The organism is Actinoplanes octamycinicus, from assembly GCF_014205225.1.
GTDB classification, from domain to species: domain Bacteria; phylum Actinomycetota; class Actinomycetes; order Mycobacteriales; family Micromonosporaceae; genus Actinoplanes; species Actinoplanes octamycinicus.
Map to the genome: position 1 here is coordinate 3,659,634 of NZ_JACHNB010000001.1, position 57,671 is coordinate 3,717,304.

Annotated in this window: 48 protein-coding genes, 1 pseudogene and 1 riboswitch (2 of these 50 cut by a window edge); of the genes and pseudogenes, 39 read left to right on the top strand and 10 right to left on the bottom strand. The window is 72.3% G+C overall.

The window, feature by feature from the left end:
- Positions 1–709: the 3' portion of an alkaline phosphatase family protein gene (locus tag BJY16_RS16435; RefSeq protein ID WP_185040297.1), read on the top strand. The gene continues 473 nt to the left of window position 1, outside the view; only the last 709 of its 1,182 coding nucleotides appear in the window; the start codon falls outside the window, past its left edge; it ends in the stop codon at positions 707–709.
- Positions 710–935: 226 nt separating this feature from the next.
- Positions 936–1,328, top strand: a complete 393-nt coding sequence (locus tag BJY16_RS16440) for an SCO2097 family morphological protein (protein WP_185040298.1) — start codon at positions 936–938, stop codon at positions 1,326–1,328.
- Between the two features lie 345 nt (positions 1,329–1,673).
- Here BJY16_RS16440 and BJY16_RS16445 read toward each other — a convergent pair whose 3' ends face one another.
- The 3 genes from BJY16_RS16445 to BJY16_RS16455 are packed head-to-tail and all read right to left on the bottom strand — an operon-like array spanning position 1,674 to position 6,459.
- On the bottom strand, positions 1,674–4,124 hold the full coding sequence (locus BJY16_RS16445; protein WP_185040299.1) for a transglutaminase TgpA family protein: 2,451 nt from the start codon (positions 4,122–4,124) through the stop codon (positions 1,674–1,676).
- Entirely contained in the window at positions 4,121–5,419 is a 1,299-nt protein-coding gene (locus tag BJY16_RS16450; protein ID WP_185040300.1) for a DUF58 domain-containing protein, read from the bottom strand. The genes BJY16_RS16445 and BJY16_RS16450 overlap by 4 nt, the downstream gene beginning before the upstream one ends.
- 2 nt (positions 5,420–5,421) lie before the next feature.
- Positions 5,422–6,459, bottom strand: coding sequence for an AAA family ATPase (locus BJY16_RS16455; RefSeq protein ID WP_185040301.1), 1,038 nt, complete (start codon positions 6,457–6,459; stop codon positions 5,422–5,424).
- Between the two features lie 430 nt (positions 6,460–6,889).
- On the opposite strand from BJY16_RS16455, the gene leuS reads away from it, so the two are divergent.
- Complete coding sequence (gene leuS, locus BJY16_RS16460; protein WP_185040302.1) at positions 6,890–9,697, top strand: leucine--tRNA ligase; 2,808 nt, start codon at positions 6,890–6,892, stop codon at positions 9,695–9,697.
- Positions 9,698–10,226: 529 nt separating this feature from the next.
- Entirely contained in the window at positions 10,227–10,949 is a 723-nt protein-coding gene (locus BJY16_RS16465; protein WP_185040303.1) for a nucleotidyltransferase domain-containing protein, read from the top strand.
- A 449-nt stretch (positions 10,950–11,398) separates the two neighbouring features.
- Here BJY16_RS16465 and BJY16_RS16470 read toward each other — a convergent pair whose 3' ends face one another.
- From BJY16_RS16470 to BJY16_RS16480, 3 genes are all read right to left on the bottom strand, one after another.
- The gene (locus tag BJY16_RS16470) at positions 11,399–12,292 is read right to left on the bottom strand and encodes a TVP38/TMEM64 family protein (RefSeq protein ID WP_239176545.1); all 894 of its coding nucleotides are present in this window, start codon (positions 12,290–12,292) and stop codon (positions 11,399–11,401) included.
- A gap of 393 nt (positions 12,293–12,685) precedes the next feature.
- Positions 12,686–13,399 carry a type 1 glutamine amidotransferase gene (locus BJY16_RS16475; protein WP_185040304.1) on the bottom strand — a complete coding sequence of 238 codons (714 nt, stop codon included), beginning with the start codon at positions 13,397–13,399 and terminating at the stop codon, positions 12,686–12,688.
- A 15-nt stretch (positions 13,400–13,414) separates the two neighbouring features.
- Positions 13,415–14,635, bottom strand: coding sequence for a Mur ligase family protein (locus BJY16_RS16480; RefSeq protein ID WP_185046484.1), 1,221 nt, complete (start codon positions 14,633–14,635; stop codon positions 13,415–13,417).
- A gap of 466 nt (positions 14,636–15,101) precedes the next feature.
- A riboswitch (cyclic di-AMP (ydaO/yuaA leader) is annotated at positions 15,102–15,233 on the top strand.
- A 39-nt stretch (positions 15,234–15,272) separates the two neighbouring features.
- On the opposite strand from BJY16_RS16480, the gene BJY16_RS16485 reads away from it, so the two are divergent.
- The 26 genes from BJY16_RS16485 (at position 15,273) to BJY16_RS16610 (ending at position 46,422) form a co-directional block, all read left to right on the top strand.
- Complete coding sequence (locus tag BJY16_RS16485; RefSeq protein ID WP_185040305.1) at positions 15,273–16,070, top strand: C40 family peptidase; 798 nt, start codon at positions 15,273–15,275, stop codon at positions 16,068–16,070.
- 640 nt (positions 16,071–16,710) lie between these two features.
- On the top strand, positions 16,711–17,142 hold the full coding sequence (gene mraZ / locus BJY16_RS16490) for a division/cell wall cluster transcriptional repressor MraZ (protein WP_043523825.1): 432 nt from the start codon (positions 16,711–16,713) through the stop codon (positions 17,140–17,142).
- A 234-nt stretch (positions 17,143–17,376) separates the two neighbouring features.
- Complete coding sequence (gene rsmH, locus BJY16_RS16495) at positions 17,377–18,462, top strand: 16S rRNA (cytosine(1402)-N(4))-methyltransferase RsmH (protein WP_185040306.1); 1,086 nt, start codon at positions 17,377–17,379, stop codon at positions 18,460–18,462.
- Positions 18,459–19,232: a cell division protein FtsL gene (gene ftsL, locus BJY16_RS16500; RefSeq protein ID WP_185040307.1), complete on the top strand. Its 774-nt coding sequence runs from the start codon at positions 18,459–18,461 to the stop codon at positions 19,230–19,232. The genes rsmH and ftsL overlap by 4 nt, the downstream gene beginning before the upstream one ends.
- A 3-nt stretch (positions 19,233–19,235) precedes the next feature.
- Positions 19,236–21,671: a penicillin-binding transpeptidase domain-containing protein gene (locus BJY16_RS16505; protein ID WP_185040308.1), complete on the top strand. Its 2,436-nt coding sequence runs from the start codon at positions 19,236–19,238 to the stop codon at positions 21,669–21,671.
- A 56-nt stretch (positions 21,672–21,727) separates the two neighbouring features.
- A complete protein-coding gene (locus BJY16_RS16510; protein WP_185040309.1) occupies positions 21,728–23,233 on the top strand; it encodes a UDP-N-acetylmuramoyl-L-alanyl-D-glutamate--2,6-diaminopimelate ligase in 1,506 nt (501 codons plus the stop codon).
- Entirely contained in the window at positions 23,230–24,621 is a 1,392-nt protein-coding gene (locus BJY16_RS16515; RefSeq protein ID WP_185040310.1) for a UDP-N-acetylmuramoyl-tripeptide--D-alanyl-D-alanine ligase, read from the top strand. The genes BJY16_RS16510 and BJY16_RS16515 overlap by 4 nt, the downstream gene beginning before the upstream one ends.
- Positions 24,618–25,733 carry a phospho-N-acetylmuramoyl-pentapeptide-transferase gene (gene mraY, locus BJY16_RS16520; RefSeq protein WP_185040311.1) on the top strand — a complete coding sequence of 372 codons (1,116 nt, stop codon included), beginning with the start codon at positions 24,618–24,620 and terminating at the stop codon, positions 25,731–25,733. Before BJY16_RS16515 ends, mraY begins: the two co-directional genes overlap by 4 nt.
- Before the next feature lie 63 nt (positions 25,734–25,796).
- A complete protein-coding gene (locus BJY16_RS16525) occupies positions 25,797–27,188 on the top strand; it encodes an FtsW/RodA/SpoVE family cell cycle protein (protein ID WP_185040312.1) in 1,392 nt (463 codons plus the stop codon).
- Entirely contained in the window at positions 27,188–28,294 is a 1,107-nt protein-coding gene (murG, locus tag BJY16_RS16530) for an undecaprenyldiphospho-muramoylpentapeptide beta-N-acetylglucosaminyltransferase (RefSeq protein WP_185040313.1), read from the top strand. The genes BJY16_RS16525 and murG overlap by 1 nt, the downstream gene beginning before the upstream one ends.
- Positions 28,295–28,355: 61 nt before the next feature.
- Positions 28,356–29,759, top strand: a complete 1,404-nt coding sequence (murC, locus tag BJY16_RS16535) for a UDP-N-acetylmuramate--L-alanine ligase (protein ID WP_185046485.1) — start codon at positions 28,356–28,358, stop codon at positions 29,757–29,759.
- 3 nt (positions 29,760–29,762) lie between these two features.
- A complete protein-coding gene (locus BJY16_RS16540; RefSeq protein ID WP_239176549.1) occupies positions 29,763–30,530 on the top strand; it encodes a cell division protein FtsQ/DivIB in 768 nt (255 codons plus the stop codon).
- Positions 30,531–30,829: 299 nt separating this feature from the next.
- Complete coding sequence (ftsZ, locus tag BJY16_RS16545; protein ID WP_185040314.1) at positions 30,830–31,972, top strand: cell division protein FtsZ; 1,143 nt, start codon at positions 30,830–30,832, stop codon at positions 31,970–31,972.
- Position 31,973: 1 nt separating this feature from the next.
- Complete coding sequence (locus BJY16_RS16550) at positions 31,974–32,684, top strand: YggS family pyridoxal phosphate-dependent enzyme (protein WP_185046487.1); 711 nt, start codon at positions 31,974–31,976, stop codon at positions 32,682–32,684.
- 187 nt (positions 32,685–32,871) lie between these two features.
- Complete coding sequence (locus BJY16_RS16555; RefSeq protein WP_185040315.1) at positions 32,872–33,627, top strand: cell division protein SepF; 756 nt, start codon at positions 32,872–32,874, stop codon at positions 33,625–33,627.
- Positions 33,628–33,650: 23 nt separating this feature from the next.
- The gene (locus tag BJY16_RS16560) at positions 33,651–33,944 is read left to right on the top strand and encodes a YggT family protein (RefSeq protein WP_185040316.1); all 294 of its coding nucleotides are present in this window, start codon (positions 33,651–33,653) and stop codon (positions 33,942–33,944) included.
- 55 nt (positions 33,945–33,999) lie between these two features.
- Positions 34,000–34,809, top strand: a complete 810-nt coding sequence (locus BJY16_RS16565) for a DivIVA domain-containing protein (protein WP_185040317.1) — start codon at positions 34,000–34,002, stop codon at positions 34,807–34,809.
- Positions 34,810–34,841: 32 nt separating this feature from the next.
- Positions 34,842–35,951, top strand: a complete 1,110-nt coding sequence (locus BJY16_RS16570) for a hypothetical protein (protein ID WP_185046996.1) — start codon at positions 34,842–34,844, stop codon at positions 35,949–35,951.
- A gap of 655 nt (positions 35,952–36,606) precedes the next feature.
- Entirely contained in the window at positions 36,607–36,912 is a 306-nt protein-coding gene (locus tag BJY16_RS16575; RefSeq protein ID WP_185040318.1) for a DUF167 domain-containing protein, read from the top strand.
- A 494-nt stretch (positions 36,913–37,406) separates the two neighbouring features.
- A complete protein-coding gene (locus tag BJY16_RS16580) occupies positions 37,407–37,829 on the top strand; it encodes a TraR/DksA family transcriptional regulator (RefSeq protein ID WP_185040319.1) in 423 nt (140 codons plus the stop codon).
- Positions 37,802–38,401 (top strand): signal peptidase II, encoded by a 600-nt coding sequence (gene lspA / locus BJY16_RS16585; RefSeq protein WP_185040320.1) that lies wholly within the window; start codon positions 37,802–37,804, stop codon positions 38,399–38,401. Before BJY16_RS16580 ends, lspA begins: the two co-directional genes overlap by 28 nt.
- Entirely contained in the window at positions 38,398–39,327 is a 930-nt protein-coding gene (locus BJY16_RS16590) for an RluA family pseudouridine synthase (protein WP_185040321.1), read from the top strand. The genes lspA and BJY16_RS16590 overlap by 4 nt, the downstream gene beginning before the upstream one ends.
- Before the next feature lie 91 nt (positions 39,328–39,418).
- Entirely contained in the window at positions 39,419–40,360 is a 942-nt protein-coding gene (locus BJY16_RS16595) for a hypothetical protein (protein ID WP_239176551.1), read from the top strand.
- A gap of 184 nt (positions 40,361–40,544) precedes the next feature.
- The gene (locus tag BJY16_RS16600; RefSeq protein ID WP_185040323.1) at positions 40,545–41,954 is read left to right on the top strand and encodes a MinD/ParA family ATP-binding protein; all 1,410 of its coding nucleotides are present in this window, start codon (positions 40,545–40,547) and stop codon (positions 41,952–41,954) included.
- Between the two features lie 40 nt (positions 41,955–41,994).
- Positions 41,995–45,528 (top strand): DNA polymerase III subunit alpha, encoded by a 3,534-nt coding sequence (gene dnaE, locus BJY16_RS16605; RefSeq protein WP_185040324.1) that lies wholly within the window; start codon positions 41,995–41,997, stop codon positions 45,526–45,528.
- Between the two features lie 90 nt (positions 45,529–45,618).
- Complete coding sequence (locus tag BJY16_RS16610) at positions 45,619–46,422, top strand: hypothetical protein (RefSeq protein WP_239176553.1); 804 nt, start codon at positions 45,619–45,621, stop codon at positions 46,420–46,422.
- Here the strand turns inward: BJY16_RS16610 and BJY16_RS16615 are convergent.
- Positions 46,337–47,044 (bottom strand): LON peptidase substrate-binding domain-containing protein, encoded by a 708-nt coding sequence (locus tag BJY16_RS16615; RefSeq protein ID WP_185040325.1) that lies wholly within the window; start codon positions 47,042–47,044, stop codon positions 46,337–46,339. The two genes, BJY16_RS16610 and BJY16_RS16615, sit on opposite strands and share 86 nt — an antisense overlap.
- 164 nt (positions 47,045–47,208) lie before the next feature.
- Here BJY16_RS16615 and hisD point away from each other — a divergent pair, with 164 nt between their 5' ends.
- From hisD to hisF, 8 genes are all read left to right on the top strand, one after another.
- Positions 47,209–48,519 (top strand): histidinol dehydrogenase, encoded by a 1,311-nt coding sequence (gene hisD, locus BJY16_RS16620; RefSeq protein ID WP_185040326.1) that lies wholly within the window; start codon positions 47,209–47,211, stop codon positions 48,517–48,519.
- Positions 48,516–49,592, top strand: coding sequence for a histidinol-phosphate transaminase (locus BJY16_RS16625; RefSeq protein ID WP_185040327.1), 1,077 nt, complete (start codon positions 48,516–48,518; stop codon positions 49,590–49,592). The genes hisD and BJY16_RS16625 overlap by 4 nt, the downstream gene beginning before the upstream one ends.
- On the top strand, positions 49,589–50,200 hold the full coding sequence (gene hisB, locus BJY16_RS16630; RefSeq protein WP_111648744.1) for an imidazoleglycerol-phosphate dehydratase HisB: 612 nt from the start codon (positions 49,589–49,591) through the stop codon (positions 50,198–50,200). Before BJY16_RS16625 ends, hisB begins: the two co-directional genes overlap by 4 nt.
- Position 50,201: 1 nt before the next feature.
- Positions 50,202–50,822: an imidazole glycerol phosphate synthase subunit HisH gene (hisH, locus tag BJY16_RS16635; protein ID WP_185040328.1), complete on the top strand. Its 621-nt coding sequence runs from the start codon at positions 50,202–50,204 to the stop codon at positions 50,820–50,822.
- Entirely contained in the window at positions 50,819–51,139 is a 321-nt protein-coding gene (locus BJY16_RS16640) for a hypothetical protein (protein WP_185040329.1), read from the top strand. Before hisH ends, BJY16_RS16640 begins: the two co-directional genes overlap by 4 nt.
- Before the next feature lie 10 nt (positions 51,140–51,149).
- Positions 51,150–51,872, top strand: coding sequence for a bifunctional 1-(5-phosphoribosyl)-5-((5-phosphoribosylamino)methylideneamino)imidazole-4-carboxamide isomerase/phosphoribosylanthranilate isomerase PriA (priA, locus tag BJY16_RS16645; protein ID WP_185040330.1), 723 nt, complete (start codon positions 51,150–51,152; stop codon positions 51,870–51,872).
- 68 nt (positions 51,873–51,940) lie between these two features.
- Positions 51,941–52,825: an EamA family transporter gene (locus BJY16_RS16650; RefSeq protein ID WP_185040331.1), complete on the top strand. Its 885-nt coding sequence runs from the start codon at positions 51,941–51,943 to the stop codon at positions 52,823–52,825.
- Positions 52,822–53,583: an imidazole glycerol phosphate synthase subunit HisF gene (gene hisF / locus BJY16_RS16655; protein WP_185040332.1), complete on the top strand. Its 762-nt coding sequence runs from the start codon at positions 52,822–52,824 to the stop codon at positions 53,581–53,583. The genes BJY16_RS16650 and hisF overlap by 4 nt, the downstream gene beginning before the upstream one ends.
- Before the next feature lie 591 nt (positions 53,584–54,174).
- On the opposite strand, the gene BJY16_RS16660 is transcribed toward hisF, so the two are convergent.
- Both BJY16_RS16660 and yczE read right to left on the bottom strand, forming a co-directional pair.
- Positions 54,175–54,603, bottom strand: a complete 429-nt coding sequence (locus tag BJY16_RS16660; RefSeq protein ID WP_185040333.1) for a hypothetical protein — start codon at positions 54,601–54,603, stop codon at positions 54,175–54,177.
- A gap of 358 nt (positions 54,604–54,961) precedes the next feature.
- Positions 54,962–55,643: pseudogene (gene yczE, locus BJY16_RS16665) on the bottom strand (membrane protein YczE).
- Positions 55,644–55,701: 58 nt separating this feature from the next.
- On the opposite strand from yczE, the gene yczR reads away from it, so the two are divergent.
- On the top strand, positions 55,702–57,156 hold the full coding sequence (gene yczR, locus BJY16_RS16670) for a MocR-like transcription factor YczR (protein WP_185040335.1): 1,455 nt from the start codon (positions 55,702–55,704) through the stop codon (positions 57,154–57,156).
- Positions 57,157–57,446: 290 nt separating this feature from the next.
- On the opposite strand, the gene BJY16_RS16675 is transcribed toward yczR, so the two are convergent.
- Positions 57,447–57,671, bottom strand: the 3' portion of a protein-coding gene (locus BJY16_RS16675) for an AMP-dependent synthetase/ligase (RefSeq protein WP_185040336.1). It continues 1,599 nt past the right edge of the window; 225 of the gene's 1,824 nt are visible here — the last part of the coding sequence; the start codon falls outside the window, past its right edge; its stop codon occupies positions 57,447–57,449.

Genomic DNA, 57,671 nt, shown 5'->3' on the forward strand with positions numbered 1-57,671 from the left:
GGCCGCGGCCGGGGTGCGGGTCACCGTGGTCAGCAAGCCGCAGTTCGAGGGCAGCGGGCTCTCGCTCGCGGCGAACCGGGGCGGGGCCTACCGGGGCGCCGCGGACGGCATGGCGGTCGCCGACGGGATGCTGGCCGCGCTGCGCGAGGCGGACGGCCCGGCGCTGGTCTACGGCTACCACCCGGACCTCGACCACTTCGGCCACGAGGACGGCGTCGGCTCGGCGAGCTGGCGGGAGGCCGCCCGCGGGGTGGACAAGCTGCTCGACCGGGTGGTGCACCGCCTGCCGCCGCGGTCCGCGCTGCTGGTGGTCGCCGACCACGGTCAGCTGAACGTGCCGCTGGAGGGGCGCCGCGACCTGTCCACGACGCCGGAGCTGAGCGACGGCGTGGCCGGGGTGGCCGGCGAGCCCCGGGTGCGCTATCTGCACGTCGAGGACGGGGCGCTGGACGACGTGCTGGCCACCTGGCGCGGGGTGTTCGGCGACTCGGCCTCGGTGCTGACCCGGGACGAGGCGATCGGGGCGGGCTGGTTCGGGCCGGTGCCGGCCGGGCACGCCGAGCGGATCGGGGACGTCGTGGTGCTCTGCTGGGGCCGCACGGTCGCGGTGGCCTCCGGGTGGGAACCGGTCAAAGCCGGGCAATTGATCGCGTACCACGGATCGGCCACCGCCGCCGAGATGACCGTGCCCCTGCTGATCGTCCGCTGACCGAGGGCATCCGTATCACTCGATGTCGCCGACCGTCTACCTGCCGTAACGGGGCTGGTGAGCCGGGCGTTTCGGACGAATCGATCTTCCCGGCACGGAAAATCACCCGCACTCGGCCGTCGTCCCGCTTTCCGACCCGCCAACCCCCTCGTAGACTTGCGTGGTAAGGCAGCCGACGGCTGCCCCGGCCCCACGCGGGCCGGACTTGCGCCCGGGGAGGAAAGCCGTGCCGCTCTCGGAGCACGAGCAGCGGCTGTTCGATCAGATCGAGCGGTCGCTTGCCGAGGACCCCAAATTCGCCTCGGCTGTGCGGGCCAGCGACCCGCGTTTCCATGCACGGCGCCGGCTCATCATCGCCGCGTTCGTGATCGTGCTTGGTCTGGCCCTAGTCGTGTACGGGACGGTCGCGAGCAATACCCTGCTCGGCGTCGCCGGCTTCGTCGTGATGCTGGGCTCGGCTGCCTTCGCGATGCAGTCGCGCAAGCGCGGGCAGGCCCCCGACCTCAGGTCGGTCGGTGGCACCGCGTCCCGGCGCACGCGTTCCGGCCGCCGGGGTAACGGTGGGTTGCTCGACCGCCTGGAGGACCGCTGGAAGCAGCGCCCGGAGGGACATCGCTGACGGCCCCGGCCGGCATCGATCGACGGCGGCCATCGGCCGCCGTCGCCATTCCTCTGTGCGGCAGGCTTTCCGGTACGCGGTGAGCACCGCCGCCCGCGTCGCGCGGCATCACCGGCCCCGTCGCGCACCGCGCCTGCCGTCCGCGTCGCGTCGTCCAGCTCGGCCGGGCTACGGCCCCGTGGCCGTCCTCCCTGTCGCGCCGGCCCGCCTTCCGCGGCGCGGCCATCGGCGCCATCCGTGACGAGCGGAGCTGAGGACGCCGGCTCGCTCGCGCTCTCGACGACGAAGGCCCCCTCCTCACCCGAGGAGGGGGCCTTCACCGTCTGGTCGAACGGTCCCGGTCGCTCAGCGGGCGCGCCTCAGCAGCCGCCGCGGGGTGAACCGGACCATCGCGTCGCGCGCCCGGCTCGCCACCTCCATCGTCCGGGTGCCGGCCTCGGACATCGCCAGCCGCCACCCCAGGATGATCGACGGCGGCAGCAGCGCCGCCCGCAGCCGCACCCGCGCCGTCGCCGAGTGCGACAGCCCGGCCCGTACCTGCCGCAGCGCGGAGGTCAGCTCGGCGCCCTGCATCGGCTGCCGCGCGTACCTCGCCCGCTCCTCGGCGGTGCCGAGCAGCTCCGCCGCGGCGGCCGGCTCCGCCCCGAGCACACCCTCTTTGACCAGGCGTTGCGCGGTCACCCGCGGCGTCTCGGTCGGGTCGACCGCGATCTGGAAGTCGACCATCGTGTCGACCAGCTCGTCCCAGGCCGCGTGCGCGTCCGCCCGGGCCCGCACCGCATCGCCGGTCACCACGATGTCGGTGACCGCCCCGGCGGTGCCCGGCTCGCCCGCCGCGGTCGCCACCGCGGGCGGCGGGCCGGCCGTCGCGTTGTTCCGCTGGCGGCGCAGCAGCACCCGGCGCAGGGCCGGGACCAGCAGCAGCGCGAGCAGCGTGAAGACCCCGATCGCGATCAGCAGCCCGGTCCAGTTGTCCTGGTCGGTGCTGACCACGCCGGCCAGATCGCCGTTGTTGCCGTCGTTGCCGGTCTCCGGCCGCTCCGCCTTGCCCGGCGCCGCCGACGAGCTGGGGCCCGGCGCGGCCGAGCCGGTCGCGGTCGGGACCGGCGCGGTGGTCCGGTCGGTGTCCGGCGCGTAGTCCGAGCGGGCCGCGCCGGTCACCCCGGCGGCCGGCGTCGCGTCGAACGGGATCCACCCGAAGCCCTGCAGGTAGACCTCGGTCCAGGCGTGCGCGTTCCGGTTGGTGATCACGTACGAGTCGTTGTCCTTGGTGCCCCGGGTGAAGCCGAACGCCACCCGGGCCGGGATCCCGGCTGCCCGCACCATCCACGCCATCGCGGTCGCGTACTGCTGGCAGTAGCCCTGCTTGTTGCGCAGGAACGACTCGATGGCCGACATGTTCGGCGTCGACTGGGCGCTCACGCTGTACGAGAACCCGTTCTTCTTGGAGAACGAGTCGTAGATCGCCCGCACCTTGTCGTACTCGGTGGCCTTGCCCCTGGTCAGCTGCCGGACCTTGAGGTTGACGTAGGCGTTCTCCGGCACCTCGGTGAACTGCCGGAGATTGCTGTTGCTCGCCAGCGGCTCGGCCTGACGCAGCTGGGCCGGGGTGAACTCCGGCCGCAGGTAGTCGATCGAGTACTTCTGCTTGCTGGTGGTGACCCGGTTCGAGTAGAGCACCTGCTGGTTCGGGTCGAACGCCCAGCTGCCGGAGAGGCCGCCGATGCTGACCGGGTTGGCGTAGACCGGCGCCATGGTCTGCTTCAGCGCGTCGGTGATCTCGATGTCCGCGTGGTACTGCTGGAACGGGATCGAGGACCCCACGCTCGGGTTCGGCAGGCTGCCCCGGTCCAGGTTGCTGCCGTTCGGCGGCTGGTTGCCGGTGCCGTCCTCGGTGAGCTGGTCGGCGACGCCGAAGCGCAGGTAGAACGGCTCCTTCTCGGTGGTCCGGACGCGTAGCAGGGTGACCGTGTCGGTCCGGTTCAACTGGCCGCTGAGCGACGCGTACAGGTTGATCCGCCCGCCGCCGCCCTTGCCGATCCCGCCGCCGACCCCGTTGCCGCTCTGGGTCAGCTGGGACAGCAGGCCGCCGGTGACGGTCGGCACGACCAGCGGCAGCAGCACCGCCACCACCACGCCGACCAGGCCGAGCCGCCGGCCGGCCGCGGCCAGCGGGGACGGCTCCCAGACGTCCACGTCCCGGCCGTCGCCGGTGAACCGGCGGCCGAACCGGCGGACCCGGTCCACGTTGTCGGCGACCAGCAGCCAGAGGTAGCCGCAGGCGCCCACGATGAACGGGGTGACCGGCACGCTGTCCAGGTAGACCGCGACCGGGATGGAGTAGATCGCCAGCATCGGCAGGCCGGCCAGGGCCGGCCGCCGGAACACCGCGGTGAGCAGGTCGACCACGATGGCCACCGCGCCGATGCCGGCCGCCGCGACGAACAGCAGCCCGTCCCGGTCCGGGACCGGCACGGCGTACTGCCGGGTGTCCTGCCCGGCCTGCTGGACCAGATCGGCGAAGTGGGCGAAGGTCGCCGGCAGCGGCACCAGCATCTCGTGCCCGCTCGGGAAGATCCAGGTCAGCGTGACAGCCAGACCGACCACCATGGCCAGCGCCTGGGCCCAGCTCGGCAGCCGCAGGGTGCGGGCGAGCACCGCCGCCCCGGCCACCATGATCACCACCAGCATCACCTGGAGCAGCCAGGTCCACGAGTCGAAGATCGCCGACAGCGGCGCGGAGGCCAGCAGGGTGGCGCCGGCCGCGACCAGCCCGAGACGACGACGGCCGGTCATCGGATCACCCCGCCCACCGTCTCGGCCATCGCCGCCCGATAGGCGAAGCCCTGCGATCCGCGGCCCACCGTGGGCCACAGCCCGGGCAACGTCTCGCCGTGCGTCACCGGCACCGAGCGCCAGCCGCTGCGCACCAGCGCGAGCGACGCGGCGGCGTGCTCCCGGTCCGACTCCTGCCGGTCGCCCGCCGTCATCGGGATCCAGGTGGCGCTGTCGATGGCGAACCCGACACAGGTCGCGCCGTTGCCGCGCAGCCCGGTGAGCAGGTGCGCCTCGGCCGTGGTCAGGGTGCCGAACAGGCCGATCACCAGGCCGCCGTCGGACCGCCGGCGGACCTGCTCGACCAGCCCGGACACGTCGCCGGCCGAGGCCAGCTTGACGTCCGCCAGGGCGTCCAGGATCAGGCCCTCGCCGCCGGCCTCGGCCGCGTCGATGTCCACCCCGGTCCCGGTCACCAGGCGCACCTTGTAGCCCGCCTCGCGCAGGTGCACCGCGATGCTGGCGGCCGCCGCGACGGCCCACTCGAAGCTCGCCGTCGGGCCCTCGCCGCGGTGCGCGTGCGCCCGGGTGTCCAGCACCACGGTCGCCCGGCTGTCCCAGGGCTGCTCCTCGCGGCGGACCATCAGCTCACCGGTGCGGGCGGTGGACCGCCAGTGCACCCGGCGCAGGTCGTCGCCGCGCCGGTACTCCCGGGTGGCGGCGTCGTCCTCGCCGTGCACCGCCACCGAGCGGGCCCGGCTGTCCCCGGTGCCCGCGTACTCCCCGGCCAGCCGCACCCGGGGGAGCGGCGTGACCTGCGGGATCACGGTGAGCTGGTCGACGCTGGGGAACGAGCGGGTCAGCTCGCACAGGCCGAACGGGTCGGTCAGCCGGACCACCAGCGGACCGATCGGGTAGCGGCCACGCACGTCGGCGCGCACGGTGTAGGCCACCGAGCTCGCCTGGTGCGCGCCGAGCCGCTCCAGCACCACCCGGGGCCGGCTGCCCAAGGCATAGGGCAGGCGGTCCTCCAGCAGCATGGTGCCGGTGGGCAGGCGGGAGAGGTTCTGCAGGCGCAGGATGACCCGCGCGCTGGAGCCGACCGGCGCCCGGCCCGGCTCCAGCGAGCGGGTGCAGGCCAGTTTGTACCGGCTGCGGCCGACGTAGGCGGCGGCCAGCAGTGGCAGCGCGGCCAGCAGCACGGCGACCCGGAGCAGGTCGCGCTCGCCGAGGATGAGCGCGGAGATCCCGGCCGCGATCGCCGCGGCCAGGAACGAGCGGCCGCGCGTGGTGAGACCCCGCAGCGCCTCCCGCATGATCAACGCCCCCGGGACTCGTACGGCGCGCGGCCGTCCCGGGTGTCGTACGGGTTCCGGTTCGCCTGCGGGATCGGCAGCCGGTGCACGATCTCCGACACGATGGTGTCCGTGGTCCGGCGGTTGAGCTGCGCGTCCGGCGTCGGGATCAGCCGGTGGGCGAGCACCGGCACGGCGAGCGCCTGCAGGTCGTCGGGGAGCACGTAGTCCCGGCCCTCCAGCGCGGCCACCGCCTTGGCGGTGCGCAGCAGCTGCAGGGTGGACCGCGGGGACGCGCCGAGGCGGATCTCCGGGGCCTCCCGGGTGGCGGTGACCAGGGCGATCGCGTACTGCTGGACGGCGTCGGCGGCGTGCACCGCGCGGGCCGTCTCGATCAGCCGGCGGACCAGCGCGGCGTCGGCCACCGCGCGGATGTCGTTCAGCGGGTCGTGGTCGCCGTGCAGGCCCAGCATGGCCAGCTCGGCCCGCGGGTCCGGGTACCCCATCGCGATCCGGGCGGTGAACCGGTCCCGCTGCGCCTCCGGCAGCGGGTAGGTGCCCTCCATCTCGATCGGGTTCTGCGTGGCCACCACCATGAACGGAGCCTGCAGCTCGTAGGTCGTGCCGTCGACCGTGACCTGCCGCTCCTCCATGCACTCCAGCAGGGCGGACTGGGTCTTCGGCGAGGCCCGGTTGATCTCGTCGCCGACCACCAGGTTGGCGAACACGGCACCCGGCTTGAACTCGAAGTCCCGGGTCTCCTGGTTGTAGACGCTGACCCCGGTGACGTCGCTGGGCAGCAGGTCCGGGGTGAACTGGATCCGGCGCACCGAGCAGTCGATCGAGCGGGCCAGGGCCTTGGCGAGTTTGGTCTTGCCGACGCCCGGCACATCCTCGATCAGCAGGTGCCCCTCGGCGAGCAGGACCGCGAGGGCCAGCCGCACCGTCGCGCTCTTGCCCTCGATGACCTGCTCGATGTTGGCCATGATGGCTTGCGTCGCGGCGCGGAACTCGGCGCTGGTCAGCGGTCCTGTCGGCTCGCCCCAGGTCGGCGTTGTCACGGGCTTCCTCCCAGTAGTACGTACCCCGAGGGTGGGTCACCCACCGTCAGGACACCCCAAGGTTGCGGGCGCCCAGCGGTCCGTGGGCCTCCGGCGCTCGCCGCCCGTCCTGACAGGTTATCCCCGGACGTACATCCCTCCGAAAGGCCGGAACGCGAGGGCTTTTGAGAAAACGGAGCAAACATGGTCCATTCACCGACGGTGATCGGATTTCAGACCCGTTCCGCGCCCGGCGGCATACCGGTCGCCGTGCGTGACGGCGGGCGGGTATCATGGCGCGCATGGCTCGGTCTGTTCTGCTCCTTAGCCGGCCGCGCTGAACCGACAGCGTTATCCGACCAGTCGGTACAGTGCGGCGCCCCCTCCTGCGTGAGGGGCTTTTTTATGCCCTCCGGAGCGCGAACCCCACCAGCCCACTGACGTAGACGAGATGGTGAAGATGAGCGAGACCGAGAACCCGTTCCGTTACACCGCCGCGCTGGCCGGCGAGATGGAGCTGCGCTGGCAGCAGTACTGGGCGGAGAACGGGACGTTCCACGCGCCCAACCCGGTCGGCGAGCTGGCCGACCCGGACCACCCGCGGGCCGGCGCGCCCAAGCTGCACGTGCAGGACATGTTCCCGTACCCGTCCGGCGCCGGCCTGCACGTCGGGCACCCGCTGGGCTACATCGGCACCGACTGCTACACCCGCTACCAGCGGATGGCCGGCTTCAACGTGCTGCACCCGATGGGCTTCGACGCGTTCGGCCTGCCCGCCGAGCAGTACGCGGTGCAGACCGGCACCCACCCCGCGGTGACCACCGCGGCCAACGTCGAGCGGTACCGGCAGCAGCTGCGCCGGCTGGGCCTGGCGTACGACGACCGCCGCTCGTTCTCCACCACCGACCCGGAGTACTACCGCTGGACCCAGTGGATCTTCCTGCAGGTCTTCAACTCCTGGTACGACACCGAGCTGCACAAGGCCCGGCCGATCAGTGAGCTGATCACCGAGTTCGAGACCGGCACCCGCCCGGCCCCGGGCACCCCGTGGAAGGACATGTCGCCGGCCGAGCGGCGCAAGCTGATCGACGGCCACCGGCTGGCCTACGTCTCCGAGGCCCCGGTCAACTGGTGCCCCGGCCTGGGCACCGTGCTGGCCAACGAGGAGGTCACCCCGGACGGTCGCTCCGAGCGCGGCAACTTCCCGGTCTTCCAGCGCAGCCTGAAGCAGTGGATGATGCGGATCACCGCGTACGGTGACCGCCTGGTCGACGACCTGGACGCGCTGGACTGGCCGGAGCCGGTCAAGCTGATGCAGCGCAACTGGATCGGCCGCAGCCGGGGCGCGCACGTCGACTTCCCGGTCGGCAACGACCACATCCGGGTCTTCACCACCCGCCCGGACACCCTGTTCGGCGCCACCTACATGGTCCTGGCCCCGGAGCACGAGCTGGTCGCCTCGATCGTCCCGGCCGCCTGGCCGGAGGGCACCCACGAGGTGTGGACCGGCGGGGCCGCCACCCCGGCCGAGGCCGTCGCCGCCTACCAGGCGACCGCCGCGGCCAGGACCGAGGAGGAGCGCACCGCCGAGGGCAAGGTGAAGACCGGCGTCTTCACCGGGGCGTACGCCACCAACCCGGTCAACGGGGCGAGCATCCCGGTCTTCATCGCCGACTACGTGCTGGCCGGTTACGGCACCGGCGCGATCATGGCGGTGCCCGGGCACGACGAGCGCGACTTCGAGTTCGCCACGGTGTTCGAGCTGCCGGTGGTCCGCACGATCGTCACCCCCGACGGGTTCGAGGGCGCCTACGTCGGCGACGGCGAGGTGATCAACTCCGAATTCCTGAACGGGATGACCAAGGACGACGCCAAGGCCGCCATGATCGCCTGGCTGGAGGAGAACGACAAGGGCGCCGGGGCCACCACCTACCGGCTGCGCGACTGGCTGTTCAGCCGCCAGCGGTACTGGGGCGAGCCGTTCCCGATCGTCTACGACGAGACCGGCCTGCCGGTGGCGCTGCCTGAGTCGATGCTGCCGGTCGAGCTGCCGGACGTGGACGACTTCTCGCCGCGCACCTTCGACCCGGACGACGCGGACACCGAGCCGGAGACCCCGCTGTCCCGCAAGAAGGACTGGGTGCAGGTCGAGCTGGACCTGGGTGACGGGCCGAAGACCTACACCCGGGAGACCAACACCATGCCGCAGTGGGCCGGCTCCTGCTGGTACGAGCTGCGCTACCTGGACCCGCACAACGACAAGGCGCTGGTCGACCCGGCCAACGAGGCGTACTGGATGGGCCCGCGCTCGGCGACCGACCCGGGCGGCGTCGACCTGTACGTCGGCGGCGTCGAGCACGCCGTGCTGCACCTGCTGTACGCCCGCTTCTGGCACAAGGTCCTGTTCGACCTGGGCCACGTCTCGTCCTTCGAGCCGTTCCGCAAGCTGTTCAACCAGGGCTACATCCAGGCGTACGCGTTCCGCGACAGCCGCGGCGTGATCGTCCCGGCCGAGGAGGTCGTCGAGCGCGACGGCAAGTGGTACTACGGCGACCAGCAGGTCAACCGCGAGTACGGCAAGATGGGCAAGTCGCTGAAGAACGTGGTCACCCCGGACGAGATGTGCGAGCAGTACGGCGCCGACACGTTCCGGGTCTACGAGATGGCGATGGGCCCGCTGGACGTCTCCCGCCCCTGGGAGACCCGGGCGGTGATCGGGTCGCAGCGCTTCCTGCAGCGAGTCTGGCGTCTGGTGATCGACGAGGAGACCGGCGCGGTCCGGGTCGCCGACGAGCCGCTGGACGCCAAGTCCCGCAAGGTCCTGCACAAGGTCATCGCCGGGGTCCGCGAGGACATGGGCGAGCTGCGGTTCAACACCGCGATCGCCAAGCTGATCGAGCTGACCAACACGCTGACCCCGCTGCCCACGGTCTCCCGCGAGGCCGTCGAGCCGCTGGTGCTGATGCTGTCCCCGTTCGCCCCGCACCTGGCCGAGGAGCTGTGGAGCAAGCTGGGCCACACCGGCACGCTGGCCTACGCCGACTTCCCGCAGGCCGACCCGGCCCAGCTGGTGGCCGACTCGATCACCTACCCGGTCCAGGTCAACGGCAAGGTCCGCGGCCGCGTCGAGGTCGCCCCGGACACCCCGGAGGAGGAGGTCCGCGCGCAGGCCCTGGCCGCCGTCACCGAGGCCCTGGCCGGCAAGGACCCGAAGAAGGTCATCGTCGTCAAGGGCCGCCTGGTCAGCGTCGTCGTCTGACCCACCGGCAGCACCCGGGCCGATCCCGCCACCCGCGGGGTCGGCCCGCTTCTTGTCGCCCGCACGATCAAAACCCGCTTCCGGTACGGACGAAGCACCCGCCCTACCGGCTCCGCGGCTGGCTCTGTGCCTGGCGTGGTCCATGCGCGTTCTTCTGTGCCTGGCTGGTCCCGTGCCGCTCGTTCTGCGCCTGGCTGGTTCCGCAGCCTGGCTGGTGCCGTGCCGCTTCGTTCTGCGCCTGGCTGGTCCGGGTGCCGCTCGTTCTGCGTTTGGCTGGTTCTGCGGCCTGGCCGGTCCCGTGCCGCTCGTTCTGCGTCTGACTGTTCCGCGGCTTGGCTGGGTCCGTGCCGCTTGTTCCTGGCCTGGCTGTTCCGTGCCCGATTGTTCCGCGCGGCGGTGTGCGCGCTCATAGCCCCGCCCTCCCAGGGGGGAGCCAGCCCATCAATCAGTCTGGTCGAAAAGACCAAGATCCCGCACCCGGCCTGTGGATAACCGGCTGTTGTTGAGGGCGCTCGATACGGTTCGCGGGATGGAGATCGCGGAGAGCTTCCTGCGCCGGGCCGACGACCTCGCTCCGGGGCTGGTCGAGGGGTTCTACCTGCAGGGCTCGGTGGCGCTCGGGGACTACCGGCCGGGGGTCAGTGACGTCGACTTCGTGGCGGTCACCTCGCGGCCGCCCGCGCCGGAGCTGATCGGCCGGATCCACCGGGAGTTGCCGCGCCGGCCGCGTCTCGACGGGATCTTCGTGGGCTGGGACGACCTGCGGCGGGATCCGGCGAAGCTGCCGCCCGGGCCGGCCGTCCACGAGGGCCGGGTGCTGGCCGCCTCCGACTTCGAACGGAACCTGGTCACCTGGCACGTGCTGGCCCAGGGCGGGGTGGCGCTGCGCGGGCCGGCGCGGCCGGAGATCTACACCGACTGGCCGGCGCTGGCCGAGCTGACCCGGGCGAACCTGGCGTCCTACTGGCGGCCATGGGTGCGGCGGCTGCGGGGCGGTCCGGTCGGGTTCACCGGCTGGGCGGTCTCCTGGACGGTGCTCGGGGTGGCCCGGTTGCGGCACACGCTGGCGGCCGGCGAGGTGACCTCGAAGACGGCGGCCGGGGAGTTCGCGGTGGCTCGTTATGGCCGGGAGTGGGAACGGATCGTCGGTGAGGCGCTCCGGCTCCGCTGTGGGGGAGCGGCCCGCTATCGGAACCCGCTGCGCCGCCGGGCCGACATGTTGGCCTTCGCCGAGCGGGTGCTGGCCGACTGAGGGCGGTCGGTGCGGGACCGCTGCGGCCGTACCGGAAAGCGCTTGCCCCGGAAAGCGGCCCCGGGACCGAGGAGCGGACCCGCAGGGATCACGGTCCGGGAAGGGACCTGCCGCGGAGGAGCGGACCCGCAGGGATCATGGTCCGGGAAGGGGCCTGCCGCGGAGGAGCGGACCGGTCGGGGTCGCGGCATGGACAACGGCCCGGCACGGAGGAGCGGACCTGCAGGGACCGCGGCGCGAGAAGGGGCCTGCGCGGAGGAGCAGGCCGATCGGAGGTCGCGGCGCGGAAGAAGGTGGCCCGGGCGGAAAGCGGAAGGGGCCAGGACGGAAAGCGGAAGGGGCCAGGACGGAAAGCGGCCTGTGGCCCGGGCGAAAAAGCGCGGGAAGCGGCCTGTGCCCGGGCGGAAAAGCGCGGAAAGCGGCTGTGGCCCGGGCGGAGAGCGGACGGGTCAGGCGGGAACCGGGGCCGCGGCCGGCGTGGCGGCGCGGCGGGAGGTCTGGCGCCAGCGGAGGACGATCGCGGTGGAGAGCAGGAAGCCGATCACCGCCGGGGCGATGGTGATCGCGCTCATCTTGCCGGGGGCGGCCACCGCGGCGCCGATCACGGCGTAGGTGACCGTGGACGGGATGGCGGCGATCGTGGTGCCCAGCAGGTAGCGCTTGCGGCAGACGCTGGTGGTGCCGTAGGCGTAGCCGACCAGGCCGAACGGGGCCAGCGGCAGGAAGCGGACGAGGAGCACGGCAGCCAGGCCGCGGCGGTTGAGCCAGCCGTCCAGGCGGGCCAGGCGGCCACCGGCCTTGGCCTGCAGGACGCCGCGGCCGGCCCAGCGGCCCGCGTAGTAGGTGGCGACCGCGGCGATCACCGCGGCGGCCAGCGCGGCGATCGCGCCGGTCGCGGCGCCGAGCAGGGCGCCGCAGGCGACGGTCACCGCGGTGCGCGGGACCAGGACCGAGAGGAGCAGACCACCGAGTACGGCGACCGCGACGGCGGCGCCCGGGCCGAGGGCGACCACGGCGTCGCCGATGTCGCGCAGCGGGAGCGTGCCGGCGGCGACCGCGAGCCCGCCGATCAGCGCGGTGAGCACGCCGAACCGGATGAGCCGACGCTTGCGGCTGATCGCGACCGGCTCCGCGACCGGCTCCGACGCCGCGACCGGCTCCTGCGCCGCGATGGGCTCGGAGGCCGGGGCGACGGACGGTGCCGAGGCGGCGGACAGGACCGAGGCCGAGGATGGGGCGGCCGGCGTGGCAGACGGCTCGAGGGTGGCGACGGACCGGCTGATCGGCTCGGCCTGAGAGTCCCCGGTGCGGGCGCCCACGGGGCGTTCAGGTTTGTCGGTCATGTGCAGGTCTACCGCCCCAACGGCTCGTCGGTTCAGGACAAGGTCGTGCAGTCGATTCCGCGCTCGTCGTCGTCGTCAAGCCGGGGCCGCGGCGAACCGCAAGCCCCGTCGGGCCGGGACTGCGGCGAACCGCAAGCCCCGTCGGGCCGGGACTGCGGCGAACCGCAAGCCCCGTCGGGCCGGGACTGCGGCGAACCGCAAGCCCCGTCGGGCCGGGACTGCGGCGAACCGCAAGCCCCGTCGGGCCGGGACTGCGGCGAACCGCAAGCCCCGTCGGGCCGGGACTGCGGCGAACCGCAAGCCCCGTCGGGCCGGGACTGCGGCGAACCGCAAACCCCGCCGGACCGGGGTAGCGGCGAACCGCGCCTCCCCGGACCCGTCAGGCCGGACCCGTCAGGCCGGGGTCGTCGCGGCGAACCGCTCGCCCCGCAGACGCTCCGGCCAGCTGTCGTCAAGGGGCGCAAGCCTATCCGCGCCGGTGGCCCAACGCAGTAGCAGATCGGCTATCGCTGGGTTGCGAGCCAGCGCCGGCCCGTGCGAATACGTCCCGATGATCTTGCCGGCCCAGGCGCCCTCGGTGTGTCCGTCGTTGCCGACGCCGCCGGTGACCCGGGCCAGCGGTGCGGCGTGTTGGCCCAGGTGGGTGCGGCCGCCGTGGTTCTCGAAGCCGGTCAGCGGGGGCAGCCCGAGCCGCGGGTCGATGTCGCCCCGCAGCTCGCCGACGGCCCGGCTCTCACCCCGGTCCGAGGTGATGTCGAGCAGACCGAGCCCGGCACATTTCGTCCCCTTGGCGAAGAACGAATGACCGAACAGCTGGTAACCCGCGCAGATGGCCAGGACCGCAGCGCCCTGGTTGACCGCGCGGTGCAACCCGCCGTCGGTGATCAGCCGCTGCGAGGCCAGCGACTGCGGGCCGTCCTCGCCGCCGCCGATCAGGTAGATGTCGGCGGTGGTCGGCATCTGCATGTCGGAGCGGACCTCGTAGGTCTCCACCGGGATGCCGCGGGCGGCCGCCCGGTGCGCCAGGATCAGCAGGTTGCCCCGGTCACCGTAGGTGGAGAGCAGATCCGGGTAGATCCAGACGATCCGCAAGGTGCTGTCGTTCATGCTGTGACCTCGGTGTTAGTTGACACGGTCGAGCACCGCGCGGATGTCCTGGAACGCCGTGTAGTTGGCGATCACCTCGAGCCGGCCGGGCGGCACCGCCGCGAGCGCCTGGTCGAAGGTTTGTACGTGCTGGAACGGCACACGGTTCACTTCGAGCCGGACGGCCAGGTCGTAGGCCCGGTCGCCGGTGATCAGCACGGGCCGGTCGCGCAGCGGGGCGAAGTCGACGTCCCACAGCCACGAGGTGTCCAGCCCGTCCGGGTCCCGCGCGTTGATCGAGAGCAGCGTCGGCGCCTGGTCGGCCATGTCGAACGCCTCCAGCCAGCTCGCCGGGTTCTTGGCGAGCAGCAGCCGGATGTTGCGGCCGTCCCGGTCGACCTGCGCGTAGCGCCCGGCGATCGAGGTCACCCGGGAGAGCCGGGGGAGGGCCTCGATCGGGCGGACCCCGAACTCGCCGGCGACCGCGAGGGCGGTGGCCGCGTTACCCAGGTTGACCTTGCCGGGGAGCTGGAGCTTGACCAGGTGCCAGTCGCCGCGCGGGTCGATCACCCCGTCCTCCTCGACCACCCACTGCGGGACCGGTCGGCGCAGCGGGCAGCCGGTGCACCACCAGTCGCCGTTGGCCCGCTCGATCGGGTGGCCGCTCTCCGGGCAGACGAACGAGTCGTCGTGCCAGCGCTGGCCGGCGCTGAACCAGGTGGTCTGCGGGCTGCCGGCGGCCGCCCAGACCACCATCGGGTCGTCCGCGTTGGCCACCACCCGGATCTCGGGGTGGCCGGCCAGCGCGGTCTTCCACAGCTGCGCCATCATCGCCACCTCCTTCGCCCGGTCGAGCTGGTCGCGGGAGAGGTTGAGCAGCGCCACCACCTTGGGCCGGGTGGCGTCGATCACCTGGGCCAGGTAGTGCTCGTCGACCTCGAGCACGGCGAACGGGGTGTGCCCCTCTTTCGCCAGCGCGGAGGTGTGACCGGTGGGCATGTTGGCGCCGTAGCCGTTGGTGGCGACCCGGCCGAGCACGCCGACCGCGGCCGCGGTGAGCCGGGTGGTGGTGGTCTTGCCGTTGGTGCCGGAGACCAGCGCGACGGCGCGGCCGGACGCGAGGTGGGACAGCAGGTCCGGATCGATCTTGAGGCCGATCCAGCCGCCGATCACCGATCCGTCGCCGCGTCCCGCGGCCCTGGAGAGCGCGGCCGCGGTCTTCGACGCGGTGGTCGCGACTATGGCCCGCAGGGGCATCTTCCCGTCCGTCACGCCAGCGAGGGTACCGGACCCCGGGGTTACGTCGAGTTGCCGGAAGGCTCCCGGCGCCGTTGCCGGCCCCCCACCCCATTCGGATTACCACGTTTGCGCCGCTGACCCGACGTTTCGAGGTTCCGAACGGGTTACCCGCGCAGAAATTGTGTGTTCTGGTTCACTGGTCGGATTCGACGCTGTGTAGCTGACCGAACGCAACCGGTGATGACATTTGTCTTCCGGAGGTAACAAATTGGACAGCGCCCAGAATGCCAAACACGCTGAGTAACCGGATCGCACCTGACGATCATGAGCGAAGTCGGGTACCAAAGATTCACCGGCGGCAACCGCTCGCCGGCCGCGCCGATCCGGCTCACGCCGAGCCCTGCCCCGGGCTGGACGACGCGACCATCACGCACCAGAACGCTGACAAGGCATCAGGGGGCAGGGACGGGGGACCCACCAACCGGTCCCGGCCGCGCCGCACGCCCCACAAGCGGCGCACCCGGCCGGACCTCGGGGTGAAGCCACCATCGGTGGCCGGGCAAGCCTTCCCGCCCGAACCCGACAGCTAACCTCGCAGGCGTGCCGGAGGGATATCTCTACCGTGCACGAACACAGTTCGAGCCGGGGCCGCCGCATGTCCGGCGCCGGTACCGTCGCACTGTCCCTGGGCCTCTGCCTCTGCGCCGGCCAGCTCGTAGGAGCCTCGCCGGCGGCCGCGTCCGCCACTCCGGTCGCGAGCGCCACCACCGCCACCACGGCGGCGGCAGCCAAGGTCACGCCCAAGTTGACCGCTTCGGTCAACACCCGGAAGCTCCCCTGGGGCTCCACCCTCAAGGTCACCGCCAAGGTCATCGACCCGCGCACCGGCAAGGTCGCCAAGGGCACGGTCCGGCTGCAGGCCTGGCGCACCAACAAATGGGTCACCTGGGACACCGAGACCGTGAAGAGCGGTGCGGTGACCCTGGCGGCCCGGCCCGACAAGAAGGGCGTCGGTTCCGGCGTCACCGTCCGCACCCTCTTCACCGGCAGCGGCTACAACCAGGCCGCCAGCGGCAAGGTGAAGATCACCCTGAAGTCCAGCGGGGCCAAGGTCCTCGCCGAGGCGAAGAAGCACAAGGGCGCGCTCTACAAGTTCGGCGCCTCCGGTCCCAAGCGGTTCGACTGCTCCGGGTTCACCCAGTACGTCTACAAGAAGGCGGCCGGCAAGAAGCTGCCGCACAAGGCGAACCTGCAGCAGAAGTACGGCAAGTCGGTCAGCAAGTCGAAGAAGCAGGTCGGTGACCTGATCGTCTTCCGCTCCGGCTCCTACGGGTCCCACGTCGGCATCTACGCCGGCGGCGGCTACATGTACGACTCGCCGCACACCGGCGCCCGGGTCGGCAAGCACAAGATCTACGGCAGCAACTACGTCGTGCGGCGGATGGTCGCCTGACAGCACGTAGTAAGTAAGGACACATCGCCAGTGGGGCGCGACCCGGTTCGGGTCGCGCCCCACTGGCGTTCCGCGTGCGGTCCGCCGCCAGGTTCCGGTCCGCGCATCCCGGTCCGCCGCCGGGTTCCGGTCCGCGCATCCCGGGCCGCTGCCGATTCCCGGTACGCCGAGGTGCCCGGTCATCGGCCGAAGGACGGCGGCTCCCGGACGGTCCACACAGACCGGCCCGACGGTCCACTGTCGCCCTCCCGGACCCTCCACTCGCGCCACCTGGAGCGCTCCACTCTGCTCCACCGGGCCGCTCCACTTCCCTCCCCACCGTGCTCCGACGGGTCGCGCGACGGGTTGAAGTGCCCTTTTCGAGCGGAGTTTTCGGACCCCGTGTGCCGGATGTCGGAAACCGGACCTGGTTGATCATGCTCCGCCCCTCCACTCCGCCCCACCACCTGTGAACTGGGATTACGTCCGCGAAAACGGCTCGCGAGCCAACGCTTTCGGGTTGCAGGTGGAGGGAAGTGGAGTAGAGTGGGGCGCAGTGGCAGGACTGAGGGAACGTGACCGAGAGCCTGCCGGCCCGAGTTGACAGACGGTCCACTCCCTCCGCGAAGGAGCGGCCGTCCCGGCAAAGGGGTGGGGGCCGATGTTCCTCGGCACGCACACCCCTCGGCTGGACGAGAAGGGCCGGCTGATCCTCCCGGCCAAGTTCCGGGATGAGCTGGCGGGAGGTGTCGTGATCACGAAAGGACAGGAGCGCTGTCTGTACGTGTTCCCGATGCCGGAGTTCCAGCGCATCGCGGGCCAGCTGCGCGAGGCGCCGGTGACCAACAAGGCCGCCCGGGCTTACAGCCGGGTGTTCTTCGCCAGCGCCCACGACGAGGTGCCTGACAAACAGGGCCGGGTCACCATCCCCGCACACCTGCGGGAGTACGCGAGTCTCGGCCGGGATCTCGTGGTGATCGGGGCCAGCACCCGGGTCGAGATCTGGGACAAGCAGTCCTGGGACGACTACCTCTCGGCGAGCGAGGAAGAGTTCGCCGACATCGAGGAGGGGGTGCTGCCCGGCGGACTGTAAGGCGTGGCACTCGGTGGGCCGCTGGGAGTTCCGGCCCGACCGCCACTGCTTGCCGTACTGCGAGATCTCCAGCCGCTCCCGCTCCTGGCGCCTCTTCCCCGGCGCCAGGCGCGTGTCCAGGGCCGGTCATGCCGGCGCGGGACAGAGCGGATGGGGATCTGGCGGTACGGATGGCGGCCGGGCCGGCATGGCAGCAACAGGTAACAACCGGGTGACACGCGATCAGGTGGGGCAATGGGGGTCGACATGGGGGAGCCGCGCGGTGCGCACGTTCCGGTGCTGCTGGAACGCTGCCTCGAGCTGCTCGGTCCGGCCCTGGCCCGGCCCGGCGCGGTGCACGTCGACTTCACGCTGGGCCTCGGCGGGCATGCCGAGGCGGTGCTGGAGCGGTTCCCGGACGTCACCCTGATCGGACTCGACCGGGACACCGAGGCGCTCGCCCACTCGCGGCACCGGCTGGCCCGATTCGCCGAGCGGACCCACCTGGTGCACGCGGTCTACCACGAGCTGCCCCGGGTGCTCGCCGAGCTGGACCTGCCGGCGATCCAGAGCGGACTGTTCGACCTGGGTGTCTCCTCGCTGCAGCTGGACGAGGCGGACCGCGGCTTCGCGTACGCGCAGGACGCCCCGCTGGACATGCGGATGGACCAGTCCCGGGGGATCACCGCGGAAGAGGTCGTCAACACGTACGAGCCGGGTGAGCTGGTCCGCATCCTCCGGCAGTACGGCGAGGAGAAGTTCGCGCCGCGGATCGTCTCGTCGATCGTGCGGGAGCGGGCGAAACAGCGGATCGTCTCGACCCAGCGGCTGGCCGAGCTGGTCAAGGACGCCATTCCCGCCGCCGCGCGGCGAACGGGTGGAAATCCCGCGAAAAGGTCGTTCCAGGCACTACGCATTGAGGTGAACGGCGAGCTCGAGGTGCTGGAATCCGCGATTCCGGCGGCTTTGGACGCCTTGTCGCCCGCCGGGCGACTTGTGGTGATGAGTTATCAATCGTTGGAGGACAAGATCGTCAAGCGCGCCGTCACCGCGAGGGCGCGCAGCACCGGGCCGATCGACCTGCCGGTCGAGCTGCCCGGCACCGGCCCCACGCTGCGGCTGCTGACCCGAGGGTCGGAGCTGCCCAGCGAGGCGGAGGTGGCGGAGAACCCGCGGGCGGCCTCGGTGAAGCTGCGCGCGGTGGAACGGCTGGACGAGAACGAGAGCAGGGCGAACCAGGGACCACGGGCCGGTCGCGAACGGCCTCGCATGGCAACAACGCACGGGGGGCAAGGGCGGAAACGCCCTAGGGCGGACGAAGAGGGGGAGGGGGAAGCATGAGCGAGCGAACCAACGCGCCGCGGTCGGGGGGCCGTGCGGCGCAACCACGCTCCACGGCGGGCGAGCGTGGGCGCGGGGCGAGCCGCGATGCCCGGAGCGAGGGGGCCGGCGTCCGGGGGGCGCGCCGGTCCGACACGCGCCGGTCCGGGACCGGGCGGGAGGACCGCCGGGAGCGGGCCGGCCTGCGGGTCGAGGGGGAGATCGAGGTGACCGTCGAGGGCACCGCGGCCAAGCGGCTGGACACCGCCGAGACGGCCACGCCGGCGCTGCCGCGCCTGCGGGTCGCGCCGCCGCTGCCGATCCGCGCGCCGCGGCCGACCTTCGCGGCCGGCGTGGTCGCGCTGGTCCTGGTCGGTGTGGTGGGCATCCTGCTGATCAACACCAAGACCATGGAGCAGTCGTTCCGGCTGGACGCGCTCCGGGACAGCCAGGCCGAGCTCGCCGAGCAGCAGCAGGAGCTGGACCAGCAGCTGATCCAGGTGTCCAGCCCGGGCAACCTGGAGGCCGCCGCGCGCCGGCTGGGCCTGGTCCGGGCGGACAACCCGGCGATGATCCGGCTCCCGGACGGCAAGATCATCCGGCCGCCGACGCCGGGCCACGGCCCGGTCTCGGTGACCGCGCAGGACTCGCTGCCGACGACCGGCGCGGACGCCGACCCCAGCAAGGGCGCCGGCGGCAAGCAGCAGCCGGCCGCGGGTGCGGACGACGCCGGCCAGAACGGCGCCGGTCAGAACGACGCCGGCCAGAACGCTGTGGGAACGGGGCAGTAAGCCGTGTCGCCGCGAGACGACGAGACACCGCGCCGGGGCACTCCGCCCCGGCGCGCTGCGTCGCGTGCCGTTCCGCCGGAGGAGACCGACCAGCCGGAGCGGCCGGAGCGGCGCGGTTTCTCCAGCATCGGCGAGGCGCGGGCGTACACGCCGCGCGGGCGGACGGTGGCCGAGCGCGGCCGCACCCCGCGGACCGGGCGCACCGCCGACCCGTTCCGCCCGGCCCTGCAGGTGGTCGAGGGCGGCGAGGGCGCGCCCCGGGCCCGGCAGCGGGGCTCGCGCACCGGCGAGCCGCCGGCCGCCGAGCGGGACCGCGCGCCACGCGAGCCACGCGAGCCACGCGAGCCGCGGGAGAAGAGCACCAGCCGGAGCCGGGAGGCACGGGAGAGCACGTCCCGCGGCCGCGAGCCCCGGGAGAGCGGCGGCCGGGGCCGGGAGTCGCGGGAGCCGGCCGGCAAGAGCCGGGAGCGCGAGACCCGGGCCGGCGCCGGTCGCGGGCGTGAGGCACGGGAGCGGGCCGCCGAGCGCGACACCCCCCGGGTCCGCCGGGTGCCCGAGCCGGCCGGGGCGAGCACCCGCCGTACCGGGAAGCCGGAACCCGGACCACGGCGGACGGTGACCGATCGGACCGGTCGTGGTCCCGGCCGGGAAGCGGCCCGGCGGCCGCGGCCGGTGCCGGCCGAACCGCCCAAACTGGCCAACAGCACCCGCCGCCTGCGGCTCGGCACGGTGCTCGCGCTCTCGCTGTTCGTCATGATCGGCGTGCGGCTGGTGGTGCTCCAGGTGGGCACCTCGCCGGCCGAGGTGGAGAGCCTGGTCAAGCTGCGCGAGAAACGGCTCAGCACGGTCGAGCTGCCGGCCCCGCGGGGCAGCATCCTGGACCGGAACGGCGCGGTGCTGGCGAACAGCGTCGAGGCGCGGTACATCTACGCCGACCCGGAGAGCGCCGGCCTGCAGAAGAACCTGGGCGCCACCGCGGTGCGGCTGTCCAAGCTGCTCGGCATCCCGGCCTCCAAGCTGGCCGCGAACATGCAGCGCAAGCAGGTGCTCGGCACCTGGCTGCGGTTCCGCTACCTGGCCCGCGGCGTGGACATCTCGATCGCCGACGAGATCGAGGCGATGAAGCTGCCGGGCATCTACACGCACCTCGACGAGCGGCGGGACGCGCCGGGCAAGGACCTGGCCGCGAACCTGATCGGCTTCACCGGCGAGGACCAGCGCGGCCTGGTCGGCCTGGAGGCCCGCTACGACGACGTGCTGCACGGCACCGACGGCAAGCGGGTCTACGAGACCGGCAAGGGCAGCCTCAACGTGCCGATCGCCGGCGGCTACCAGCAGACCACCCCGGCCCGGCCGGGCAGCTCGGTGAAGCTCACCATCGACCGCTGGGTGCAGTACAACGCGCAGCGGTTCCTGAACGCCGAGGCCGAGCGGAACAACGCCAAGGTGGCCGGCGCGGTGGTGATGGACGCCCGGACCGGCGAGATCCTCGCCCAGGCCAGCTACCCGTCCTACAACGCGGACCAGCCGGAGAAGTCCGAGGAGAACCAGCGGATCGACGTGCCGACCGCGGTGGTCACCGACCCGGGTTCCAGCCACAAGGCGTTCGTGATCGGTGCGGCCCTGCAGGAGGGCCTGATCACCCCGGAGTCGACGCAGGTGGTGGCGCCGGCGATCGTGCGCGGCGGGATCCCGTTCGAGGACCACGAGAAGCTCACCAAGGGCGACAAGCTGACCATCGCCGGGATCCTCGCCTACTCGTCCAACGTCGGGACCATCCTGATCGGCGAGAAGCTCGGCAAGCAGAAACTCTACGAGTACCAGCAGAAGTTCGGGCTGGGCAAGGCGACCGGGGAGGGCATGCCCGGCGAGTCGCCCGGCATGCTGCTGCCGCCGGACGAGTGGAGCGGCTCGGCGTACGGGTCGGTGCCGATCGGGCACAGCGTCTCGGCGACCCTGGTGCAGATGGCCGCCGGGTACGGCGCGATCGCCAACGACGGCGTCTACATCCAGCCGCACCTGATCAAGTCGACGGTGGCCGGCGACGGCACCGAGACCCCGATGGCCGCCCCGGAGACGCACCGGGTGCTGGACGCGAAGGTGGCGAGCCAGCTGCGCACCCTGCTGGAGGCGGTGACCGAGGACAACGAGGGCACCGGCACCAAGGCGCAGGTGGGCGGCTTCCGGGTGGCCGGCAAGACCGGCACCGGCAAGATGGTCGTGGACGGGCAGTACACCAGCCACAACGCCAGCTCGTTCGTCGGCATGGCGCCGGCCGAGAACCCGCGGTACGTGGTCGCCGTCTCGATGGACGTGGCCAAGGGCACCGGCGGCGAGGTGTCCGCGCCGGCCTTCTCCAAGATAATGGGCTACACCCTGCTCCATTACTTTGTGCCACCGTCCACCACCAAACCGCCGACCTTCAAGCTGCGGCCATGACGTGGGTCGCATGGCGTTGACGGGAACCTGTGGCGTACCGGGTAGGGTCTGACGCCGTGTCCGGCATTCCCCGACCCGAGACCGTCGCGCCGATCCCGTTGACGCGGCTCGCTGAGCTGCTTCCGGCCGCGCTGCACGGTGGTGACATCGCTGTCACCGGGGTCACTCACAGTAGTGGCGCGGTGCGCCCTGGAGATCTGTACGCGGCGCTGCCCGGCGCGAACCGGCACGGCGCCGAGTTCGTCGCGGACGCGGCCCGCTCCGGCGCGGCGGCGGTGCTGACCGACCCGGCCGGGCGCGAGGCCGCGCTCGCCGCCGGGTTGCCGGTGCTGGTCGCCGAGCAGCCGCGGGCGGTGCTCGGCGCGGCCGCGGCGGCGATCTACGGCGAGCCGTCCCGGCGGCTCACCATGATCGGGATAACCGGGACGGCCGGGAAGACCTCGACGTCCTACCTGGTGGAGGCCGGCCTGCGGGCGGCCGGGCAGGTCACCGGGCTGGTCGGCACGGTGGAGACCCGGCTCGGCGACTTCACGGTGAAGAGCGTGCGGACCACGCCGGAGGCCACCGACCTGCAGTCGATCCTCGCGGTCGGCGTGGAGCGCGGGGTGACCGCGGTGGTCATGGAGGTGTCCAGCCACGCCTTGGTGATGGGCCGCGCGGACGGCATCCGGTTCGCCGCCTCCGGCTACACCAACTTCGGCCAGGACCACCTCGACTTCCACCCGACCTCCGAGGAGTACTTCGCGGCCAAGGCGCGGCTCTTCGACGGGCGCAGCGCGATCGGCGTGCTCAACCACGACGACGCCGCGGTGATGGCGCTGCACACGCCGGGCACGGTGACCTATTCGGCGGCCGGGAACCCGGCGGCCACCTGGTGGGCGTCCGAGGTGCGGCCGTCCGCTTTCGGGCAGCTGTTCACCGCGCACGGGCCGGACGGCCTCACCGTCGCGACCGGCGTCGCGCTGCCCGGCCTGCACAACGTGGCCAACGCGCTGCTCGCGCTGGCGTTGCTGGCCTCGGTCGGGATCGACCCCGCGGTGGCCGGTCGCGGCATCGCGGCGTGTTCCGGCGTGCCCGGCCGGCTGGAGCAGGTCAGCTCGCCGGGTGAGGTGCTCGGCGTCGTCGACTACGCGCACAAGCCGAACGCGATCGTGGCCGCCCTGGCCGCGCTGCGCGAGCTGGCCACCGGGCGCGGCGGGCGGCTGATCTGCGTGCTCGGCGCCGGCGGCGACCGGGACAAGGGCAAGCGGCCGCTGATGGGTGAGGCCGCGGCGCAGGGCGCCGACCTGGTGATCATCACGGACGACAACCCCAGGACCGAGGACCCGGCTTCGGTACGCGCGGCGGTGCGCCGTGGCGCCGAGGAGGCACACTCGGCCGCCAAGGTGGTCGAGGTCGCCGGCCGGCGGGCCGCGATCGACGAGGCGGTCCGGATGGCCACCGCCGGCGACGTGATCGCCGTCCTGGGCAAGGGCAACGAGCAGGGCCAGGAGGTGAACGGTCAGGTGCTGCCGTTCGACGACCGGATCGAGCTGGCCGCCGCGCTGGGAGGACGGTCATGATCAGTCTTTCGCTCGCCGAGATCGCCGGGATCACCGGCGGCCGGCTGGTCGGCACCGACGGCGCGGAGGTGGTCACCGGCGCGGTGGAGTACGACTCCCGCAAGGTCGGCCCGGGCGGGCTGTTCGTGGCGTTCGCCGGCGAGAAGGTGGACGGCCACGAGTTCGGCCGGCAGGTGGTCGAGGCCGGCGCGGCCGGTGTGCTCGGCACCCGGGACGCCGGCGTGCCCGGCGTGGTGGTCGAGGACCAGCTGGACGCGCTCGCCAAGCTGGCCCACGAGGTGCTCGCCCGGCTGCCCGAGCTGACCGTGGTCGGGCTGACCGGGTCGTCCGGCAAGACCACCACCAAGGACTTCATCGGGCAGCTGCTGTCCCGGCTCGGGCCGACCGTGGCGCTGCCCGGCTCGCTCAACAACGAGCTCGGCTTCCCGTACACGGTGCTGCAGGCCGACGAGAAGACCCGGTTCCTGGTGCTCGAGATGGGCGCCCGGGGGATCGGGCACATCCGCTACCTGACCGGCATCGCCCGGCCGTCGATCGGGGTGGTGCTGAACGTCGGCGCCGCGCACCTCGGCGAGTTCGGGTCGATGGAGGGCACCGCGCTGGCCAAGGGGGAGCTGGTCGAGGCGCTGCCCGAGTCCGGCGTCGCGGTGCTGAACGCGGACGACCCGCTGGTGTCGGCGATGGCGTCGCGGACGGTCGCGCGGGTGATCCAGGTCGGCGAGCGGGAGTCGGCCGGGCTGCGGGCCGTGGACGTCACCGTGGACTCGCTGGGGCGGGCGTCCTTCGTACTCGAAAGCGGTGGTGAATCGGGGAATGTCCGACTGGGTGTCGCCGGGCGGCATCAGGTGGCGAACACCCTCGCCGCCGCCGCGGTCGCGCTGACCGCGGGGATGGCCTTCCCCGACCTGGTCACCGCGCTCGGCGAGGTCGGCATCGTGTCCGGCCGGCGGATGGACGTGGTCGAGCGGCCGGACGGGGTGACGGTCATCGACGACTCCTACAACGCCAACCCGTCGTCCACCGCCGCGGCGCTGCACGCGCTCGCGGCGATGGGCGCCGGCAAGCGCACCACCGCCGTGCTCGGCTACATGGCCGAGCTGGGCGAGCACGAGGTGTCCGGGCACGCCGAGGCCGGCCGGCTGGCCGCCGGGCTGGGCGTCGACCGGCTGATCGCGGTGGCGGAGAACGCCCGGCCGATCCTGGACGGCGCGGCGGAGGTGGGCGCGTGGCGGGGCACCGCCCACTTCGCCGCCGACCAGGCCGCCGCGATCGAGATTCTGCAAGCCGACCTGCGCGCCGACGACGTCGTGCTGGTCAAGGGTTCCCGGTACCGCACATGGGACGTCGCCGACTGGCTGCGGCGTCCCGAGGAGGTTCAGCCCACGTGAGGGCAGTCATCGTCGCGGCCGCGGTCGCCTTTCTCATCTCGCTCTTCGGCACCCCGATCGCCATCAAGGTCTTCTCGGCGCTGAAGGCCGGCCAGCCGATCCGGAGCATCGGCCCGCAGACCCACCTGGGCAAGCGGGGCACCCCGACCATGGGCGGCGTGGCGTTCATCCTCGCCACCGTCTTCGCGTACGTCGCCGGGCACGTCGCCCTGACCACCCTGCCGGACCGGCAGATCGCCCAGGAGCGGCCCACGATGACCGCGCTGGTGCTGCTCGGTCTGCTGGTGTTCTGCGGCGCGGTCGGCTTCCTGGACGACTTCCTGAAGGTCCGCAAGCGCAACTCGGACGGCCTCAGCGCCAAGGGCAAGCTGCTCGGCCAGCTGCTGGCCGGCATCGGCTTCGGCATCGCCGCGCTCTACTTCCCGAGCACCAACGGGGAGACCGTGGCCAGCGAGAAGATCTCGTTCATCCGGGATGTCAGCTGGCTGGACGTCGGCAAGGTCGGCGCGGTCATGGTCTTCGTCTTCGTGATCATGGCGATGTCCAACGGGGTGAACCTGACCGACGGCCTGGACGGCCTGGCCACCGGCGCGTCGATCCTGGTCCTCGGGGCGTACTCGCTGATCGGCTTCTGGCAGTACCGGCACTGGTGCGGCGACGACGACTACCGGCTCACCAGCCAGCTCACCCAGGAACACTGCTACCAGGTCCGGGACCCGCTGGAGATCGCGATGATCGCGGCGGCCGCGGCGGCCGCCCTGGTCGGCTTCCTGTGGTGGAACACCAGCCCGGCCCGGATCTTCATGGGCGACGCCGGCGCGCTCGGCCTGGGCGGCCTGATCGGCGGCCTGGCGGTGGCCACCCGGACCACGCTGCTCTCGGTGATCATCGGCGGCCTGTTCGTGATCATCACGATGTCCCTGGTGATCCAGGTGATCTCGTTCCGGACCACCGGCAAGCGGGTCTTCCGGATGTCGCCGCTGCACCACCACTTCGAACTGGCCGGCTGGAGCGAGGTCAACATCGTGGTGCGGTTCTGGATCATCGCGGGCATCTGCGCGGCGATCGGCCTGGGCCTGTTCTACAGCGACCACCTGGCGGTCATGGGTTAAGTCTCAGGCGACACGCCATCGACGTACACGTCGGTGGCGTGTCGTCACGACGATGATGGGGGCATGGCGGACGACCGTACCGACAAGGCCCGCCCGTCACTGAGCCGGCAGCTGCTGCCCGCGGTGCACGGGCTGCTGGCCCGCCCCCTCTCGTCCTACTACCTGCTGATCGCCAGCGCCGGCATGCTGCTGCTGATCGGGTTGACCATGGTCTTCTCGGCGACGAGCGTGAAGGCGTACGCGGCGAACGGCAACGCCTTCTCGGCGATCTCCAGCCAGGCGGTGTACGCGCTGCTCGGCCTGGTCGCCTTCTGGATCTGCCAGCGGCTGCCCGCGATCACCCTGCGCGCCCTGGGCAAGTACGTGCTCGGCGCGGCGGTGGTGCTGCTCTCCTTCCAGAACCTGGTCGTCATGGTCAAGCACATCGAGGCCCAGGAGAGCGAGCGGGTCGCCGGGATCTCGGTCAGCCTGCTCTCGCTCGCCGTCGGCGGGGTCAGCGTGCAGCCGTCCGAGCTGGCCAAACTGGCCATGGTGTTGTGGGGCGCCGACCTGATCGCCCGCAAGGGCGCGGCCCTGGGTCACTGGCGCGAGCTGGCGATGCCGCTCTTCCCGGTGGTCGGCCTGCTCTTCGTCCTGGTCGGCTACAACGACGTGGGCACCATGCTGGTGCTGCTGGCGCTGATCGTCGGGCTGCTCTGGGCGGCCGGCGTGCGGCTGCGGGTGTTCGGCGCCCTCGGTGTGCTCGGCCTGACCGGTATCGGCCTGCTGATCGCCGCGGCCTCCCGGGGCGCCGGCTCCGGCACCTCCGAGGCGCCGAACTACCGGGTGGAGCGCCTCACCGCCTTCCTCACCCCACTCGACAAGTGCGATCCGGGCGGCACGTGCTACCAGCTGATCCAGGGGCGTTCGGCGATCTTCGAGGGTGGCTGGTTCGGCGTCGGGCTGGGCAAGGGCGCGCTGAAGTGGGGCTGGGTCCCCGAGGCGGAGAACGACTTCATCTACTCGATCCTCGCCGAGGAGATGGGCGTGGTCGGCTGCACCGTGGTGCTGGCGCTCTTCTCGGTGCTGGCCTACACCGGTTTCCGGATCGCCCGCCGCTCCACCGACCCGTTCCGCCGCCTCGCGGCCGCCGCGATCACCACCTGGCTGGTCGTCCAGGCCGTCATCAACATGGGCGGGGTGGTCGGGCTGCTGCCCATCACCGGCCTTCCGCTACCGTTCATCTCCGCGGGTGGCAGCGCTCTGATCGTGGCCATGGCGGCGATCGGCATGCTGGCCTCGTTCGCCCGGGCGGAGCCGGATGCGGCGCGTGCCCTGAACGCCCGTCCGACGCCTCGATGGGTGCGACTAGTCTGGGCCCCGCTGCCGCCGCTCCCCTCGCCGCGGCGGCCGGTCTCCACGAAACCGGCGAAGTCGGTGAAGTCCGTTGGCGCGGGGGAGGGAAGGAGACGGTGATGGTTCCGCTGCGGTCGGTCGTGCTCGCCGGAGGAGGCACCGGCGGACACATCTATCCGCTGCTGGCCTTCGCCGACGCCCTGCGCCGGCACTTCCCGCACATCCGGATCACCACGCTGGGCAGCCCCAAGGGGATGGAGAACCAGCTCATCCCGGCGGCCGGCTACGACCTGCGGGTGATCCCGGCCTTCCAGCTGCCCCGCTCGCTCAACCTGGACCTGCTGCGCACCCCGGACCGGATGTACAAGTCCACCCACGCGGCCGGCGAGATCCTCGACGAGGTGCAGGCCGAGGTGGTGGTCGGGTTCGGCGGCTACGTGTCGGTCCCGGCCTACCTGGCCGCCTGGCGCCGCGAGCTGCCGATCGTGGTGCACGAGGTGAACGTGCCCCCCGGCGTGGCGAACCGGATGGGCATGAAGTTCACCAAGCGGGTCGCCGTCGGCTTCCCGCACCAGCTGGAGCAGGCCGAGTCGCTGCGCAACGCGCGCCTGGTCGGCGTCCCGCTGCGTACCGGGATCACCCAGATGGACCGCCCGGCGCTGCGCCCGCAGGCGCTCTACCACTTCGGGCTGCGCCCGGACCTGCCGGTGCTGTTCGTCTCCGGCGGCTCGTCCGGCGCGCGGACGATCAACCTGGCGGTGGCCGCGGCGGCCAAGCGGCTGGCCCACGCCGGCATCCAGGTGCTGCACGTGCAGGGCGGGCGCAACGACCCGTTCGACGTGCCGAACGACCTGCCGGTGCCCTATGTCGTGGTGCCCTACCTGTCCGACATGCAGCTCGGATACGCTGCCGCCGACCTGATGCTGTGCCGGGGCGGGGCGATCACCGTCGCCGAGACCACCGCGCTCGGCATGCCGGCCATCTACGTGCCCTACCCGTTCAGCAACCAGGAGCAGCGCCGCAACGCGCTCCCGGTGGTCGAGGCGGGCGGCGGCATGCTGGTGGACAACAGCGAGCTGACCCCGGACTGGATCGAGCGGAACATCATCCCGCTGGCCCGGGACCGGCAGCGGCTGGCCGCCATGGGGCACGCCGCGGCCGGCTACGGCCGCCGTGACGGTGACGAGCAGCTGCTGCGCTTCGTTCTGGAAGCGGTGGGTCGGTGAGCTTTTCTGTGACTGAGGGAGTGACGTGGTGAACACGGCGGAGTTGACGCCGGCCGGTGAGATGACCGCCGAGGACCTGGGCAGCGTGCATCTGATCGGGATCGGCGGGGTCGGCATGGCCGGCCTGGCGCGGCTCCTGCTTACCCGGGGCATCCCGGTCTCCGGCAGCGAGCTGCGCGAGTGGCCGGCGCTGGCCGGGATGCGCGCGCTGGGCGGGACCGTGCACATGGCGCACGAGGCGTCGAACCTGGACGGCGTCGACACGGTCGTCTACTCCACCGCGATCCCGCAGGATCACGTCGAGATGGTCGAGGCGCGCCGGCGCGGCCTGCGGGTGCTGCACCGCTCCGAGGCGCTCGCCGCGGCGATGACGAACCGGCGGACCATCGCGGTGGCCGGCACCCACGGCAAGACCACCACCACCTCGATCATGACGGTGATCCTGCAGCACGCCGGGCAGGACCCGTCGTTCGTGATCGGCGGTGAGCTCTCCGCGGCCGGCTCCAACGGCCACCACGGCACCGGCCCGCACTTCGTGGCCGAGGCGGACGAGCACGACCGGTCGTTCCTGATCTACCGGCCGCACGTCGCGATCATCACCAACATCGAGGGCGATCACCTCAACAACTGGGGTGACCTGGACAACCTGAAGGCCGGCTTCCTGGAGTTCGGCGAGCTGGCCGACGGTTTCGTGGTGACCTGCGCGGACGGGCCGGGCACCGAGGAGCTGATCGCCGGGCTGCGGGCCAAGGGCAAGACCGTCTACACGTACGGTGAGTCGCCCGACGCCGACTTCCGGATCAGTGACGTGGTCTCCACCGTCAACGGCGTGCGCTACCAGGCCGAGCTGAACGGCAAGCCGCTGGGCGAGTTCAAGCTGGCGCTGCCCGGCAAGCACATGGGCCTGAACAGCGCCGCGACCGTGCTCACCGCGCTCAAGCTGGGCCTGCCGCTGGACAAGATCGTCGAGGCGCTGGAGTCGTTCCCGGGGGTCCGCCGCCGGTTCGAGCGCAAGGGCATCGCGGCCGGCGTCCGGGTCTACGACGAGTACGCGTACCACCCGACCTCGGTGATGGCCGCGCTGCGCACGCTGCGCGAGGTGGCCGGCGACGGCCGCCTGCTGGTGGTCTTCCAGCCGTACCGGGTGTACCGCACCCGGGACCTGCAGGCCGAGCTGGCCGAGGGGCTGGCGGTGGCCGACCAGGTGATCGTGATGGAGGTGTTCGGCCCGGGCGAGACCCGCGGGCCGGGCGAGGGCGGGCTCGCCCTGACCGCCGCGATCGACCTGCCGGCCGAGCGCAAGGTCTTCGTCCCGGACTGGGAGGACGTGCCGGCCGAGGTGGTCCGCCGCAGCCGTCCCGGCGACGTGGTGGTGACCATGGGCGCGCCGCCGATCTCGCTGATGGGCGACGAGCTGCTGGCCGCGCTCGCCGAGGTGGACCTGCGGCCGGACCTCGCGGGCTGATCGGTGGCCGGCTCCGGCACACGCAACTGGCGGCTGGTGCGGGCGGACACCGACGCGGTGCCGCCGTCCGCACGCCGGTTCATGGCCCGGGCCCGGCAGCGCAAGCTGCGGGCCGCGCTGCCCTGGCTGATCGGCGCCGGCGTGCTGCTGGCCGCCGGCGCCCTGGCCTGGCTGTTCTACGGCACCTCGGTGCTCGGGGTGCGGTCGGTGGACGTGGTCGGCGCGCAGACCCTGGACCCGGAGCAGGTCCGGGCCGCCGCCGCGGTGCCGGCCGACCAGCCGCTGGCCCGGGTCGACCTGGACCAGGTCGAGGCCCGGGTGCGTGGCCTGGCCCCGGTCGACAAGGTGACGGTCACCCGGAGCTGGCCGTCCGCCCTGCGGGTCGAGGTGGTCGAGCGGGTTCCGGTAGCCGCGGTGCCGGTGCAGGGCGGGTTCGCGCTGATCGACGACGCCGGCGTGCCGTACCGGACGGTGGCCGAGCCGCCGGCCGGCCTGCCGCTGGCCCGGCTCGCCACGCCCGGCTCGGCCGATCCGAACACCGCCTCGGCGCTGATCGTGCTCGCCTCGCTCAGCGACGACCTGCGCGAGCAGCTGGTGGCGATCGCCGTGCCGTCGCCGGTGGCGATCCAGCTGGAGCTGAGCAAGGGCCGGGTGGTGGTCTGGGGGGACGACACCCAGAGCGACGAGAAGAGCAAGGTGGCCACCGCGCTGATCAAGCGGAAGGGCACCAAGTTCGACGTGAGCGCGCCACGGATCGTGACCATTCGGTAACTAAATATGTAAAACCGGCGAAAACGTACGAACGGAATATTACCGTCGAGGTTACGGGTGAGTCGCATACTCACCTCGTAAGCGGACGCGACACGCCGCCCGGGTTCTTTGGTCCGGGCGCGATGTCCGCATACGTTGCGTCGAAGAGGTTTGAGTGGTTGACATAACTCTCAACCTCTAGTAGAGGGTGAGGGTTTCCTCGCCCTCCCTTGTACGGCAGCGGATGTCGAAGTGCGGATCCCCGTGGAACCGCAGGGGCCCTCGGCATCCGCCAACCCCGGAAGGGAAGGCTGAGCCCGATGACACCTCCGCACAACTATCTTGCGGTCATCAAGGTCGTCGGCATCGGCGGCGGCGGCGTGAATGCCGTGAACCGCATGATCGAGGTTGGGCTCAAAGGCGTCGAGTTCATCGCGATCAACACCGATGCCCAGGCCCTGCTGATGAGTGACGCCGACGTCAAGCTGGACGTCGGCCGCGAGCTGACCCGTGGTCTGGGCGCCGGCGCCCAGCCCGAAGTCGGCAAGAACGCCGCCGAGGACCACCGCGACGAGATCGAGGAGGTCCTCAAGGGGGCCGACATGGTCTTCGTGACCTGTGGCGAGGGCGGCGGCACCGGCACCGGCGGCGCCCCGGTGGTGGCGAACATCGCCCGCAAGCTCGGCGCGCTGACCATCGGCGTGGTGACCCGTCCGTTCTCCTTCGAGGGCAAACGGCGTCAGGTCCAGGCCGAGGCCGGCATCGACGAGCTGCGCAACCAGTGCGACACGCTGATCGTGATCCCGAACGACCGGCTGCTCGCGCTCGGCGACCGCGGGATCAGCATGATGGACGCGTTCCGTCAGGCCGACCAGGTGCTGCTCTCCGGTGTGCAGGGCATCACCGACCTGATCACCACGCCGGGTCTGATCAACCTGGACTTCGCCGACGTCAAGAGCGTGATGAGCAACGCGGGCAGCGCGCTCATGGGCATCGGCAGCGCGCGCGGCGACAACCGCGCGGTCGAGGCGGCCGAGCGGGCCATCTCCAGCCCGCTGCTGGAGCAGAGCATGGACGGCGCGCGCGGCGTGCTGCTCTCCATCGCCGGCGGTTCCGACCTGGGCCTGTTCGAGATCAACGACGCGGCGCAGCTGGTCACCGACGCGGCCCACCCGGACGCGAACATCATCTTCGGCGCGGTCATCGACGACGCGCTCGGCGATGAGGTGCGGGTGACCGTGATCGCGGCCGGCTTCGACGGCGGTTCGCCGTCCTACAAGCCGTCCGAGCCGGTGCGCAAGCAGGTGCCGGCGCCGGTCCAGACCAGCACCTCGCCGGCCTCGTCGATCACCTCGACGTCGCTCACCCCGCACCAGCCCGCGTCCGCGCCGGCCACGCCGACGCCGCGCAAGGTGCTCTTCGACGACGTGGACGTGCCGGACTTCCTGAAGAACGGTTCCTGACCTGAATCACGAAGGACGGCGGGCCGAGCTCGCCGCGAACCTGCAGCGGGTGCGCGAACGGATCTCGCGCGCCTGCGAGTCGGCCGGGCGAGCGCCGGACGCGGTCACGCTGACCGCGGTGACGAAGACCTACCCGGCGAGCGACGTGCTGTTGCTCGCCGGGCTGGGCGTCACCGACGTCGGGGAGAACAAGGACCAGGACGCGTCCGGCAAGGCCGCCGAGGTGCGGGCCGCCGGCGTGCGGCTGCGCTGGCACTTCGTCGGCCAGCTGCAGCGCAACAAGGCGAGATCGGTTTCCGGGTACGCCGATGTGGTCGAGTCCGTGGACTCGCTGCGCCTGGTCACCGCGCTGGACCGGGCGGCCGTGGCGGTCCGGGACGAGCCGCTCGAGGTGCTGGTCCAGGTGAGTCTGGACGGTGACCCGCAGCGCGGCGGCGTGGCCGGTGACGATCTCTGGCGGGTATCCGACGCGGTGGCCTCATCGGACGGTCTGCGGCTGGGCGGGCTGATGGCCGTCGCGCCGCTCGGCGAGGATCCCGACCGCGCCTTCGCCCGACTGGCCGAAGTGGCTGGTCAGCTCGTTGCGACGCATCCCGCGGCCACGGTGCTCTCGGCCGGGATGAGCGGCGACCTGGAGGCCGCTGTCCGGCATGGGGCGACACACGTACGGATCGGTACATCTTTACTCGGGATGCGAAACTCGCTGCGGTAGCCTTGCGGCGGGCAGCAAACTACATGGGTGTTGTTTTACGCGACGCGCCACCGCCCGGCGGCCGTTGCGTCCGACGACGCAGCGTCGCAGTGAGCCGCGGGTCCGCATCGGACCCGGTGTCCGGCTCGCCAGGGGGACGCGGCTCGCCGAGGGGGCGCGGGCCGCAGAAGCGGACGGAGGTGGGGGCATGAACGGTTTCCGTAAGTCGCTGGTGTGGCTGGGGCTTGCCGAGGAAGAGGACGTCGACTACGAGGACCGTGGGTACCGGGAGACCGCCCACCGCTCGTCCCGGGATCGGGACCGGGACCGCGACCGGGAGCGCTACTCCTCCAGCTCCCGCTACTCGGACTCCTACGACGAGGACGAGGTCGAGGAGGAGCACGCCGTCCCGCGGGCGCGTGCCGACCGCGACCGGGGCGACCGCGCCGACCGGTTCGAGCGCGGCAGCCGGCTCAGCGAGCGCGCCTCCTCGGTGCGCGCCGACCTGGACCGGGACGACGACGACCGGATCGAGCGGGCCAGTGTGCGGTCGATCACCCGGCCCTCGGCGGCGCCCGAGCAGTCCTCCTCGCTGACCTACTCCACCCGGGAGAACCTGGCGCTCGCCCCGCAGCCGCCGGTCCACCAGCCGCAGGTCCAGCACCGCCCGGTGGAGGAGGAGCAGCGGTACCAGATCACCACGCTGCACCCCACCACGTACCGGGAGGCGCGCACCATCGGCGAGCACTTCCGGGACGGCGTTCCGGTGATCATCAATCTCACCGAGATGGATGAATCGGACGCGCGCCGGCTGGTCGACTTCGCCGCCGGGCTGGCTTTCGGCCTGAGGGGTACGATCGAGCGCGTGACCAACCGGGTTTTCCTGCTCTCACCGGCGAATGTCCAGGTCACCGCGGAGGACAAGGCCAAGATCGCTGAGGGTGGCTTCTTCACTCAGAGTTGACCCGAACGAGGGATCCGCCGGACGTGCTGTCGATCGTGTTCCAGATTCTCTATCTGTTGGTGTACCTCTTCTTCCTGGTGCTGCTGAGCAGGTTCGTCATGGGAGCGGTGCTCCAGTACGGACGCCGCTGGCAACCGGGCCGGGGCGCGTCTGCCGCACTCGAATTGGTGTGGAGCGTCACGGATCCGCCCCTCAAGGCGTTGAGGCGTGTGATCCCACCGCTGCGCATTGGTAACGTGAGTTTGGACCTGGCTTCCATCGTGCTGCTGGTTATCCTGTTCGTGCTCATGGAGTTAGTGCTAGTTCGCCTCATCTAGACCTACAGATAGACAGCAGCCCCAACCGCGGCCGCGACTGACCCGAGGAGTTTCGATGCCGCTGACCCCGGCCGACGTGCATAACGTCGCCTTCAAGAAGCCCCCGATCGGCAAGCGGGGGTATGACGAGGAGGAGGTCGACGCCTTCCTGGACGAGGTCGAGCGCGAGCTCGCCCGTCTGATCGAGGAGAACAACGAGCTGCGCGCCCAGGTGGAGCGCGGCGGTCGGGGTGGCGCGCCAGCCGGCCCGGGTGCCGACCCCCGCCTCGCGGCCGAGCTCAACGACCTGAAAGGCCAGCTCGACCGCGTGCAGCGGGACAAGTCGGCGGCCGAGCAGGCCGCCCGGCAGATGCAGGCCGAGCTCGAGCAGGTGCGCGCCCAGGGTGGCCCGGCCGGCGGCCCGACCGGCGCCGACGGCGAGCAGCAGGCGCTCCGGGTGCTGATGATGGCCCAGCGCACCGCCGACGACCACGTGTCCGACGCCCGCCGCGAGGCCGACAAGCTCCTCTCCGACGCCCGTTCCAAGGCGGAGGAGGTCACCCGGGAGGCCCGGGCCAAGGCCGACGCCCTCGAGCGGGACGCGCGGCAGCGGCACCAGGAGGCCATGGGCGGCCTGGACGCCAAGCGGACCGCGCTGCAGAAGCACATCGAGGAGCTCAAGCAGTTCGAGCGGGAGTACCGCACGCGCTTGAAGGCCTACCTCGAGAGCCAGCTGCGCGACCTCGACGGCCGTGGCCAGGGCCTGGAGGCCGAGATGGCGCGTGCCGACGCGAGCCGTGCGGTCGGTGGTTCCGGCGGTCTCGCCGCGGCCGGTCTCGCTGGTTCCTACGGCGGCCGGTCCAACGCCATCGAATCGGGTCGCTGACCACAGCCCGAGCAGCTCGACGAGGATGAGCCATGATTCCTGCTAGTTTCCCGCTCATCCTCGTCGCGGCGGTGTGCCTCGCGATCGGCCTGATCCGGGGGTCGAGCAGCCTTCTCATAGCGTCGATCGTGGCCAGCCTGCTGGCCGCGGTCGCCCTCGTCATCGGCTTGCGGCACAACGCCACGACGCGCCGCGCCACCGGGCCGGACCCCACCGGGTCGCCGGACGACGCCGTGCCCGCCGGGCCGCCGCCGCGCCGCACCGCCGCGCCTGACGCCCACGATTCTGCCCCGGCCGGCGCCGCGTTCGCAGCCGATTCCGGGTACCCCGGCGACACGCCCCGCGCCGCCGGCGGCCCCTTCGCCGCCGAGCCTCCCGGCCCCGCCGGGCCCGCTGAGTTCTCCGCCGCCGGGCGTGCCGAGTCCTCCGCCGCCGGGCGTGCCGAGTCGTCCGCGGCCGGGCGTGCCGAATCGTCCGCCGCCGGGTCCTCGCCCGCCGAGTCCTCCGCCGGGGCGGGCCGGACCGACCCGATCGGCTTCCCCGCCGCCGACGCTGATCCGGTATACGCGGATCGCCCCTCGGCGGATCAAGGCGACACTGTCGATCTTCCGCGAGCCACCGATTCGCCCTCCGGCGCACCTGCCGCGGGAACACACCTGCCGGACGAAACGCCCGCCGCCGCGGACTACCACGCCGCCTCCTCCACGATCGGCGCGGCGCGCGGCTCGGACGCCGACGACCAGTCCTGGCGCCGCCCGCCCGCCACCCCGGAGCCGCCCGTCGCGAACGAGGCCCCCGGCGTGGCCGAGCGGAGCTTCCCCGCGCAGGCCTCCGGTCCCGCCGATCCCGGTCCGGACCCGGCCGCGCTGGGCGACGAGTTCGGCGAACCGGACGCCGACGACCCGGACGACGAGCCGCTGCCCCAGTCGGTCCGCCCCACCGACGCGGTCCAGGTGGCCCGCCTCGACACCGACGTGCTGGTGGTCGACGGCCGCCCGCGCTACCACATGGCGGACTGCCCGCACCTGGTCGGCCGCCTGACCGAGCCGCTCCCGGCCGCCGAGGCGGTCGAGCTGGGCTTCAGCCCGTGCGGCCTGTGCCGGCCGGTCGACCGCCTGCTCGGCGCCAACGCCCACCGCTGACCGACCTGCCCGGCTAGCCCACCGCTGACCGGCGTTCCTGGCCCGCCTGGCCTGCTCACCGCTGGCCGGCGTCCCCGGGCTGCCCGGCGCTGACCGGCGTTCCCGGCCTGACCGGCGTTCCCGGCCTGACCGGCGTTCCTGGCCTGCCCGGCCTTCCCTGCCTTCCCTGCCTTCCCGGCCGCGTCCGTAACCCCGCCGGTCCGTGTCCCGGCGCATGGCGCCGTTTTCCACATGCTGGTTCTGTCCACAGCCTGCTCGGCGTCTTCCGCGGTTCCCGGCCACACTGATCTGCGGGGGCTCCCCCTGGGAGGGCGGGCAATGGGCGCGTGCGGGCGCTTGCGATGCGTTCCGGATGAGGTTCGGTGGGCTGCCGGCATGTGCTGCTGATGGGGCGGCAGGTCAGGTGGGCGGCATGCGCCCCGACTGGGGTGGGTCGGGCCGGCGGCGTGTGTTGCGGATGGAGCTGCGGGTCCGGTGGGCGGCGTGCGCCTCGATTGGGGTGGGTCGGACCGGCGGCGTGTATTGCTGATGGGGCGGGTCGGGTGGGCGGCGTGCGCTTCGATTGGGGTGGGTCGGGCCGGCGGCATGTGCTGCTGATGGGACGCGACGGCATGCGCCCCCGATCGGGCCGCAGGGCGGACGGCAGAATGACGGGATGGGGAAGCGGGAGGTGCCGCCCGGGTTCTCGGTGCCGGTGCGGGTTCGGCCCGGGGCCGGCCGGACCAGGGTGGGCGGGCGTTATGCCGGGCCGCACGGGCCGGCGCTGATCATCGCGGTCGGTGCGCCGGCGGTGGACGGCAGGGCCACCGAGGCGGTCCGGCGGGCGCTGGCTGACGCGCTCGGGGTGCGGGCGGCCGAGGTGACGCTCCGGCTCGGCGCGACCAGCCGCGACAAGGTCTTCACCGTCGACGCCGACGCCGGCGACCTGGCGTCCCGGCTGGCGGGCCTGCTGGACGGCTGATCAGCGGGCCGACGCGTGACCGCCGCCGCGGTGGGTAGGCAGGGACGCGGGAGCCTGGCGTGGAGTGACAACCGGTGATGCGGGAGTGACTCGGGGTGTATCGTCGTGTATCCGACGGGCGGGCGGCATGTTCGTGCCGGTTTGTCGGGTGCGGCGGGGCCGGCAGGTTGTCGGGGCATCTCACGTTCCGTATTCTTGCCACCCTCCGGAGTGCGCGGCGTTTGTCCAGCCGCGCCATTTCTGCAGGTGGGGAAGATCTGCGGCGGCGGCCGGCGGGAGCGGCGGCCACGCCCGCCGAGCGTGCCGGCTCGCGCGGCAGCCCGGGACCACGACGGGCTCGGGCGGCACGGTGGCGGGCTCGCCGGAGCACCCCGGGTGGGAGCGTGGGAGAGCAGACCGCGCGGGGGAAGACAGGAGGGATCGGGCGGCCTCGGGGCCGGACGGTCTCTCAGGGACCGCTGATCGCCGCGCCGGGCGCGGCCGAGGGAGCGATGATGGCCAAGGCAACCGACATCCGTCCCGGGGCAGGCGGTGGGGCCGCCTCCGAGCGGTCCCGCACCACGGCGGAGACCGCCGAGATCCGGGAAGCTCTGGTGGCGCGGCTCAACGAGCTGCAGGCCGAGTACGATCAGGCGCTCAGTGCGATCACCGAGCTCTCACGCGAGCGGCTCGCCGACTCGGCCGGGGACGACCAGGCCGACACCGGCACCAAGACGTTCGAGCGGGAGCAGGAGATCACGCTGGCCAACAACCTGCTCGAGCGGATCACACAGGTGGAGCGTGCCATCGATCGGCTCGGACAGGGCAACTACGGTTGGTGCGAGAAGTGCGGTAACCAGATCCCGGTGGAGCGTCTGGCCGCCTTCCCGTCCGCGACTCTCTGTGTCTCTTGCAAGCAACTGGAGGAAAGACGCTGAACGCCGACAAGGCCTCCCGCTTCACCCCGCGCGCCGTCGCGGTGCTGGGCGCCACCGCACTGGTCGCGGTGGCGCTCGACCAGTGGGTGAAGCACCTCTCCACCGAGAACCTCGACCCGGACGAGCCGGTCAGGATCCTCGGTGGCTTGATCTATCTGTCGCTGCTGCGCAACAGCGGGGCGGCGTTCAGCTTCGGCAGCGCGTACACCTGGATCTTCCCGGTGATCACGCTGGTGGTGATCGGCTGGATCGGCTGGATGGCGACGAGGCTGCGCTCGGTGCCCTGGGCGGTGGCGCTCGGCCTGGTGCTCGGCGGCGCGCTGGGTAACCTGGCCGATCGGCTGTTCCGGGCGCCCGGCCCGTTCCGCGGCCACGTGGTCGACATGATCAGCGCGTTCGCGCCGGGCGGTGACGTGTTCGCGGTGTTCAACATCGCGGACAGCTGCCTGACCGTGGGGGTCTGCCTCGCGGTGATCCTGGAGCTGACCGGGCGGCAGCGGGACGGCAGCCGGTTGAAGGGCAAGACCGACGAGAAGGCGGAGAGCGCCGCCGGGACCGAGGAGACGGCATGAGCGGCACGCGTTCTCTTCCGGTGCCGGACGGGCTCGACGGGATGCGCCTGGACCAGGCGGTCTCCCGGTTGTTCGGGCTGTCCCGGACGGCCGCGGCCACCCTGGTCGAGGCCGGCGACGCGCTGGTCGACGGCATTCCCCGGCCGAAATCGGACAAGGTCGCGGCGGGTTCCTGGCTCGAGGTGACCCTGCCGCCGCCGGTGACCGCGGCCCCGCTGGTGGCCGAGCCGGTGCACGGCATGTCGGTGATCTACAGCGACGACGACATCGTGGTGGTGGACAAGCCGGTCGGCGTGGCCGCCCACCCGAGTCCCGGCTGGACCGGGCCGACCGTGGTCAGCGGGCTCGCCGCGATGGGGCAGAACGTGGCCACCAGCGGCGCCGCCGAGCGGCAGGGCATCGTGCACCGCCTCGACGTGGGCACCACCGGCCTGATGGTGGTGGCCAAGTCGGAGATGGCCTACAGCGTGCTGAAGCGGGCCTTCAAGGAGCGCGAGGTGGAGAAGCGCTACCACGCCGTGGTGCAGGGCCACCTGGATCCGCTGCGCGGCACCGTCGACGCGCCGATCGACCGGCACCCGACGGCCGACTACAAGTTCGCGGTGATGTCCGGCGGCAAGCCGAGCGTCACCCACTACGACACGCTGGAGGCGTTCCGCGCCGCCAGCCTGGTCGACGTGCGGCTGGAGACCGGGCGCACCCACCAGATCCGGGTGCACTTCTCGGCGCTGCGGCACCCCTGCGTCGGCGACCTCACCTATGGCGCGGATCCCACCCTGGCGGCCCGGCTGAAGCTGAACCGGCAGTGGCTGCACGCCCGGGAGCTGGCCTTCCTGCACCCGCGGACGCACGATGAGGTGCGGTTCGTCAGCGACTACCCGGATGACCTCACCTACGCGCTGGACGTCCTGCAGGACGCCGGCTGACCCTCACTCTGGAGTGATCACCGTGGGCCCCGCGCATCGGCTGCGAGCGGTCCTCGTCAGGTTCGGGGGCGGCTCCCTCCGGTTGCAGGTGATGACCGGAGTGGCGCTGGCCGCTACCGTCACGCTGGTCCTCGCCGTCGTCTGGGCCGGCCGCCCCGGTGGCCCGCCCGGCGAGGACCCGGGCGACGTGGTCCGGGTCGGGGTGGTCGAGGGCCAGTCGGTCGGCGGCTATCTGGCGTCGTCCCGGCGCGAGCTGGCCATGCTGACCGACCCGTCCGGGCCGGCCGTGGGGGAGACCTGGGCGCTGGTCAGCCTGGACGCGTACACGGCGTCCGGGCGGCTGCCGGCGATGCTGGCCGGGGTGGCGGTGGCGCAGGTGTACACCCGGGTGCCGCTGCCGGACGCGCGGACCCAGGTGTCGCTGATCCCGATCTACTCGATGCCCGGCGACGTGACCGCCGGGATGCTCGACGCGGCCCTGGTCCGGGACCGGGAGCAGGCCGACTATCTGCGGCTGGAGCGGTCGCTGACCGGGGACGGGCGGCGCGCGGAACGGTTGCGGCTGACGTACGGGAACGCCGCCCGGACGGCGGCGCGGGAGGCGGCGGCGTACCGGGAAGGGTGTGCCTGTGTCTTCGCGGCCGTGGTCCGCGGCGCTCCGGTGACCCTGGACGACATCGCGTCCCGGCCCGGGGTCCGGGCGGTCGATCCGGCCCCGGAGGTGCGCAGCCTGGACCGCACCGAGTTCCGGCCGCCGCTGCCGGAGGAGCGCGGCACGGTGACCGCCGAGCCGTCGCCGCAACCCGTGCCAACCCCGGTGCCGGGCGTTGCCTCGGCCTCCCCGGGACGGTTACCGTCGTCGATCGAGATCACTGTGACTTCCGCCTCAGCCGGCCCGGGTGGCTTCCCGGCGCCGGCCGTCGTCCGGTCGTCACCGGAGCTGCTTGCCGTACCCTCGGAGACGGAGGCGAGGACCGCTCGCGACCCATCCGGCGCGTCTTCCGGAGCATCCGGCGCCGAACCGGAGCGTTAGTTTTTCCGTCTAACAGAACGTTCGGGTGGATGCACGTGCACGACCAGCGTGCCGCCATGTGATCAAGAACGACAGGGGGATGGGCGCACGGTCAGTGGCCCGAATAGGGTTCTCGTCCGTAGCCTGTCTTGGCGAGAACCCCTCGCCGGAGAACGACGTCGGGTAGGCGCAGAAAGGACAAGCCGTGGACGGGACCGAGACCGGCTGGGGCCGGCCTGCGGAGCCGGCCCCGCGCTGGCGGGCTCTGCTCGACCGTGCCCGGCATGGTCACCGCGCCGAGGAGCCCGCGGAGGAGCCGAAAGCGGAGCCCGCCGCGGTTCCCCAGCAGTGGGGCCAGCAGGCGCCGCCCACCCGCGGGGCGGCCCGCCCGGTGAACCCGCTGGACAACCGGGGTTATGACGGCCAGCGCCGGGCGCCCGAGCCGGAGGCCCGGCCGGAGCCACCGCGTCCGATGCCGCAACGCCCGATCAACCCGCTCGACCCGCGCTGGCAGGCCCGCCCGGAGCAGCAACAGCACAGTTTCTTCGAGCCGGCGCCGCGCTCGCCGCAGCCCGCTCCGCAGGCGCCACCGGTGCGCGGGGCGTACCCTCCGGCGCCCAGCTATCCGCCGCCCGCCCCGCAGCCCACCGCCTACCCGCCGCAGCCGGCCGCCTACCCGCAGGCCTACGCCCCGGCCCCGGCCGCCCCGCCGGCGGCCCCCCAGCCGGTGTCCCCACCACCCGCCCCGCCGGCTCCCTCGACGCCGGCGGGCGCACGGATCGAGTGGCGGCAGACCCGTCCGGACGACGGGACCGAGCGGGCGGTCGCGGTGATGCGGCGCAAGCTCGGGCAGCCCCGGGTGCTGGCGTTCGCCAACCCGAAGGGCGGGGTGCACAAGACCACCGCGACCGTGCTGGCCGCGGCCACCATCGGCAGCGTGCGCGGCCGCGGCGTGCTCGCCTGGGACGACAACGAGCTGCGCGGCACGCTCGGCCTGCGGGCCGGCAGCGCCCGGCACGCCCGGACGATCAAGCACCTGCTGGCCGACCTGATGCGGATCGAGAGCCTGCACGGCGACGCGCTGCTCCAGGAGCTGGACGCCTACCTGCGGCACGCCTCCGACGGGTCCTACGACGTGCTGGCCGGCGAGGAGAACCCGCGGTTCGCCCAGCGCCTGGACCAGGCCACCGTGCGCCGGGTGACCGATCTGCTGCGCCGTACCCATGACGTGATCTGCGTGGACACCGGCAACAACGTGGAGAGCGTGAACTGGCAGACGGTCATGCGGATGGCCGACCAGCTGGTGATCACCACGGTGCCCCGGGAGGACGCCGCGTTCACCGCGGACTGGATGCTCGACGTGCTCGAGGAGAGCGGGATGGGCGACATGGTGGCGAACGCCGTGACGTTGATCTCCTGCCCCTCGCCGGGCGCGCTGCCGCTGCTGGAGGACTTCAAGAAGCACTTCGCGACGCGGACCCGCGCGGTCGCCGTGGTGCCCTACGATCCGGCGCTCGAGGTGGGTTCCTCGATCGAGTACGCGGACCTGCAACCGGAGACCCGGCAGGCATGGTTGCGAGCCGCGTCGACGATGTTGGAGCCGTTCGCCGAGTAGTACGCTTCCGGGGCGCTGCCAGACGAAGAGGGGGTCCCGGGTGTCCGACTCGTTCGTGCATCTGCACGTTCACACCGAGTATTCGATGCTCGACGGAGCGGCCCGGGTCAAGGAACTCATCGGTGAGGCCAAGCGGCTCGGGATGCCGGCCGCCGCGATCACCGACCACGGCAACATGCACGGCGCCTACGAGATGTACAAGCAGTCCAAGGACGCCGGCATCACCCCGCTGATCGGCGTCGAGGCCTACGTCGCGCCGGACTCGCGGCTGAACAAGAGCCGGGTCAAGTGGGGCCGCCCGGAGCAGAAGGGCGACGACGTCTCCGGTAACGGTGCGTACACCCACATGACCATGTGGGCGCGCAACGCGGTCGGTCTGAAGAACCTCTTCCGGCTCAACTCGCGGGCCTCGATCGAGGGCCAGCTCGGCAAGTACCCGCGGATGGACTTCGACATCATCGCGGAGCACGCCGAGGGCATCATGGGCACCACCGGCTGCCCGTCCGGGGCGGTGCAGACCCGGCTGCGGCTGGGCCAGTTCGACGAGGCGCTCAAGTCGGCCGCGATGTACCAGGAGGCGCTCGGGAAGGACTACTACTTCCTCGAGATCATGGACCACGGCCTGGACATCGAGAAGCGGGTCCGGGACGGCCTGCTGGAGATCGGCCGGAAACTGAACATCCCGCCGCTGGTCACCAACGACTCGCACTACACCTACGAGGCGCAGGCCGAGGCGCACGACGTGCTGCTCTGCGTGCAGACCGGCAGCAACATCGCCGACCCGAACCGGTTCCGGTTCGACGGCAACGGCTACTTCGTCAAGTCGGCCGACCAGATGCGCGCCGTCGACTCCTCCGAGGCCTGGCAGGAGGGCTGCCGCAACACGTTGCTGGTGGCCGAGAAGGTGGACATCGACGGGATGTTCACGTTCAAGAACCTGATGCCCCGGTTCCCGATCCCGGACGGCTTCTCCGAGGAGGAGTACTTCCGGCACGTCGCCTTCGAGGGCCTGCGCAAGCGGTTCCCGGACGGCATCCCCGACTCGCACGTCCAGCAGGCGGAGTACGAGCTGGGCGTGATCATCCAGATGGGCTTCCCGGCGTACTTCCTGGTGGTCGCGGACTTCATCCAGTGGGCGAAGAACAACGGCATCGCGGTCGGCCCGGGCCGTGGCTCCGCGGCGGGTTCGCTGATCGCGTACGCGATGGGCATCACCGACCTGGACCCGCTGCCGCACGGCCTGATCTTCGAGCGGTTCCTCAACCCGGAGCGCGTCTCGATGCCGGATGTCGACATCGACTTCGACGAGCGCCGGCGCGGCGAGGTGATCCGCTACGTGACCGAGCGGTGGGGCGAGGACAAGGTCGCTCAGATCGCCACGTTCGGCACGATCAAGGCGAAGGCCGCGATCAAGGACTCGGCCCGGGTGCTGGGGTACCCGTTCGCGGTCGGCGACCGGATCACCAAGGCGATGCCGCCGGACGTGATGGGCAAGGGCATCCCGCTCGAGGGCATCTTCGACAAGGAGCACAAGCGGTACAACGAGGCCGGGGAGATCCGCTCGCTCTACGAGACGGACCCGGACGTCAAGAAGGTGATCGACACCGCGCGCGGCATCGAGGGCCTGATCCGGCAGACCGGGGTGCACGCGGCCGGCGTGATCATGTCCGCCGAGCCGATCATCGATCACATCCCGCTGATGCGCCGGGCCAGCGACGGCGTCATCATCACGCAGTTCGACTACCCCACCTGTGAGGGTCTCGGCCTGCTGAAGATGGACTTCCTGGGCCTGCGGAACCTGACGATCATCGACGACGCGAACAAGAACATCGAGCTCAACCACGGCAAACCGCTCGACCTGCTGGCGCTGCCGCTGGACGACAAGGGCGCGTACGAGTTGCTCGCCCGGGGTGACACGCTGGGCGTGTTCCAGCTCGACGGCGGGCCGATGCGGTCGCTGCTGCGGCTGATGAAACCGGACAACTTCGAGGACATCTCGGCCGTCCTGGCGCTCTACCGGCCGGGCCCGATGGGCGTCGACTCGCACACCAACTACGCGCTGCGCAAGAACAAGCTCCAGGAGATCACCCCGATCCACCCGGAGCTGGAGGAGCCGCTGCGGGAGATCCTCGAGCCGACCTACGGCCTGATCGTCTACCAGGAGCAGGTGCAGCGCGCCGCGCAGATCCTCGCCGGGTACAGCCTCGGCCAGGCCGACCTGCTGCGCCGCGCGATGGGCAAGAAGAAGAAGGAGATCCTCGACAAGGAGTTCATCCCGTTCCGCGACGGCTGCCGCGAGCACGGGTATTCCGACGAGGCGATCCAGGCGGTGTGGGACGTGCTGGTCCCGTTCGCCGGCTACGCGTTCAACAAGGCGCACTCCGCGGCGTACGGGCTGGTGTCCTACTGGACGGCGTACCTGAAGGCGCACTACCCGGCGGAGTACATGGCCGGGCTGCTCACCAGCGTCGGCGACGACAAGGACAAGATGGCGGTCTACCTGGCCGAGTGCCGCCGGATGGGCATCCAGGTGCTGCCGCCGGACGTGAACCAGTCGGCCGGCCCGTTCACCCCGGTCGGCAAGGACATCCGGTTCGGCCTGGGCGCGGTCCGCAACGTCGGCGGCAACGTGGTGGAGGCGATCGCCCGCTGCCGCAAGGAGAAGGGCGACTACACCGACTTCTACGACTTCCTGTCGAAGGTGGACGCGGTGGCCTGCAACAAGCGGACCATCGAGTCGCTGATCAAGGCGGGCGCGTTCGACTCGATGGGGCACAGCCGCAAGGGACTGCTGGCCGTGCACGCCGAGGCGATCGACGCGTTCGCCGGGGTCAAGCGGAACGAGGCGGCCGGCCAGTTCGATCTGTTCGGCGCGTTCGGCGACACCGAGGGCGCCCCGGCGGCCACGGTGGCGATGCCGACCATCGGCGACAGCGAGTGGGACAAGCGGGACAAGCTGACCTTCGAGCGGGAGATGCTCGGGCTCTACGTCTCCGACCACCCGCTCGCCGGACTGGAGCAGGTGCTGCAGAGCAACGCGGACATCAGCATCGCCGCGCTCAACGAGGAGGGCTCGGTCCAGGACGGCCAGATCGTCACGATCGCCGGCATCCTGACCGGCGTCCAGCGCCGGATCACCAAGCAGGGCCGGGCGTGGGCGTCGGCCACCGTCGAGGACCTGGCCGGCGGCGTCGAGACGCTGTTCTTCCCGAACACCTACGAGCTGGTCGGCCAGTACATCGCCGAGGACGCGATCGTGGTGGTCAAGGGCCGGGTGGACCGGCGCGACGACACCCCGCGGATCATGGCGATGGACATGTCCATCCCCGACATCTCGCACAACCCGGACAGCAAGCCGGTGGTGCTCACCATGCCGATCACCCGGGTCACCCCGCCGCTGGTCGACGAGCTCAAGGACATCCTGTCCGGCCACCCGGGGGACACCGAGGTGCACGTCCACCTGCAGAACGGGAAGCGGACCACGGTCATCCGGCTGGTCGCGGCCCGGGTCGCGGCGACGCCCGCGCTGCGCGCCGACCTCAAGATGATCCTCGGCCCGGCGGCCGTGGCCTGACCTCACGGCCGGATCTGGAAGGATCAGAGGGTGCACCCAGAGGAGCCGAACCCACCGTCGACGGGCACGCCGCCCGCCGGATACCCCCCGATGGGACCTCCGGCCGCCGGATACCCCCCGATCGGACCTCCCGCCGCCGGATATCCGCCCGCCGGGTACCCGCCCGCGGGCCTGGAGCAGCCGGCCGCCCGGCCGCCGTGGTGGCGGTTGCAGCAGGGCAGCCGCCGGCCGTGGCGGCGGTCGCTGGGCGTCGCGGTCGGCGCGGCCGCGGTGATCACCGTGCTCGGCGCGCCGTTCGGGCTGCTCTGGCACGCGCTGGCACCGAGCGTGCCGGTGATCGTGGCCGGGGACAGCAGCATCGTGGTCAACGACCCGTCCCCGGAGCAGTACATCGCCGCGGACGGCTGGCTGACCCTGCTCGGCATCGGCTTCGGCCTGCTGGTGGCGGTCGCCGCGTGGCTGCTGCTGCGCCGTGACCGAGGGCCGGCGCTGCTGCTCGGCGTGGTGATCGGCGCCGGCGTGGCCACCCACTGGATCGCGGTCCCGATCGGCGAGCTGATCGGCAAGGACGCCTACGAGCAGTGGCGGGCCACGGCCGGCCAGGGCGCGACCTACCTGGCGCCGCCCGAGGTGCACGCGATCGGGCCGACGCTGGTGCCCGCCTTCGTCGCGGCGATCGTGCTGACCCTGCTGGCCGGCTGGTCCAACGACCCGGACCTCGACCAGCCGGGCGCGCAGCCCGGTTACGGCCCCAACCACGGGCAGTACGGCCCGCTCCAGGAGCAGCGGCCGATGGGCGCCGACCCGTTCAGTTCGGGCTGGCCGGCCGGGCCAGGTCCGACAGCGGCACCGGCACCGCCCGCACCCGGGCAAGCAGACCAGCCTCACGGTTGAGCAGGCGCAGCTCGGCGCGCAGCCGGCTGGTGGTGTCCGGCGCGGCCAGCAGCGCGTGCCGCTCCTCCAGGGTGAGCTGCGCGGTCGCGGCGACCAGGTGGGACAGCACGGTGGCGTCGTCCGGGACCTGGTCGAGGATCTCCGCGTTCGGCCGGAGCAGCTCCAAGTACTGCTGGAAGGCCGTGAGGACACGGGGTTTCAGCAGCTCGGCGGTCTGGTCCGGGGAGCCGTCGTCGGGCAGCCACTCGACCCGGGCGGTCAGGTAGGGCTCGGCGCCCTGCTCGACGTCGAGGATCCGGAAGCGGCGGCGGCCCACCGTCATGATGTCGAACCGGCCGTCCGGCAGCTCGGACACGTGTCGCAGCTCGGCGGTGCAGCCCACCTCGAACAGGTCGTCGGCGCCGACCGGATCGGGCGGCGGGACCGGGCCGTCACCCGGCTCGGGCGCGACCTCGCTGCCGTGCCGGAGGGTGACCACGCCGAACTCGGCCGGCGGCTCGGCCGGCTGGGCGGCCAGCTCCCGCACGAGGGCGCGGTAACGCTCCTCGAAGATGTGCAGGGGCAGCACCAGACCGGGGAAGAGCACCGTGCTCAGCGGGAAGACCGGCAGCCGATCGCTCACGGGTTCAGCCTAGTCGTCCGCTGACCTTGGTCAACCCGCCGGGAGCGGTGCGGGGGCCGTACCCGAGAGATCGTGGAGAGAAAAAGGTGATCTGCGCGTCTCAACGCCTGGGCCGCGGCCTCGCGGGCGCGAGGCTGTCCGACCGGACCCCTAGACTGGGGCCCGTGCTGAATCGGATCGACCTGCGCGGCTCCCGCCGTGACCCGCGCGGTCTGCTGCCCCGTGCCCAGCTCGACGTCTCCGTGGCCGTCGAGAGGATTCGTCCCGTCGTCGAGGCGGTCCATCAGCATGGGTTCAGCGCGATCCGCGAGGCGACCGAGCGGTTCGACGGCGTCACCGTGGAGCGCCTGCGGGTGCCGGCCGAGGCGATCGCCGCCGCCGCCGAGACCCTGGAGCCGGAGGTCCGCGCTGCCCTGCTCGAGTCGATCAAGCGGGCCCGCAAGGTGCACGCCGACCAGCGGCGCACCGACGTGACCACCCAGGTGGTCGACGGCGGCACGGTGACCGAGCGCTGGGTGCCGGTCAGCCGGGTCGGGCTCTACGTCCCCGGCGGCCTCGCCGTCTACCCGTCGACCGTGGTGATGAACGTGGTGCCCGCCCAGGAGGCCGGCGTCGAGAGCCTGGTGGTGGCCAGCCCGCCGCAGGCGGAGAACGGCGGTCTGCCCGACGCCCGGGTGCTCGCGGCGTGCGCGCTGCTCGGTGTGACCGAGGTCTACGGCGTCGGCGGCGCGCAGGCGATCGCCATGCTGGGCTACGGATCCGACGGCGCCGACGAGAGCGACCGGTGCGAGCCGGTCGACGTGATCACCGGCCCGGGCAACATCTGGGTGACCGCGGCCAAGCGGCTGCTCCAGGGCCGGGTCGGCATCGACGCCGAGGCGGGCCCGACCGAGATCGCGATCCTGGCCGACGAGACCGCCGACCCGCGGCACGTCGCCGCCGACCTGATCAGCCAGGCCGAGCACGACCCGCTCGCGGCGAGCGTGCTGGTCACCGACTCGACGGCGCTCGCCGACGCGGTCGAGGCCGAGCTGGCCGTGCAGGTCGCGGCGACCAAGCACGACGAGCGGGTGCGTACCTCGCTGACCGGCGAGCAGTCCGGGGTCGTGCTGGTCGACGACCTGGAGCAGGGCCTCGCGGTGGTCGACGCCTACGCCGCCGAGCACCTGGAGATCCAGACCCGGGACGCGCGGCAGTGGGCCATGCGCGTCCGCAACGCCGGTGCGATCTTCGTGGGCGCGTGGTCGCCGGTGTCGCTGGGTGACTACGCAGCCGGGTCCAACCACGTGCTGCCCACCGCCGGCTGCGCCCGGCACTCGTCCGGCCTGTCGGTGCAGTCCTTCCTGCGCGGCATCCACGTCATCGAGTACGACGAGGCGGCCCTGCGCGACGTGGCCGGCCACGTGGTGGCGCTGGCCAACGCGGAGGATCTGCCGGCGCACGGGGACGCGGTGAAGGCGAGGTTCGGGCGATGACCACGATCGACGACCTGCCGATCCGGGACGACCTGCGGGGCAAGTCGCCCTACGGCGCGCCGCAGCTGGACGTGCCGGTGCGGCTGAACACCAACGAGAACTCGTACCCGGTGCCCGACGACGTGGTCGAGGCGATCGGCAAGGCCGTCCAGGCCGAGCTGCGCGACCTCAACCGCTACCCGGACCGGGACGCCATCGCCCTGCGCACCGAGCTGGCCGGCTACCTCGGCCACGACCTCACCACGGCGAACGTGTGGGCGGCGAACGGCTCCAACGAGGTGCAGCAGCAGCTGCTCCAGACGTTCGCCGGCCCCGGCCGGAAAGCGCTCGGCTTCGGCCCGTCCTACTCGATGCACCCGCTGCTCGCGGCCGGGACCGGCACCGAGTGGATCGGCTCGCTCCGCGACCCGGACTTCGGGCTGAGCCCCGACCGGGCGGTCAGCGAGATCGAGCAGCACGACCCCGACCTGGTCTTCCTCTGCTCGCCGAACAATCCGACCGGTACCGCGCTCGACCCCGCCGTGATCGACGCCGTGCTGGGCACCGCGCGCGGCATGGTGATCGTCGACGAGGCGTACACCGAGTTCGCCCGCCCCGGCACCCCGAGCGCGCTGACCCTGCTGCCCGGCCACCCCCGCCTGGTGGTCAGCCGGACGATGAGCAAGGCGTTCGGCTTCGCCGGCGGCCGGCTGGGCTACCTCGCCGCCGACCCGGCCGTGGTGGACGCGGTCCAGCTGGTCCGCCTGCCGTACCACCTCTCCGCGATCAGCCAGGCCGCCGCGCGGGCGGCGGTGGTGCACCGGGCGTCGTTGCTGAAGACGGTGGAGGCGATCAAGGAGCAGCGGGACCGGATCGTCGACGTGCTCCGGGCGCGCGGGGTGCGGGTGGCCGACAGCGACGCCAACTTCGTGCTCTTCGCCACCGGGGGCGACCAGCGAGTCGCCTGGCAGGCCTTCCTCGACCGGGGCGTGCTGATCCGCGACGTCGGCCTGGCCGGCTGGCTGCGGGTCACCGCCGGGACCGAGTCCGAGACTTCCGCATTTCTTGACGCCGCTGAGGAGATCCTGTCGTGAGTCGTACGGGGCGGATTGACCGCGTCACCAACGAGACCAAGGTGCTCGTCGAGATCGACCTCGACGGCACCGGCAAGGGCGATCTGAGCACCGGCGTGGGTTTCTACGACCACATGCTCAACCAGCTCGCCAAGCACGGTGGCTTCGACCTGACGGTGCGTACCGAGGGCGATCTGGAGATCGACTCGCACCACACCATCGAGGACACCGCGATCGCGCTGGGCGAGGCGTTCGCCCAGGCGCTCGGGGACAAGCGAGGCATCCGGCGGTACGGCTCGGCCACCATCCCGATGGACGAGGTGCTGGTCCGGGCCGCCGTCGACCTGTCCGGCCGGCCCTATGTGGTGCACGACGAGCCGCTGCTCACGCCGTACATCGGGCCGGTCTACGCGACCAGCATGACCCGGCACATCTTCGAGGCGTTCGGCCACGCGGCCAAGGTGACCCTGCACGTGGACGTGCTGCGGGCCTGCCGGCCGGGCGGCCACCCGGACGCGCACCACGTGGTCGAGGCCCAGTTCAAGGCGTTCTCCCGGGCGCTGCGCGAGGCCGTCGAGATCGACCCGCGCAACGCCGGCTCGCTGCCGTCCACCAAGGGCGTGCTCTGACATGGCAGCCAGCGTGGTGATCCTCGACTACGGGTCGGGGAACCTGCGATCGGCCGAGCGCGCGGTCGCGCGGACCGGCGTGGACGTCACCGTGACCAGCGATCTCGGGCTGGCCGCCGAGGCCGACGGGCTGGTCGTGCCGGGCGTCGGCGCCTACGCCGCGTGCATGGCCGGGATCCACGAGCTGGGCGCCGGGCCGGTGATCGCCGAGCGGGTCGCGGCCGGCCGGCCGGTGCTCGGCATCTGCGTGGGCATGCAGATCATGTTCGAGTCCGGGGTGGAGCACGGCATCGAGACGAAAGGTCTCGGGCTGCTGCCCGGATCGGTCACCCGCCTGCGGGCGGAGCGGATCCCGCACATGGGGTGGAACACGGTCTCCGTCCCGGCCGGCTCGACGTTGCTGGCCGGGCTCGCCGCGGACACCCGGTTCTACTTCGTGCACTCGTACGCTGCCCGGGATCTCGACCGGTTGACCGACGCCGTCGTGACCACCGCGGCTCACGACGAGCCGTTCGCTGCCGTGGTGGAGCGCGACGCGCTCAGCGTCGCCCAGTTCCACCCGGAGAAATCGGCTGATGCCGGATATGCGCTGCTGAGCAACTGGGCCGCCACGCTGCGATGAGCAAGGAACGCGCGCGACGACGGGCCGAACGGCTCGCCGTCCTGGAACGGGAGAAAGCCGTCCGGGCCCGGAGAGTGGCCCGGCGGCAGCGTCGTCGTGCGGTTCTGAAGAAGCTCGCGCTGCCGCGCCTGGGCAGCGACGGGCGGCTCTATCACCGCAGCCGGCGGCAGCGGGTCGGCATCGTGGTCGTCCCGCTGCTCGCCATCGCCGCGGTCTGGCTGTTCATCCCGGAGACGGCGCTGCGCATCCTGCTCACCGTCCTGCTCGTCCTGGCCGCCCCGGCCCTCGTGGTCGTGGTGCTCGGCCGCCGTTCATAGGAGAGAGATCGTGACCCTGCAACTGCTGCCCGCCGTCGACGTCGCGGACGGCCAGGCGGTCCGCCTGGTCCAGGGCGCCGCCGGCTCGGAGACCGCCTACGGCGACCCGCTGGAGGCCGCGCTGGCCTGGCAGAACGACGGCGCCGAGTGGATCCACCTGGTCGACCTGGACGCCGCGTTCGGCCGCGGGTCGAACGCCGAGCTGCTCGCCGACGTGGTCCGCCGGCTGGACGTCAAGGTGGAGCTCTCCGGCGGCATCCGGGACGACGAGTCGCTGACCCGCGCCCTGGCCACCGGCGCCCAGCGGGTCAACATCGGCACCGCCGCCCTGGAGGACCCGGAGTGGTGCGACCGGATCTGCGCGGAGTACGGCGACCGGGTCGCGATCGGCCTGGACGTGCGCGGCCGCACCCTGGCGGCGCGCGGCTGGACCCGGGACGGCGGCGACCTCTACGAGGTGCTCGCCCGCCTGGACAAGGCCGGCGCCACCCGGTACGTAGTCACCGACATCACCAAGGACGGCACCATGCGCGGTCCGAACCTCGACCTGCTCCGTGAGGTCTGCGCCGCCACCGACAAGCCGGTGATCGCCAGCGGCGGCGTCTCCACCCTGGACGACCTGCGCGCCCTGGCCACCCTGGAGCCGGTCGGCGTGGAGGGTGTGATCGCCGGCAAGGCGCTCTACGCCGGCGCGTTCACGGTCCGCGAGGCGCTGGAAGCGCTGAAGCAGTAGCCCGGCTACATCGTCGGTGTAGCAATTATCGCTGGTGCTTAACGGTCGGCTGCCGCGAGGCTGACGGCATGAGGCCGCGTGACATCGCCCTGGCCGTCGCCGTCGCGGCGGTCTGGGGCGTCAACTTCGTCGTGATCGAGACCGGGCTGGACCACTTCCCGCCGCTGCTCTTCTCCGCGCTGCGGTTCGGCCTGGCGGCCTTCCCGGCGATCCTGGTCGCCGGCCGGCCGCGGGTCCGGTGGCGCTGGGTCGCCGCGGTCGCGCTGATCCTCGGCGTGGTGAAGTTCTCCCTGCTCTTCGCGGGGATGGCGGCCGGGATGCCGGCCGGGCTCAGCTCCCTGGTGCTGCAGAGCCAGGCGATCTTCACGATGCTCTTCGCCACCCTGCTGCTGCGCGAGCGGCCGCGCCCGGTCCAGATCGCCGGGCTGACCGTGGCCGCCGCCGGGGTCGCCCTGGTGGCCACCCGGATGGGCGCCGGACTGCCGGCCTTCCTGCTGGTCATCGGCGCGGCCGTGGCGTGGGGCCTGGCGAACGTGGCGACCCGCCAGGCGTCCCCGCCGGACACGCTGCGCTTCATGATCTGGGTCAGCGCGGTCGCCACGGTCCCGCTGATCATTCTGTCCCTGCTGGTCGAGGGGCCGGAGCGGGACCTGGCCGCGCTGCGCGCCGTGGACACCACCGCGGTGCTAGCCCTGCTCTACATCGCGCTGCTCTCCACACTGGCCGGGTTCGGCGCGTGGGGCTACCTGATCCGCAAGCACGGCGCCGGCACGGTGGCGCCGTTCTCCATGCTGGTCCCGTTCTTCGGCATCGCCTCGGCCGCGCTGATCCTCGGCGAACCGGTGCACCCGATCGATGTGATCGGCGGCACGCTGGTGCTCGGCGGCGTGTTTCTGGGACTGGTCCGGTCCCGCCCGGTTCTGTCGGACCGGGTGGTTAGGGTGGGGGCATGACGGTCGCGGTGCGTGTGATCCCCTGTCTGGACGTGGACGCCGGACGGGTGGTGAAAGGGGTCAATTTCGTCGACCTCCGGGATGCCGGCGACCCGGTCGAGCTGGCCGCCGCCTACGACGCGGCCGGGGCCGACGAGCTGACCTTCCTCGACGTGACCGCCTCCTCCGACGACCGCGGCACCATGCTCGACGTGGTCCGGCGCACCGCCGAGACGGTGTTCATCCCGCTCACCGTCGGCGGCGGCGTCCGCTCGGTGGCCAATGTGGACGTGCTGCTGCGGGCCGGCGCCGACAAGGTCGGGGTCAACACGGCGGCGATCAGCCGTCCGGAGCTGATCAGCGAGATCGCCGAGCGGTTCGGCAACCAGGTGCTGGTGCTCTCCCTCGACGTGCGCCGGGCCGCCGGCCAGCCGTCCGGGTGGGAGGTCACCACGCACGGCGGGCGCCGCAGCGCCGGCCTCGACGCGGTCGAGTGGGCGGCCCGGGTGGCCGAGCTCGGCGCCGGCGAGATCCTGCTCAACTCGATGGACGCCGACGGCACCAAGGCCGGTTTCGACCTGGAGCTGATCCGCGCGGTCCGCGCCGTCGTCGACATCCCGGTGATCGCCAGCGGCGGCGCGGGCGCGGTCGAGCACTTCCCGCCGGCCGTCGCCGCGGGCGCCGACGCGGTCCTCGCCGCCAGCGTCTTCCACTTCGGCGACCTCACCATCGGCGAGGTCAAGGATTCCCTCCGGGCCGCGGGCAGTCCGGTCCGCTGACCCCCTTTTTCGGTACGCCCTGAGCACCCGCCCCACCCCTCGAAGCGCCCGTCCCGCTCGCGCGGGGGCGGCTGCTCCTCAGCGGTGTGCCCGGCACGCTCGGGCAACTGGTCCTCGGCGGTCTGTCGTGAGCGCGGGGTGGCTGGTCCTCGGCGGTGCGTCCGGCGCGTGGGGGCGGCTGGTCCTCAGCGGTGTTTCCGAGGCGCGGAGACACCTGTGGACGCCAGCTGATGGGGATTCGGGTGGCCAGCCCCACGGCCCCACGGTGGCCAGCCCCACGGCCCCACGGTGGCCAGCACTGCGGCCCCACGGTGGCCAGCACTGCGGCCCCAAGGTGGCCAGCACTGCGGCCCCAAGGTGGCCAGCAGCGCGTCCCCAAGGTGGCCAGCCCTGCGTTCCCAAGGTGGCCAGCAGCGCGTCCCCAAGGTGGCCAGCCCTGCGTTCCCAAGGTGGCCAGCACCGCGGCCCCAAGATGGCCAGCACTGCGTTCCCGCGGTGACTGGTCCCGCGGCCCCGTGCGGTGGGGCTGGGACTGGGACTGGGACGTGGCGGGGTGCTTCGGGCGTACCGGAAGAAGGGTGTTATCGCGGGTCAGCGGCCGTCGGCGAGGCGGAGGCTGTATTCGCGGACGGCGGCGTTGTAGGCGGTCTCGCTGAGGGACCAGTCCGTGTAGCCGGGCTCGGCGGCGCGGTTCAGCTGGGCCTGCAAGGTCATCACCGCGGAGGAGAGGCCGCTGAACGGGCGGGTGCGCCAGAGCTGCTCACCGGCCGGGGCGACCTCGATGACGTCGTCGGCCACGGTGATCAGGCCGGCGCCGGCCAGGCGGCGGACCGACTCCTCCAGGTCGGCTCGGGCCGGCACGCTGTGGTGCAGGAAATCGGCCGCGGCCAGCAGGTCAGCCAAGGTGGCGCCGGTCACCGGCAGCGCGGCGTGCAGCGCCCGGTCGCGCTCCAGGCGCTCGGCGATGACCGCGGAGACGAAGATCCACGCGTCGTTCCAAGTCCAGCCGCCGACCCCCATGCCGCAATGATGCCGTGCCGTCGGCATGTCGGGAAGCGAATGTGTCCGGATGATCAGCGGCTGGTTGCCAGGGATAAAAGCGGATCTTTGCCGGTCTATGCGGCATAGGGCGCGCATCGGGGTCGGTCTGTCCCAATGTGCGGGCACCGCACGCGCGTGCGCGCCCCGCCCACGCGCCGCAAGCGGCGCCGCCCCGCCCCGCCCCGCCGCGCCGCGCCGGAGCCAGCCGGGCCCGTGAATGGTGATCGAGGCCCCGATGCGCGGCTGGTGCGGCAAGGACAGAGGGAGCAGGCGACGCTGCGGGGCAGGAATGAGTGGGTGGCGCGGCCGGGCGGGGCAGCGGTGGAGAACGGCTCGCTCAAGCGTGGGCCGGAGAGTGGCTCGGGGGCTGGGCGTGAGCCGGGGTGGGGTGGCGCTCAGGTGGCGGCGAGCTGGTCGGGGTGCGGGGCGCGGACGGGCTCCGGGACCGTGAGACGGGGCAGGAACAGGTGCACGAGCGGGCCGATGGCCAGCGCGTAGGCGATCGTCCCGACGCCGACCGTGCCGCCCAGCAGGAACCCCGCGCCGAGGACGGTCAGCTCGATGCCGGTCCGGATCACCCGCAGCGACACCTTGGGGAAGCGCCGGGCCAGCCCGGTCATCAGACCGTCCCGGGGGCCGGGGCCCATCCGGCTGCCGATGTAGAGGCCGGTCGCGAACCCGTTCAGCAGGATGCCGGCGGCCAGCAGGCCGACCCGGGCCGGGATCGTCGAGCCGGCCGGCAGCAGGGCCAGCGCGGCGTCCGCGGCGAAGCCGACGATCAGCAGATTGGCCACCGTCCCGACGCCCGGCCGCTGCCGCAGCGGGATCCAGAGCAGCAGCACCGGCACGCCGGTCAGCAGCACGACCCAGCCGAAACTGATCCCGGTCACCTCGGACACGCCCTGGTGGAAGACGTCCCACGGGTTGAGCCCGAGCCCCGACTCGATCATCAGCGCCATGCTGACGCCGTAGAGAACCAGACCGAGGAGGAGTTGGGTGACGCGGCGAACCAGGCTCATGCTGCCACTCTCGATGCCAATTCGACGGTGTTAAAGTGCCAATCCTCGGGAGGTGGCTATGACAACGTCGGTGCGTGGGGACCAATTGGCCCGTTTGCTGGGCCGGTGGCACTCTTTGCCGGGCCGGCACCGGAGCCCGGACTACGCGGCGCTGGCCGCCTCGGTGCGCGGCCTGCTCTCCGACGGGCGGCTCGCGCTGGGGGTGCGGCTGCCCGCCGAGCGGGAGCTGGCCGAGGCGCTCGCGGTGAGCCGGACCACGGTCTCCGCGGCCTACCGGGCGCTGCGCGAGACCGGCCACCTGACCAGCCGACGCGGCGCCGGCAGCTGGACCACGTTGCCGAACGGGCACCGGGTGGCCACCTCCGGCCTGTGGACCGCGAACGACGACCTCGACATGATCGACATGGGGGTGGCCGCCTCGGCCGCCCCGGTCGAGCTGGTGCCGGCCGCCCGGGCCGCCGCCGACGACCTGCCGCGCTACCTGGGCAGCGCCGGCTACCACCCGACCGGGCTGGCCGAGCTGCGCGCCGCGGTCGCGGACAGCTACACGGCCCGTGGGGTGCCCACCTCGGCCGAGCAGATCCTGATCACCAGCGGCACCCAGCAGGCGCTCGACCTGGTGCTCCGGCTCTCCGTGCCGGCCGGCGCGCCGGTCCTGGTGGAGACCCCGACCTATCCGAACGCGCTGGCCGCGCTCTCCGCCCGGCGCGCCCGGATCAGCACGCACGGGCTGGACACCGCGACCGGCTGGGACGGCGAAATGCTGCTCGGCGCGCTCCGGCAGACCCGGCCGCGGCTGGCTTACGTGATCCCTGAGTTCCACAACCCGACCGGCCACCTGATGCCGGCCGAGCTGCGCGAGCGGATGGTGGCCGCGGCGCACGCCGGCGGGACCGACCTGGTGGTCGACGAGTCGTTCGTGGACCTGCCGCTGGACGATCCGGCGATGCCGCCGCCGGTCGCGATGTTCGACCGGCACTCCCGGGTGATGTCGATCGGCGGGATGAGCAAGCCGTACTGGGGCGGGCTGCGGATCGGCTGGGTGCGCGCGTCGGCCCCGATGGTGCAGCGGCTGGCCGCGATCCGGGTCGGCGTGGACATGGCCAGCCCGGTGCTGGAGCAGCTGGTCGCGGTGCACCTGCTCGGGCAGGCGGCGACGATCGTCGAGGCGCGCCGGGCGCAGCTGCGGTTCCGGCGGGACGCGCTGGTCACCGCGTTGCGCGAGCAGTTGCCGGAGTGGCGGTTCTTCGTGCCGGGCGGCGGCGTGACGCTCTGGGTGGAGATGGACGGCCCGATCTCCAGCGCGCTGTCCCGGGCCGCCGAGGACGTCGGGGTGCGCCTCGCCCCGGGCCCGCGCTTCGGCCTGGACGGCACCTTGGAGCGGTTCCTCCGCCTGCCGTTCACGCTGGCCGCGGACGACCTGGTCGAAGCGGTCCGCCGGATCGCCTCGGTCCGCCACGACCTGGACCGCACCGCCCGTCCCACCTGGCGCACCCCCGCCGTGATCGCTTAGCCGCCGGTCGCGGCCCGCGATCGGCTCACGGTTCGCTCTCCCGAGTTTCCGGTACGCCGGTGAGCACCCGCCGTCATCAGGACGCTGTTTTCCGCGACCACCCGCGGACGCCGCCCTGGAGGGCCGGGCGTTCTGGACGCGCCAGCGGCCAGCCCGGCCCGGAAGGGTCCCTGGCGGGAGCGACGATCAGTGATCAGCGCGGTCCGAGTCAGCCATCTTTTGATCGTGAAAAAGGGCGAAGCGGAAGAAGGCCGCCTTCCCGGGGGAGAGCGGCCTTCGACAGGAACCCGTCAGATCTGCGCGAGACTGCCCTTGTACATCTCGTCGATCTGGGCGGCGAAGTTCGCCTCGACGCTGCGGCGCTTGATCTTCATGGACGGGGTCACCTCGCCCGCCTCGATGCTCAGGTCGCGCGGCAGGATGCTGAACTTCTTGATCGTCTCCCACCGGTTGAGCTTGCCGTTCAGCTCCGCGAGGTAGCCCTCGACCAGGGCGTGCGCCTCCGGTGAGGCGAC

Excerpts from the sequence above, each read along its gene's own strand:
- BJY16_RS16485 (WP_185040305.1), top strand. The coding sequence starts at position 15,273 with ATGTCCGGCGCCGGTACCGTCGCACTGTCCCTGGGCCTCTGCCTCTGC.
- BJY16_RS16480 (WP_185046484.1), bottom strand. The coding sequence starts at position 14,635 with ATGCCCCTGCGGGCCATAGTCGCGACCACCGCGTCGAAGACCGCGGCC.
- yczR (WP_185040335.1), top strand. The coding sequence starts at position 55,702 with ATGACAACGTCGGTGCGTGGGGACCAATTGGCCCGTTTGCTGGGCCGG.
- murG (WP_185040313.1), top strand. The coding sequence starts at position 27,188 with ATGGTTCCGCTGCGGTCGGTCGTGCTCGCCGGAGGAGGCACCGGCGGA.
- BJY16_RS16650 (WP_185040331.1), top strand. The coding sequence starts at position 51,941 with ATGAGGCCGCGTGACATCGCCCTGGCCGTCGCCGTCGCGGCGGTCTGG.
- BJY16_RS16625 (WP_185040327.1), top strand. The coding sequence starts at position 48,516 with ATGACCACGATCGACGACCTGCCGATCCGGGACGACCTGCGGGGCAAG.
- ftsZ (WP_185040314.1), top strand. The coding sequence starts at position 30,830 with ATGACACCTCCGCACAACTATCTTGCGGTCATCAAGGTCGTCGGCATC.
- leuS (WP_185040302.1), top strand. The coding sequence starts at position 6,890 with ATGGTGAAGATGAGCGAGACCGAGAACCCGTTCCGTTACACCGCCGCG.
- ftsL (WP_185040307.1), top strand. The coding sequence starts at position 18,459 with ATGAGCGAGCGAACCAACGCGCCGCGGTCGGGGGGCCGTGCGGCGCAA.
- hisH (WP_185040328.1), top strand. The coding sequence starts at position 50,202 with ATGGCAGCCAGCGTGGTGATCCTCGACTACGGGTCGGGGAACCTGCGA.
- BJY16_RS16580 (WP_185040319.1), top strand. The coding sequence starts at position 37,407 with ATGGCCAAGGCAACCGACATCCGTCCCGGGGCAGGCGGTGGGGCCGCC.
- BJY16_RS16515 (WP_185040310.1), top strand. The coding sequence starts at position 23,230 with ATGATCAGTCTTTCGCTCGCCGAGATCGCCGGGATCACCGGCGGCCGG.
- rsmH (WP_185040306.1), top strand. The coding sequence starts at position 17,377 with ATGGGGGTCGACATGGGGGAGCCGCGCGGTGCGCACGTTCCGGTGCTG.
- murC (WP_185046485.1), top strand. The coding sequence starts at position 28,356 with ATGACCGCCGAGGACCTGGGCAGCGTGCATCTGATCGGGATCGGCGGG.
- BJY16_RS16595 (WP_239176551.1), top strand. The coding sequence starts at position 39,419 with ATGACCGGAGTGGCGCTGGCCGCTACCGTCACGCTGGTCCTCGCCGTC.
- mraZ (WP_043523825.1), top strand. The coding sequence starts at position 16,711 with ATGTTCCTCGGCACGCACACCCCTCGGCTGGACGAGAAGGGCCGGCTG.
- BJY16_RS16475 (WP_185040304.1), bottom strand. The coding sequence starts at position 13,399 with ATGAACGACAGCACCTTGCGGATCGTCTGGATCTACCCGGATCTGCTC.
- BJY16_RS16570 (WP_185046996.1), top strand. The coding sequence starts at position 34,842 with ATGATTCCTGCTAGTTTCCCGCTCATCCTCGTCGCGGCGGTGTGCCTC.
- BJY16_RS16445 (WP_185040299.1), bottom strand. The coding sequence starts at position 4,124 with ATGACCGGCCGTCGTCGTCTCGGGCTGGTCGCGGCCGGCGCCACCCTG.
- BJY16_RS16525 (WP_185040312.1), top strand. The coding sequence starts at position 25,797 with ATGGCGGACGACCGTACCGACAAGGCCCGCCCGTCACTGAGCCGGCAG.
- BJY16_RS16590 (WP_185040321.1), top strand. The coding sequence starts at position 38,398 with ATGAGCGGCACGCGTTCTCTTCCGGTGCCGGACGGGCTCGACGGGATG.
- BJY16_RS16640 (WP_185040329.1), top strand. The coding sequence starts at position 50,819 with ATGAGCAAGGAACGCGCGCGACGACGGGCCGAACGGCTCGCCGTCCTG.
- BJY16_RS16565 (WP_185040317.1), top strand. The coding sequence starts at position 34,000 with ATGCCGCTGACCCCGGCCGACGTGCATAACGTCGCCTTCAAGAAGCCC.
- BJY16_RS16555 (WP_185040315.1), top strand. The coding sequence starts at position 32,872 with ATGAACGGTTTCCGTAAGTCGCTGGTGTGGCTGGGGCTTGCCGAGGAA.
- BJY16_RS16610 (WP_239176553.1), top strand. The coding sequence starts at position 45,619 with ATGGGACCTCCGGCCGCCGGATACCCCCCGATCGGACCTCCCGCCGCC.
- BJY16_RS16575 (WP_185040318.1), top strand. The coding sequence starts at position 36,607 with ATGGGGAAGCGGGAGGTGCCGCCCGGGTTCTCGGTGCCGGTGCGGGTT.
- hisF (WP_185040332.1), top strand. The coding sequence starts at position 52,822 with ATGACGGTCGCGGTGCGTGTGATCCCCTGTCTGGACGTGGACGCCGGA.
- BJY16_RS16465 (WP_185040303.1), top strand. The coding sequence starts at position 10,227 with ATGGAGATCGCGGAGAGCTTCCTGCGCCGGGCCGACGACCTCGCTCCG.
- BJY16_RS16450 (WP_185040300.1), bottom strand. The coding sequence starts at position 5,419 with ATGCGGGAGGCGCTGCGGGGTCTCACCACGCGCGGCCGCTCGTTCCTG.
- BJY16_RS16660 (WP_185040333.1), bottom strand. The coding sequence starts at position 54,603 with ATGGGGGTCGGCGGCTGGACTTGGAACGACGCGTGGATCTTCGTCTCC.
- BJY16_RS16470 (WP_239176545.1), bottom strand. The coding sequence starts at position 12,292 with ATGACCGACAAACCTGAACGCCCCGTGGGCGCCCGCACCGGGGACTCT.